Genomic DNA, 57,671 nt, shown 5'->3' on the forward strand with positions numbered 1-57,671 from the left:
GAGAACTTAAAGTAAATGGTGCCTCGACGCGGAATCGAACCACGGACACGAGGATTTTCAATCCTCTGCTCTACCGACTGAGCTATCGAGGCACATAAACTGTGCTAATTAATTGTGATACTTTACAATTAACTTTATATAAATGGTGCCGACTAACCGAGTCGAACGGTTGACCTACTGATTACAAGTCAGTTGCTCTACCAGCTGAGCTAAGTCGGCACACAAAACTGTGTGCTAAGGCACGCGTAATAATGTTTAAACTGTTGATTAAACACCACTACTTTAATAAATGGTGCCTCGACCCGGAATCGAACCAGGGACACGAGGATTTTCAATCCTCTGCTCTACCAACTGAGCTATCGAGGCACTTAAACAGTGCTAATTAAAAATCTTAAAGTATTTTTAATGCAATCCCCACTCATCTCTACCGACTGAGCTATCTGGGCGTGCGGCGTATTAAACGAGTTTTGCCCTTACAAGTCAACTTTTTTTTTATTCTTTATAACTTTTTGAACGGTTTTCAGACAACTCAGTGTATTTTTTATTAATAACGTTCATTTTTACCACAAATCGAACTATAAATATAAATAAATCAGACTAAAACCGTAGTGAATTATTTTTTGTAAATGTTACGATTAACTTAGATACGTACGATAGGGACTTATCGTAGTAAAATCACATCAATTGGAAACAATCAATGCAGAGTAAATTTTCATCGCCAGTCAAAGGCTTATTACCTCTTTTTTTAATCATAAATATTGCAGTAACAGCGCTTGCTATTATTGCCCACTCATTTTATTCACAAACTGAAGTTAAGACAGCCCAACCTGCATCATCTGTTAATATTGTATCGCTTGCCGATAGATTAGACTTACCTATGGTTGATGCATTAACTATGTATGGTCAAGGTAAAGTAAGGCAGTTACTTGATTTAACGTCGTTATTAGATGATGACTTTGAATATACTCTATATCGCTTCAATGCTACATCAGATACTCAGTTGGTATATAGCAGCAGTAAACCTGCTATCGCTTCAATTAAAACTGAAAAGCATCTAGTAGAAGAAGGCATCCTACACCACTTACTGCTGTTAAACGATCAACCTATTGGCGAGCTTATTATTAAGCAAAACCTACCAACCGCTCCTTTAAGCGCTCAAAAATCTCAAGTTATTGCCTACATTATTGCGATAGCAAGCGTAGCTGCATTATTTATATTTACTTTAATGTTTAATATGTACATTAATAGTCGCTTACGAAAAAGTACTGACACTCTTACACAAGAGCTGCAGACAATCACCGAAAATGCTAATTACAATAGTAGTGTTGATGAGCAGCTTGATATTGGTTTAGGTGTAGTGGCAAAAAACATTAACTTACTGCTACAAAAAGTACAGACTGCGATGAGTGAGAATGACGCCGCACAAAAAGAGCTTTATAAATTACAAAATGGCCTAGAAGCCGAAGTGCAAAATCGTACTATAGCGCTTGAGCAAGCCACATTAAAAGCAGAGCGAGCAAGCGATACCAAAACAACCTTTTTAGCCACAATGAGCCACGAAATAAGAACACCGATGAATGGTGTTATAGGTACTATTGATTTACTGCGCCAGACCGAGCTTGATGGCGCTCAACATCGTTTAAGTACAATTATTCGTGAATCAGCATTTTCGTTATTGAGCATTTTGGATGATATCTTAGATTTTTCTAAAATTGAGGCTGGAAAGCTAAATATTGACCCGATCCCATTTTCGGTAACCGATACCATTGAAGAAGTTGCTCGAGTGCTCTCATCAGTTGCTAAAAAACGTGAGCTTGATTTAGAGCTAGCAATAGCACCAGATATTCCAATCAACCTTACCGGTGATAGTGTGCGTGTACGTCAGGTGCTTTATAACCTATGTAGCAACGCAATTAAATTCACTAGCACTGATGAAAAAACCCAAGGCCATGTAAAAATATCAGTAGAGGTGGTTCATAATACGACTGATCACTTTACCTTACGCTTTTGCGTAACTGATAACGGTAAAGGCATGTCGCAGGCGCAACTTCGCGAAATATTTAATCCTTTTATTCAAGCCGAAAACTCAATTACCCGAGAATATGGTGGCACCGGTTTAGGTCTTTCTATTTGTAAAAGCTTAACTGAGCTTATGCTAGGTACTATTCATGTAACTAGTCATACCGGGATTGGCAGTGAATTTACAGTAGAGCTGCCGTTTAGCACATCGGGTAAAATTAAGTACGCACATAAAGGTGCATTAAATGGTAAGCAAATTGTTGTAGTTAGTAATCACCTAGAACGTGAAAAAACAATGTACCGTTATTTATCGTTCATGGGCGCTAAAATAATTTATGCACACACAGAAGAAGAAATTGAAGAGCACCAGCATTCACAAGATATTATTTGGGTGGCTGATGGCATAGACAATATGGATAAAACTAATGCGCTGCTAAGACGTTTATTTTATTCATTAGAGGACTATAACCAACAAGTTGTTGTACTAAGTAAGCTTGATGAAGCAGCTATAAATCATAAAAACATTTTTTATATTAATGCTTCTCCTCTATGTAAATCTAACTTTATGCTTTCTATATTGGTGGCTGCAGGGTTACATACACCTAAGCAAATTAAAAAAACCAAAACACTTAATAACTATTTAAATGTTGAGCAGGCACGTAATTCAAACAAATTGGTTTTGCTTGTTGAAGATAACCTTCTAAACCAACAAGTCCTCACCGATCAACTACATATACTGGGCTTTGGCGTTGAAATAGCGAACAACGGTGAGGAAGGCCTAGATATGTGGAGAAAAGGTGATTACTCACTTATTTTAACCGACTTACACATGCCTAAAATGTCGGGTTACGATATGGTCGAAAAAATCCGTAATGAAGCAGAGCTATTAGAATCGATTGATGCACAGCCTTACATTATTGCAGTAACAGCAAACGCACTTAAAGGCGAAAAAGAGCGCTGTTTAGCGGTAGGTATTAACGACTTCATTACCAAACCTATAGAGCTGAACGCGTTAGAAGAAACTCTAAAACGTTGGAGCGATAAACAAAGCCAAAACCCAAATGTAGTTATCCATCAAACTATGGCACTACCTATTGATATGGAAGCTGTTGCTAAATATGTAAACGGTGATAACGCTAAGCAAATCCGTTTCTTCAAAATGTATTTAGAACAAAGCCAAGGCTTAATTAAGAGTATTAATTCCGGCGTTATGGTTAACGACTTAAATGAGATTATTGAAGGGTGTCATCAATTAAAATCGATCTCCAAGACAATTGGTGCCCAAACGGTGGCAGAACTTTCAAGTGCATTTGAAGATAAATGTAAAGAAGGTGAACTCACAACCGATGAATTAATAGAGTTAAGAGATAAGCTGGAAATTGAATACTCTAAAGCTGCTCAATTTTTAAAGGAACAAATTAAAATATCTGAGCAAGAAAATGAGTTAAATGAATAAATAAACATAAAAAAGGGCTAAATAGCCCTTTTTTATGTTTAAAACATTACTTTTCAGGCGGTCGATAACCTTCAATTTCTACATCTTTATTTTCAAACAAAAAGCCAACCATTTGCTCTTCTAAAAATGTGCGGTGTTCTGGGTCCATCATATTTAAATGCTTTTCGTTAATAAGCATTGTTTGTTTATGTTGCCACTGAGCCCACGCTTCTTTAGAGATGTTATTAAAAATCTTTTCACCAATTTCACCAGGGTATAACTGAAAGCCAAGCCCTTCGGCTTCTTTTTGTAACTTTTGACAAAATACTGTACGTGCCATGATTGATTCTCTCTAACGCTAAATATGGGGCTATTCTATACTATTGCTGTAATTTGTTTAACCAACTTTTTAGTTGGCGCTGCTAGACCAACCTCTATTGATTGATCAAGCGGATACCAGATTAATTGCTTATCGTTTACCACATCAGGAGTTTTCTTAACATTAAGCACATGCGGGTTAATCCTCAATTCAAAATGTGAAAACACATGAATAAACGCTTCAAGCTCTACTAAACTAGCCTCTAGGCCTTGCTGAGCTAAAAATATTTGAAGCTCTTCGTACTCATTAAATTCAAAAAAGCCAAACAATCCGCCCCAAATACCGCTGTTAGGACGTTTTTCCATAAGCACTTTATCACCACACTGAATAATTAACTGATGACAACTCTTTTTAGGAACTGTTTTTTTTGGTTTTGAATGTGGAAACTCTTTTACTTTACCTGCATTAAAAGCACCACAGCCTGAGTTTAATGGGCAAGCCTCGCAATCAAACCGGCTGCGTGAGCAAACGCTCGACCCTAAATCCATCATAGCTTGATTAAACTCAGTAACATTATCTTTAGGCGTTAACTGCTCTGATAAATGCCAAAGCTGGTTTTCGACTTTTTTAACGCCGTACCAGCCCTCAATCATAAAATAGCGCGCTAAAACTCGCTTCACGTTCCCATCTAAAATAGGGTGATGCTGCCCAAGCGACAATGATAAAACAGCCCCTGCAGTAGAGCGCCCTATTCCAGGTAAATCCATTACTTCATCGAGTGTTTTCGGAAACTCACCTTGGTATTTGTCACGCACTATTTTAGCTGTTTTGTGTAAGTTACGCGCACGAGCGTAATACCCTAAGCCAGTCCAGTGATGCAAAACTAAGTCTTCATCTGCATCAGCTAAAGCGATAATATCTGGAAAGCTTTGCATAAACTTTTCAAAGTATGGAATAACAGTAATAACTTGGGTTTGCTGTAGCATCACTTCAGACACCCACACTTTATAAGGTGTTTTACCTAGCTGCCACGGGAGTGTTTTACGCCCATGAAGGTGATACCAATCAACAACTTGATTAGAAAACCAGTGTGACTGTTCTTTATTTAAATCCAACATTTTTAACTTTTACTGATGCCCAATGGCGGCTCAGTCTATTGCAGTTAACAAAAAGATCAAGCTATACGGGGTGTAAAACCAGCTAATACTTGTGATTGCGGCCTCGGTCAGGGATAATATGCAACCATTTTTAAACACATTGTTTTTGTCAGGCCAATAATATGAGTGAATCAAGCAACACTAACCTTGAGCAAGCTAAGCAAGAAGGTAAATACATCCGCACCATTCGCAGTTTTGTAAAACGCGAAGGTCGATTAACCAAAGGCCAAGCCGCTGCAATCGAAAAATGCTGGCCAACAATGGGCCTAGAGCATAAAAACGGTATGCTTGATTTAAGCGAAGTTTTTGGCAACAACAACGATGTAGTAGTAGAAATTGGTTTTGGTATGGGTAAGTCGCTTGTCGAAATGGCAACAAATGCCCCTCACCTAAACTTTATCGGTATTGAAGTACATCGCCCTGGCGTTGGTGCTTGTTTAATGGATGCCGATGAAGCAGGCATTACCAACTTACGTATTTTTGAACACGATGCAGTTGAAGTACTTGCAGATTGCATACCTAATGAAAGCTTAACAACACTACAACTATTTTTCCCTGACCCTTGGCATAAAAAGCGTCACCACAAACGCCGTATTGTACAAACTGAGTTTGTTGAAAAGCTAAGAGCCCAACTTAAAATGGGTGGCGTTTTTCATATGGCAACAGACTGGGAAAACTACGCAGAGCACATGCTCGAAGTAATGAACGTAGCTCCTGGTTTTAAAAACCAATCAGAAACAAATGATTATGTTCCTCGTCCAGATTTACGCCCGCTTACTAAGTTTGAGCAGCGCGGACATCGCCTAGGTCATGGCGTGTGGGATTTAATGTTTGAGCGCACAGAATAATTAAATTTAATTACTCACTTTTACTTTTTTAAAACTAAATATACTGTAAGGCAAAGCCATTTATGAGCGTACTAACCAACCCAAGTTTACTGTTACTTCGTAATAGCGAGGCACTAACGGGCAAATCTATATTGGTGGTCAACTTTGTTCAAGATGGCTTTTTAACAGAGCTTAAAAAACTTAATCCGCAAAGCAAAGTAACTGCGTTTAGCTACAACCATGCTAACGGAGAGTTTGCTAAAAACACCAAAGATGTTGATGTTCATGTAAGCCACACAATACCTGGTAACGACTACGATTTAGTTATTCTTTACTACCCTAAATCAAAACCAGAGTTATTAATGGCACTTGATAATATTCGATCTGCTATTACTGATGATGCCGAACTATTAGTAGTAGGTGAAAACAAAAGTGGTGTTAAGTCAATTGAAAAGCAATTAGCTGGTAAGGCTGAGTTTAGTAACAAGATTGATTCAGCTAAGCACTGCGTTCTTTACTCATTTGCTGAAATTTCTAAGCACCCTCACTTTGATATTACGACTTACCATAAAAAGTTTGTTGTTAATGTTGCCGACACTGAATTTACAGCTATTAGTGTTCCTGGGGTGTTTAATCACGGTAGTTTAGATATAGGAACGAAAGTTCTACTGGAAAACGCACCGACAATTAAGCAAGGCAAAGTTCTCGACTTTGGTTGTGGCGCAGGTTTAATAGCAACTTTTTTAGGGCTTCATAATCCAGCACTTGAGTTTGTGTGTAGTGATGTAAGTGCGCTGGCAACTTATGCAACACAGCAAACCCTAAAGCTTAACAACATCAATGGTGAGGCTATATTAAGTGACGGCCTTAAAAGCATTAATGGCAAGTTTGATTTAATTATTAGCAATCCACCTTTTCATACTGGTATTGCAACCGACTACACAGTAGCAGAAACATTTTTAGCTAATGCAAAACAGCATTTAACTAAATTAGGGAAGCTAAATATTGTTGCTAACAGCTTTTTAAAGTACCCGCCTATTTTAGAAACTCAGTTTGAAAGCTATCAAACTGTATTTAAGAACAATAAATTTGCTGTATATAGCAGCTAATTTAAATTAGTAAAATGATTGAGCACAAACGTGCTCAAGCTAACTTTCGAATAAATATAAGAATTAATTTAGTTTTTTTTCCTTCATTTTTCCACGTCTTTGCTAAACTAATACTCTAAATAATTAAATTTAACTCAGGCGATAATGAAATAATGCCTAAAAAAGTTCATCAAAGTAGCATTCGAAAAGCACTCATTAATTTGATCATGCTTATTACAGCTATTTGCTTATCGTTATCTATTTCTATCTCTACGTATTTAAGCGTGAAAGAACAAAAGCAATTAATAGTTAATAAGCTTGTTATTCTTTCTGAAATTGTAGCTTTTGATGCTGGGCAATCGGTAATTGAAGATGATCGTAAAACAGAAGAAAAACGCCTTAAGTCATTTGAAAAGATCCCTCTTGTAAAAAACATACATATTTACTCAATAGAAAAAGCATCCCAAAAGCCTGTTTTCTTTATTAGCTTTAATGCTAAAAAAACACCTCCTGTGCCACTGAGAATAGACAGTGTAGAAGAGCTAAAAACACCACGAATTACCAGTGACCATATTGAGCTAACCCGCCCTATTTACGATAACGAACAAGTAGTAGGTTATGTGTATATGCGAGGAAGCCTCGAGAGTTTAGAGGTTTATATTGAGAGAAAAATATTAATAGACGTGTTATTAACATTATTAATTCTGGCGGTTGTTTACTTTATTGCTATTAAAGTTCAACGACGTATAGCTAAGCCAATAGAGCAATTAAGCATGTTATTGCAGAATGTGTCTAAAAATCATAACTACGATGCACGCGCACCAGTAACTGATGTAAAAGAAATAAGTGCTCTTTCAAATAGTTTAAATATCATGCTTACGCGTACAAAAAAACAACTTGAACGCCACGAAAAAGATAAGCAAGAAATCAAACAACTAAACCTAAGCCTTGAAGAAAAAGTAAACCAACGAACAATCGCCCTTAGAGAGGCAAATCAAGAGCTTTTATCAACTCTTGAGCGGATGCATCAATACCAAACACAAATTGTTGAAAACGAAAAAATGGCATCTTTAGGGCAAATGGTTGCAGGTGTTGCCCATGAAGTTAACACACCAATAGGGCTAGGTATTACAGGTTCTACGTTACTTAGAGATAAACTAGCAGACATACAGCAAAGCTTTGATGACAAAAAACTGACCTCAAGCCATCTAAAACGCTTTATAGATGAAGGTATTGAAAACTTAGATTTAATTTACCGCAACTTAAATCGTGCAGCTGACCTTATATCTAACTTTAAAAAAGTAGCGGTTATTCAAGATGACGGTGTAAATACCTATATTAATGTGCACAAATTAATAAGTGATGTTTTAACATCTATTCAATCTGAATTATTGCCCAAAAAGCCTGTTGTCACTATCAACTGTCCGACCGACTTGGCTATTCATAGTAAATCTGAACCTCTACAACAAGTTTTTCAGCAGTTACTTATGAACTCTGTAATTCATGGATTTATAGGTAAAGAAAACAATGAAATTCGCTTTGACGTAGAACTCGTCGGGAAAAAATTAACAATCGTTTATTCTGACAATGGTCAGGGCGTTGACAAAAATATTAAAAATAGAATTTTTGACCCATTTGTAACTTCAAAGCGCGGGCAAGGCGCAAGTGGCTTAGGCATGCACTTAGTTTATAACCTAGTAACACAAGCACTTGGCGGAAGAGTGATGTTTGATCTTGAAGAAAAACGCGGTGCTCGCTTTATAATTACTATTCCTTAAATAAAGACCATTAAAAAGTGCATATATTTAAAATTTATCCTTGAATTAGCATTTAATGACCTCATTAATGAGGCATGTGATAAGTGCGTAACATTATTTAATTGCTTTAAATAAATATTACCAAGCGATTTATGAACTTTTTTATCTTTGCTGTATCACATACATTGATGAAAGGTTAAAAAGTGATATAGTTTTGCTTTGAATTAGTCTGATTATTTTAAGTACCTTGTTTGATTGAATGATATGTCAATTATCAAAGGAAAATGGCTTCGACTTTATGATTCAAATAGCTACATCCATGTATATATCAATTAAACAGTAGTTTTTGCACTGTCCTTTTTAGCAGACTTTGGACACCCTACTGTTTTATTTTTATCCAATTTGTTTTTTCCTTGTTAACAAATGGGTATAATCCTATAATCTCTAGTAATCTCTAGTAATCGGTTATAAATTAGTCACCGATTTTTTATAAATAATATATTCCAAAAGGTTAATTAATAATGCAAACGCCAGTCATTCTAATCGTAGAAGATGAAGACGTAACTCGACTGAACCTAGTTAGTTTATTTGAAGCTGAAGGGTACAAAGTTATTGAAGCCATTGATGGCGATGATATGCATGACAAGCTTACAAATAACGATGACGTTAATCTTGTAGTTATGGATATCAACCTTCCTGGTAAAAACGGTCTTATTTTAGCCCGTGAATTACGCCAAAAGCGTAAAGTAGGTCTTATATTCCTAACTGGTCGTGATAACGATGTTGACCGTATTTTAGGTCTTGAAATTGGCGCAGATGACTACGTTACTAAACCGTTCAACCCGCGTGAATTAACTATCAGAGCTCGCAACCTTATTACTCGTACTGCCTTAGGTGGTGAAGAGTCAGCACTAGAAACAAATGGTGTTATTACGTTTAATGGTTGGGAACTTGATGAAAACAGCCGTTGTCTTACTTCTCCAAATGGCGACGCTAAGCGTTTACCTAAAGGTGAGTACAGAGCACTTCGTTTAATGCTTGATTCTCCAGGTCGCATTTTCAGCCGTGAGCAATTAATTAAGCATATGACAGGCCGTGAGCTTCGCGCAAATGACCGTACTGTTGACGTTACTATTCGTCGCATTCGTAAGCATTTTGAAAGTGATAACTCAACGTCTGAGTTAATCAGCACCATCCATGGTGAAGGTTACCGTTTCATTGGTAAAATTGACGCTTAATTAGAGCTAATTAGTTTCACTCTAATTGCTGTAAAAATAAATGAAGGGCTTTTTGTCCTTCATTTATTTTATCTGCCAGAATATCTAACCACTGCTTTAACACCTCATCAGATTCATCAATCGCACCATGTTCCATTATTTTGGCATGAAGCTGCACATCATTAAGACCTACTGAGCCAGCCGCACCTTTGAGTTTATGCGCTACTGATTCATACTCTTCTCTATCACCAGTATTTAATGAAGTAAGTAACTCTTGCTGATATTGTGGACTTAGCTTTTCGAATAGCTGACTACTGCGTCTAAACACAACTAAGCCCATTGAATTGACAAAGTCTTCTATTGTTTCTATATCTAATAAGTGTGCATCAATGCCTTTAAGGGCTTCTTCACTTACTTTTAACAGTGGCTCTGTGCATTCACTTTGCTTAATTCCAAATAAATCGGCCAGCATTTTATCAAGCTTCACTGTGTTAATTGGTTTGGCAAGCGCTCCTTGTATTGATATACCTTCAAGCTCTTCTTCAGCACTACGAACATTGGCGGTCAGAGCTACAATGGGTAATTTATCAAAGTGACTGTCTGAGCGTATTTGTTTGGCAACTACGTCACCATTTATATCAGGCAATTGCATATCAAGTAATACTAAATCTAAGTCATCTTCGGTTTCGACAAACGAGAGTGCATCTTCACCGGTTTCAGCCCACAATACCTCATGCCCGCGTTGCTCTAATAAGTTTGTAGCAATTTCGGCGTTAAGAGGTACATCTTCTACTAGTAAAATATACAAACCACGACCAACATAACTTTGCTCTGTTGGTGCTACACATAAACTAAGCGGTATCTGCACTGTAAAGCAGCTCCCTTCGCCCTCAGTACTATTTACTGTAATTATTCCTTTCATTGCACTTACAAGCGCCTTAGTTACAGCTAAACCAATACCTGAGCCTATAGCGTTAGTCCCGTTTAAGTCTGGCGCCTTGTAATACATATCAAATATATGAGCAAGCTGCTCTGGCGGAATACCTTGGCCGGTATCCGATACTTTAATAACTAACCACGGGCCTTCAACTCTATTCTCTCGGCTACATTCAAGAGTTACCTTTCCTTGCTGTGTAAACTTAACGGCGTTATTAATTAAGTTCCAAACAACTTGGCGTAAGCGAGTTGGGTCGAGCTGTGCGTAAATATCCAGCATCCCATTGCGCTTAATATCAAACTCTAGCTCTTTTTGCTCCGCGATTAAGCCCGCAAAGTTAACAACGTCATTTATAAAGTCTGACACGTTAATAGAGTTGGTCACTATATCGAGCTGATCTCTATCTATTTTGTCTAAATCAATAATATCGTTAAAAATATTACCGAGCGTTTCAGCACTCGAAAATATAGTATTACCCCAACTACGCTGCTGTTTGTTTAAGTCAGTATCAAGCAGCATTCGTGTTAAACCAACAATACCATTAAGCGGTGTTCGAAGTTCATGGCTTAATGTAGCAATAAACTTACCTTTGTCTTTATAGGCCGTTTCGAGCGCTTGAGCGGCCTCCTTACGACTTGTGATATCACGACCAAAGCCCAGTAAACCAATGTAGTCACCGTCATCATTTATAAAAGGCAATTTACGCAGCTCGAACCAACGCATTTCACCATTCACCTCATAACCCACATCAATAGTCAGCGCTTTATGGCTTTGCTCTACTTCTTTATCGGTTTTCAAAACTTCAGATAAAAAGTGACTAGGAAATATTTGCTCAACCGTTTTGCCAATTAGTTCGCTACTTGATTTGCCCATTACTTCTTCAAACATTTTATTACAACCAGCAAACACGCCATTATTATCGCGGTAATAAAACAAATCAGGAGATGAATCTACTATTGAGCGCTGCAGCATGCTTTGTTGAGCAAGTTCTTGTTGTGTTTTTTTACGCTCAGCAATTTCTCGTCGTAGTTCTTCAATAGCGCGGTGCTTGGCATGAAATGCCATTTTACGCTCATCAATTTCGATATTTAGACGATTAATGTTATCTTTTAAGGTTTGATTTAAAAGCTTTTCTTGCTTGGTGGCGCTATCTAAATAAGCATATGAGGCATCTAGTTGTCGAATTGAATTAAGCAACACACTTATAATTAAAGGAGAAACTACAGCCGTAAAAAATACCACGGCTAAAATATCAACCAGGTGTAATTCGCCTATCGCCACATAATAAAACATGCTCGATAAAATAAGAGATACAGTTAAAAATAAAGTGTAACAAATAGCAGCGGTTTTAAATTCACCAAATCGCGTTATTGAGCTGGAAAGTACCCGAGCCCAAGGGCTCAAAGAATAATCGGTCATACGTAATTTTATCTCTTAGCTGTGTACTTAATATAAAGAAGGCAATGCGTATGTATAAACATACCATTTTCCCAGATTTTAGCATTTTTCTCCTACCACTACTCACGTTGTGCGATAAAAACAGAATTTTTCATGTTTGATTTAGCTCATCTATTAAACTCATCATTTCAGCAATAAATTATTTAGTGTAAAATGCCCCGCTTTATTATCCCCAAAATACGAGTAGCGCACATGCAAACCAATATGCCAGATATAGCAGACACTGCACCCGCTTTACAAACAGGTAAATTAGACTGGGTTGGCATGGGCGAAATAGAACTGCCATTTATTTTTGAATCCCGAGACTTATCTCCAGTTACAGTAAACGCCAAAGCTCGTGCATTTGTAAATTTACATAAAGAAGATGCCAAAGGCATTCATATGTCACGTCTATTTTTGGCACTTGATCTGCTTTCAACTGAGCAGCAAGTCAATCCGCAAACAATAGCGCAAGCACTCGATACCTTTATAACTAGCCACGAAGGGCTGAGCGATAAAGCACAAATTGAATTTAAATTTGAATTACCGCTACGCCGTAAGTCACTATTAAGTGGTAAAGCGGGCTGGAAAAGCTACCCAGTTGTACTGACCAGTACGATTGAAAATAACGTTATTAGCTACGAGCTAACCGTAGATGTTACTTATTCTTCAACGTGCCCATGCTCTGCTGCACTTGCGCGCCAGCTTATACAAAACGCGTTTAACGAAAAGTTTAACCAAGAAACGTTGAGCCAAAAAGATGTGCACGAATGGCTAGGCACTACACAAGGTATTGTAGCGACTCCCCACTCGCAGCGCTCTATTGCCAACGTAAAAGTAAAGCTTGATAGCAACATTCAAGAATTTGACGTAGTTACGCTAATTAACACTCTTGAAGCTGAGCTTAAAACACCAGTACAAGCAGCAGTAAAACGTGAAGATGAGCAAGAATTTGCCCGTTTGAATGGTCAAAACCTTATGTTTTGTGAAGATGCAGCGCGTAAAATTAAAGCATTGCTAGAGGCAAACCATTACAGTGATTATTGGCTGCAAATAAACCACTATGAATCACTGCATGCACACGATGCTGTAGCTATTGCAGTGAAAGGTGTTAAAGGAGGCTACAAAGCTTAATCGCTGTGTAGCTATTGCTTGTAAACCAGCCGGTAATTATTTTATAACCCATACTTTTTAGGCACGTAAATTGCTTTGTTTGAGCAGTGTCAATTTGTTGTTATGGAGTTACCGTATGGAATTCGCTTTATTATTAATCCTAGTATTAGTTGTCGGGGCCTCTGTTGTTGCGTCAAAATTTAATGACGATGGCGGAAACCCGTATCCTTTTACTCGCAAGCAAACTGTTTTTACGCAGGTTGAAGGCGCTTTTTTAAATCTTCTAGAGCGTGCTGTTGGCGATCAATATAAAATTGTTAGTCGTGTTAAGTTAATCGACGTTATTGACTGTAAGCAAGGCCTTTCAGTAAAGTCTAAACGTGCTGCTTTAGCTAAAGCTAAAAATAAGCAACTCGACTTTGTTTTAATCGACAAAGAAAAACTAACAATCATTGCTGCTGTTGACCTAGTTAACAATGCCAACAAAGATGGCCACAAAGCTCAACGCGACTGGTTTGTAAACGGTGCACTAGAGTCTGCGGGCATTCCACATATTCGTATGAAAGTTAAATCGGGCTACCGCCCTTCTGAAGTACGCGATGCAATTATGTTTAAACTTGGTAAGCCTGCAGCAACACAAACTCAGCGGCCTGTTCGTAATCGCTCACATAAGCCAGCGGTACTTTCACCTTCTCAGGCTAAAGCGCAAACCACCGCGTTAGCTGAAATTTAAAAAACGAATTAAATACTCTCCTAAAAAGTATTTAAAGCGAGCTCATAAACAAGCTCGCTTTTTTGTTTTTTATTGTTAACTTCACGTATAATCAAGTGATTCAAACTCAGGAATTAAACTTTATGAATGTTGGTATTATTGGCGCAATGGAGCCAGAAGTTAAAATTTTACGTGAAGCTATGCAAAACCCACAAATTTTAACTAAAGCAGGTTTCACTTTTTATACTGGCGAGTTGGCTGGTAACACGGTGACACTTGTTCAATCTGGTATTGGTAAAGTCGCATCAACTATTGCAACTACCTTACTGATCGATAACTTCAAACCTGATTGCATAATTAACACAGGCTCAGCCGGTGGATTCGATCCATCGCTAAGTGTTGGCGATGTAGTAATTTCGTCAGAAGTACGTCACCACGATGTAGACGTAACTGCTTTTGGCTACGAAATTGGCCAAGTACCACAAATGCCGGCAGGCTTTGCAGCACACCCTAAATTAGTTGAAGCAGCACAGCAAACAATCGAACAAATCAGTGATGTTAAAACACTCGTTGGCTTAATTTGTACTGGTGACACATTTATGTGTGACCCTATACGCATTGATAAAGCACGTAGTGATTTTCCTACAATGCTTGCTGTTGAAATGGAAGGTGCTTCTATTGCACAAACGTGTTTTACGCTAAACACACCATTTGTTGTAATTCGCTCAATGTCTGATATTGCTGGTAAAGAGTCACCACAATCATTTGAAGAATACCTAGAAACAGCATCAATCAACTCATCTAAAATGGTTGTTGCACTTTTAGAAAAACTAACAGCAGTATCTTTGTAAATGCTTAGCAATATTGTTCAAAATCACTTGGACTTTATTGCCTTTATACTAGCGCTCCTTGCTGAGCGCTTTATTCCCCTTATTAGCTGGTATCATCCTAATACGGCGTTAAATGCTGTTTTTAGTGCTATTGGCAAACGTATATACAAAAGCAAAGAACCTAAAAGCTATCAATATTTGGCAGCTATACTCGCAAGCTCACTTATTTTAAGTGTCATTCTCATTATTGTAGTGTTGCTACTCGAGTTTGCTTTTTATCCTGAATTACTCGCTGGCCTTATTTTATACTTATGCTTAGAAAGTAAGAGCATTGATAAAAAAGCACTTCGCATTGCAAAGCTAACTAAACAAAATCAAAAATCCACAGCGCGCGAATTACTAAAGCCACTGCTTGCCCGTGAAGTTAATAGACTTTCATCAGCTGGTATTATCAAAGCATTAATTGAGAGCTTAATACTGCGCACCGCTCGATACTATTTCGTAGTCATATTTATATTTTTAGCATTTGGTCCTATTGCTGCCCTTGCCTATCGGTTACTTACCTTAATACAACAAGCCTGGCGTAGTGATATCCCCCCAAATAGTTACTTTTTAAAGCCGCTTAAAACACTCTTGTTTATTATTGAATATATTCCCATGCGCTTACTCGCTTTAACTATTGCAGCAAGTCGAGCAAGCAAACAAAGCATGCATTATATAAAGCATTATGGCAGGCATTTTTATCAAACAAATACAGGCTGGCTCTTAAGCACATGTTCTGCATCACTTGGCGTGCAGCTGGGCGGGCCTGCAGTTTATTTAGGTACTCGCTTTAATAAAATGCGTATTGGCACTGATAGACTACCTACACCCGAGGATGTACCTGTAATAATTAATAGGTTAAATCAGGCGCGTGTATTTTGGTTGCTAGTGATAGCCAGCATTGAAATATTAAAATTGATTTAAAGGGCTCAAAATACGAGCACAAAAAAACCAGCCGAGGCTGGTTTTTTAGTTTTTAAACTGTGCTTAAGCTACAGTGATGTTTGCAAACTTACGTTTACCTACTTGGTAAATAGCAGTTGTGCCTTTTGCTATTTCAAGTTTGGTATCAGTGATTTTATCTTCACCGTTAAGTTTAACTGCACCTTGCTTAATCATACGCATTGCTTCTGATGTACTTACTACTAAATTTGCTTCTTTAAGCAAGTTAGCAATTAAAATAGTATCTTCTGTAATAGTGATTGTTAGCTCTGGGATTTCATCTGGTAACGCTTTTTTCTGAAAACGCTGAATAAAATCATCATGTGCACCTTGTGCATCAGCTTCACTATGAAAACGAGCAATTAGCTCTTTAGCTAGTTCAATTTTAATATCGCGCGGATTCGTACCTTGCTCAACACGTTCTTTTTGAGCTGCAATTTCTTCAATAGAAAGCGCACTTAATAAGTCGTAGTAACGCCACATTAGCACATCACTAATTGACATTATTTTACCAAACATATCGTTAGGTGCATCAGTAATACCAATGTAGTTACCAAGCGACTTAGACATTTTTTGAACGCCGTCAGTACCTTCAAGTAATGGCATCATTAATACTGTTTGCGGCTTTTGACCTTCTACTTTTTGTAGCTCACGGCCCATTAACAAGTTAAAGCGCTGATCAGTACCACCTAGTTCAACATCTGACTCTAGTGCAACCGAATCCCAACCTTGTACCAGTGGATATAAAAACTCATGAATTGCAATTGGTTGGCCGCTTCCATAACGCTTTTTAAAGTCATCACGTTCAAGCATACGTGCTACGGTTTGGTTTGCAGCAAGTTTAATCATGCCTGCAGCGCCTAACTTTTCCATCCAAGTAGAGTTAAATGCAACAGTGGTTTTAGCAGGCTCTAGAATTTTGAATACTTGTTCTTTATATGTTTCGGCATTGGCTAGTACATCTTCACGAGTAAGTGGTTTACGCGTTACGTTTTTCCCCGTTGGGTCACCAATCATGCCAGTAAAGTCACCAATTAAGAAAATAACCTCATGACCTAAATCCTGAAAGGTTTTCATTTTATTAATTAGTACAGTGTGTCCTAAGTGTAAATCAGGCGCTGTAGGATCAAAGCCTGCTTTTATTTTTAGCTTCTTGCCCGACTTTAGTTTTTCAACTAGTTCGTCTTCAATTAATATTTCTTCTGCACCGCGTTTTATCTCTGCTAGAGCGGTTTGTAAATCCACTGTGTATTACTCCAAAATTCTGCCGACGAAGGGGCGACTAGTTACTTGCGTAGTCACGGTTTAATAAAGGTTTAAACCGAATAAATAGATGTAGCTAACATAACAAATTTCTACCTAATTAAAACAACTTTTTAAGTGATTCATGCAACTAAACTAAATCAATTGAGTCTTAGCTAGGTAGAGCGTTAAAAAAGGCTTTCTAAGCCCGATTTTAGCGTAGTTTAAGGTCAGTTTAAATCTACAAAACACTAGTATTCGTACATTATTAAGTATATCCTGCAATATTATGTATTTATTATCTTGACAGCAGAAAAAGGCACGTTATGGTTCACGTGGTTCACACGCTCCCCAAAAAACACAAATTGCTTATTCTAGGTTTGGTTTCTGCTATTGTTGGCTTAGCCTTTCTTCCTTCTGAAAAAGCCACTGCATCCAAAGACAATAGTGCAAATGCACTAGAAATTGGTAAGCGCTATGAGTTACAAGTTAAAGTTGATAACAACGAAAAATTAACTGAGTTAAATTCAGAGCAAGCAGCAGAAAAGTTACCAGAATACGACTTTGTCGATCATAAAGTTAAAAATGGCGACAATTTAGCAATTATCTTTAAGCGTGCTGGTTTTTCGGCTCAAACGCTTCATAAACTAATTAACACTAATGCAGAGACTCGCAAACTTACTAAAATTCACCCAGGTGAAATACTTAGTTTTGCGACAGCTGAAGATGGCTCCTTAGCTCAACTGCGCTATGTGATTTCAAAAACAGATACTTTATTTGTTACCTTAAACGAAGAAGGTAATTACGATACAGCTATTGATAGCAAAGAAATTGAAACGCTAACCAAAACCGCTGGCGGCGAAATATCTAATAACTTTTGGACTTCAGCAATTGCAGCAGGTTTAAGCGAACGCCAAATAATGAACTTTGCTGACATATTTGGTTGGGATGTTGATTTTGCAAACGACATTCGTAAAGGCGATGTATTTGGCTTAATTTACGAGTCTCACTATGTTGATGGCGAGTTTATTGGTACCGGTAAGATTATTGCAGCTGAATTTGTAAACCAAGGTCAGCGCTTTGCAGCTATTCGCCATACCGACGGCAATTTTTATACGCCTGAAGGGCGTAGCATGAAAAAAGCATTTTTACGTGCGCCTGTAAGCTTTAAATATATTAGTTCGAGCTTTAATCCTCGCCGCTTACACCCTGTTACTGGGCAAGTTAGAGCCCACCGTGGTATCGACTTTGCTGCACGCACTGGTACACCTGTTGTTGCATCTGGTAACGGTAAAGTAATTAAAGCCGGTTACAGCAAGTACAACGGTAACTACGTATTTATTAGCCATGGCACGCAATATGTAACTAAGTACTTACACCTAAATAAGAAGCTAGTTAAAACGGGCCAAAAAGTTAAACAGGGCCAACAAATTGGTACTGTAGGTTCTACAGGTCGTGTTACTGGTGCACATTTACACTATGAATTTTTAGTAAATGGCGTTCACCGTAATCCTAAAACTGTAAAACTCCCTAAGTCAGAGCCATTACCTCGCTCAGAACTTGCCAAGTTTAAACCTATTGCTGATAACTTTATTGCCCAGCTTGAGCGCAATCGCGAGCTACAGTTAGCACTTAAATAAAGTTTATCAATAAACATTAAAAAAGCCTTTGCAGGTTTAACCTGCAAAGGCTTTTTTGTATACGCTATAAACCATTAGTACATCAGTACATAAATGAGCTGAATAACTAAAGACACCATCACTAATGGCCAAATATATTTACTGTATTTGGTTGCGCCGTTGAGCCCTATTTTACTTTGATACTTTTCAAGCAAGGGTATAAGTATCGCCAGCGCAACAAACAAACCAATTAAAATAACGAATATGTTCATATTAACGCCCTACTTATGGTAATTCGTGGCCTTTAGCGCTTACATAAAGTGCATACCAATGCTCACGAGTTAGCTCTACGTTTACAGCATCACAAGAGGCTTTAATCCGTTTAGCATTAGTTGTTCCAATAATTGGCTGAATAGATGCGGGATGGCGAAGCAACCATGCAAGTACAATTGCCTCAGCAGAGGTTTCATAAAGTGCAGCCAGCTTATTAACTAAAAGACTGGTGTTGATATCTGCCTGAGATGCGTTTGATAAATCACTACCGCTGTACAAGCCTTGGCATAAACTACCCCAGCTTTGAATTTGGATTTCAAAATGGCGACAGTACTCAATACTACCTGGCGTAAAATTAAGATCTTTACCGTCACTGTTACCGGCATATACACCTTCATCAACAAACTGATGTTTTTGTAAACTAGCCTCAATTTGGTTAGCCACAATTGGCATATCAAGCGCATGTTGTAAAAAGTTCATTTGGTGCTGCTGCATATTAGACACTGCAAAATTGCGCACTTTACCGCTTTCTTTTAAGCAACTAAATATACGAGCAATCTCGTTAACTTCCATGAGTGGATCAGGGCGATGCAGCATAAGTACGTCTAAATAATCTGTATTTAATCGTTTTAATGATGCTTCAACTGATTGCTCAATCCACTTTGATGAAAAATCATAACGCTTTGGCCCTAAGTCATCTTCAAAACGAATCCCACACTTAGATTGAATATACATGTGATCTCTAAGCTCTGGTCGCTCACTTAATGCTTTACCAAAAACCTGTTCTGCTTTACCAAAAGTATAAATATCAGCATGGTCAAAAAAATTAATACCACCTTCAATGGCGTTATCTATACATTCATGAGCTTGCTTAACATGTGCATCAGTGATTGCGTCTTTATTCCAACCGCCGCCCAGACCCATACATCCAAATACAAGTTTACTAACATGAGGCAAGTGCTTTGCTAAAGGTGTGTGAAGCATGATAACTATCCTTAAAATGTTGAAGAGCTGTTACTGTAAACAAAAAGCACTAAACAAGAAACCATTAAGAGGCGAAGAAATTAAGAACAAAAAAAAGCGCAGTAAACTGCGCTTAATGGTTAATCTATTTTAAATTACATTTTTAGCCAACAAGTGCTAATAAGATACCCGCAGCAACTGCACTACCAAGTACACCCGCTACGTTGGGTCCCATTGCATGCATAAGTAAAAAGTTATGTGGGTTACTTTCAAGGCCAACTTTATTAACTACTCGTGCCGCCATTGGCACAGCCGATACACCTGCCGCCCCAATTAATGGATTTATAGGCGTTTTAGATATTCGGTTAAGTCCTTTTGCCATAAATACGCCAGATGCCGTACCAATTGCAAAAGCCAGTGCGCCAAGCACTAAAATACCAATCGTCTCAACAGTTAAAAACTTATCTGCAGCAAGCTTTGAACCAACAGCTAAGCCTAAAAATATAGTTGTAACATTGATGATTTCGTTTTGAGCACTGTTACTTAATCTATCAACAACACCCGACTCTCGCATTAAGTTACCTAAACAAAACATACCTACCAGCGGTATAGCAGCCGGTAAAAACATAGCCGTTAAACTAAGCACCATAAGTGGAAAAATAATCTTTTCCTTTTTAGATACTTTGCGAAGCTCTGGCATTTTTATTTTACGCTCCTCTGGGGTTGTTAGTGCACGCATAATTGGCGGCTGAATAATTGGCACAAGTGCCATATATGAATACGCAGCTACTGCTATTGCGCCTAGTAAATCAGGTGCCAGTTTTGATGCTAAAAATATCGCTGTTGGCCCATCGGCACCACCTATAATGGCTATAGCCGATGCGTCCTGTAGAGTAAATTCAAAACCTGGCACATAGTTAAGTAATATAGCGCCAAACAATGTAGCAAAAATACCAAACTGTGCAGCCGCACCTAATAACAACATACGTGGGTTTGCAATAAGTGCGCTAAAGTCGGTCAGCGCCCCTACTCCCATAAATATCAACAGCGGAAAAATCCCCGTATCAATACCCACATAATAAACGTAGTACAAAAGCCCACCTGGGTCTGACAAACCTGCCACTGGTACATTTGTTAAAATTGCACCAAAACCAATAGGTAGTAATAATAGTGGTTCAAAGCCTTTAGCTATCGCTAAAAACAGTAATAAACACCCTACCGCAATCATTATTAACGATGGGATTGTAAAGTTAGCAATGCCTGTCGCATTCCAGAGGTTTAAAATACCTTCCATCCTCTATTTACTCCTAAGCTAATGCAATCATAGCGTCGCCGGTAGTTACAGCATCGCCTTCACTAACTAACACTTCAGCAATTGTTCCGGTATGCGTAGCGCGTATTTCAGTTTCCATTTTCATGGCTTCCATAATAATCACTACATCGCCTTCGTTAACAACTTGCCCAGCTTTTACCTTAATCTTAAAAATATTACCGGCTAGAGGCGCGTTAAGTGTTTCACCTGATGCAACCGAAGCAGATTGAGGAATGTGCTCAGAGTCTTTTAATGTTACTTCCTTAAGTTCACCACCTTGCGCTACGACTACGTCATAAACTTTACCATCTACTTTTACGCTGTATTGCTCAGCCTTCACTTTGTTACTATTTGAAACTGATTTAGAAGGTGCTTTACTGCTTTTATCTTCAACAGAAGGTACTGGCTCAAATGCATCTGGGTTGTTGCGGTTTTTAATAAACTTCAAACCAACTTGTGGGAATAATGCATAAGTTAATACGTCATCAATTTGATCATCAGCAAGTGTTAAACCTTGCTCTTGTGCTTCTTTTAATAACTCAGCTTCAAGCGTTGCAAGCTCAGGTGCAATGTTATCTGCAGGGCGACAAGTAATAACTTCCGCTCCATCAAGCACGCGCTCTTGTAGCTCTTTATTCATTGGTGCTGGTGTTAAGCCATATTCACCTTTTAATACGCCAGCAGTTTCTTTAGTAATGGTTTTATAACGCTCACCCGTTGCACATTAAGTACCGCTTGAGTGCCAACAATTTGCGACGTTGGTGTTACTAAAGGTAAAAAGCCAAGATCTTCACGTACACGTGGGATCTCAAGTAAAACCTCATTAAGCTTATCGGCTGCGCCTTGCTCTTTAAGTTGGTTTTCCATGTTTGTAAGCATGCCACCAGGTACTTGAGCTAGTAAAATACGCCCGTCAACCCCTTTTAAGCTACCTTCAAATGCCGCATATTTTTTACGTACATCTCTAAAGTAAGCAGCAATTTCTTCTAGGTGGTTTAAATCAAGCTCAGTATCACGCTCAGTCCCTTCAACTATCGATACAATAGTTTCAGTTGCAGAATGTCCATAAGTCATACTCATTGATGAAATAGCGGTATCGAGCATATCAATGCCAGCATCAATTGCTTTTTGGTAAGTAGCAGTACTTAAACCTGTTGTAGCGTGGCACTGCATAGCAATTGGAATAGATACAGTTTCTTTAAGTGCTTTAATTAGTTGTTCAGCATCGTACGGCTTTAATAAACCCGCCATATCTTTAATACAAATTGAATGACAACCCATATCTTCAAGCTGCTTTGCAAGAGTTAGCCACATATCAAGTGTATGAACTGGGCTAACTGTGTACGAAATAGTACCTTGAGCGTGAGCGCCTACTTTTACAGCCGCTTTAATAGCTGTTTCTAGATTGCGAACATCGTTCATTGCATCAAATATACGAAATACGTCAACGCCATTTTTATGTGCACGTTCTACAAATTTTTCAACTACGTCATCAGCGTAATGGCGGTAACCTAATAAGTTTTGACCGCGTAATAGCATTTGCTGTTTAGTATTAGGCATCGCTTTTTTAAGTGCACGAATACGCTCCCAAGGATCTTCGCCTAAATAACGAATACACGAGTCAAATGTAGCACCACCCCACGATTCAATAGACCAATAACCCGCATCGTCTAATTTGCTAGCAATCGGTAGCATATCGTCTAGGCGCATACGCGTTGCTAATAATGATTGGTGAGCATCGCGTAATACCAATTCTGTTAATTTTAATTTAGCCATGTGTGTGCCCCTTATTTATTATTTGATTTGTACTGAGCAATGGCAGCACTAATAGCAGCGATGTGCTCATTAGGCACACCTTGAGATTTAAAAGATGGTGATTTAACTGGTGTCGCCACGTCAGGTTCGCTAAAGCGCGTCACCAAATTAGACATAAGCGTTACTGCACCAATTAATATCGACAGAAATACAAACACCCCAACCATGCCAGTAAGCATTAAGTTACCAGCCGTTGTGAGTAGAGCACCTATATCCATTTTTCTCCCCTTGAAACCCATATCGAAAATAAAAAATCGATTTAATTAAATATTTATTCACTGGATAATAACAAAACTAATCGCTTTGTCTACATCTTGTAAATTGGTAAAACCAATTAAACAATAAACAACATAACACTCAATTAATTTACATGCTATAACTCAGCAATCACGCGCTCTACAATACATACAAGAAATAACGACTATAGCTAATAGTTATATGGAAGTTGTTAATTAACTATCAAGCTAAGTAAAAATAAACACTAATTCTTAATATAAAATGCAAAGCCACACACCACTTGTTAATTGGTCTTACCAAAATAAGTCTATTTAGTGAACATTTAGTAGTTATTTGCAACAGTGTGAATAACTTACATAACAAAGCGTAAAAGTTACTAACCAACTAATAACTAGAGTAACAGCAAAAAACCATAACCAATTGATATTTATACTAAATAAACTTTGGCATATAACTGGCATTAATTATTATGAACAAATTTGATAACCAAGGAGAAAACAATGTTACGCTGGACAATTACATTTTTAGTTATTGCTTTAATCGCTGCAGTGTTAGGTTTTGGTGGCATCGCAGGTGCCGCAGCTGGTATAGCAAAAATTATATTTTTTATCTTTTTAGTACTTTTAGTGATTTCATTAGTTTCAGGTGCACTACGTGGTAAATCACCCAGGTAGATAAAGCATTCAACTAACTAACACTAAAATTTAATTAATACTTACAAGGAATTACACTATGAACTCTACAACTTTAAAAGCAGCACTAATCGCAGTATTTGCAGGTTTTTTCATGATGGGTTGTGAAGACAACCATGCAGAAGATGCTGGCGAACGTATCGACGAAGCAGTAACTGACGTGCAAAACTCTGTTGAAGATGCATGTGAAAATGTTAAAGAAGGCGTGAACGCTGAAGAAACTAACTGTTAATTCTTCTTGAACCGCTAAAAAAAACGGCTTTCGAGCCGTTTTTTTGTGCCAGTAATAAAATCACTGACTATAAAGCTGCTCATTTAGCAGTTAGCTTGTTAAAATAAAAAAAACGATATTTAAAGCAAGGCAAAATGGTATTCACAACCACCTACACATTAGATAAACCCTACTTTTACGAGTGTTTTGATGAGTCACTCCCTTATAGTAAGCGTGCAAAACCTAAATACTTTTTACTTGTGCTGTTAGTTGCGCTTGGTTTATTTGGCATTTATGTTTTAGACGATCATTACTTAGGATCGTTTATGATCATGTTAGCGGTACTCGAGTGCGTCGCTTTTTACTATCGCAGACCATGGTGGGTAACCAGACAAATGCTCAGCAGAGCATCAGGCTCTGAGGTAACACTTACCTTTGATGAAGAAGGTATTAAATCTGCTAATCATTACAAAAGCTATCAATTAGAATGGCAAAATATAAGCGAAGTAATAGACACCCAGCAAGGTATTATTATTAAAAACAAAAGCGGCATGCAGTACATATCAAAACAAATACTTAGTCCTGAAACACTCGCTTTTATAAACAAAAAAGCCACTCAGTGAGTGGCTTTTAGTCTAGTTGAGTTAATTACTCAACTACGTATACGTGTTGATTAAGCATTGCCCGGATTAGGGTTCGACTTTTCAGCTTGTATGCGCATGTAAATCTCTTCACGATGCACTGATACGTCTTTTGGTGCATTAACACCGATTCGAACTTGATTTCCTTTAACACCTAGAACAGTAACTGTTACTTCGTCACCAATCATTAGGGTTTCACCTACTCTACGAGTTAGTATTAGCATTCTCTTGCTCCCATGTTCCAATAAAAATTATAAGATTCCGCTTAAACATACTAATGAAAATTAGACTGAAAAGTAAGTAAAAACTCGCAATCTATCCATTTTCTGTTAAAAATGCCTTGTGTAATGCACGAACAGCCAACTCTAAGTACTTTTCATCTATTAAAACTGAAATTTTAATCTCTGAAGTCGAGACTAAAACCACATTAATATTTTCCTGCGCTAATGCATCAAAAAATAAACTAGCGACACCAGAATGTGATTTCATACCCATGCCAACAGCAGAGACTTTAGCTACTGCTTGCAATCCGCTTATATTTTGAGCACTGAGCTGAGCTTGATCTTCACTCAATAATTCAAGTGCTTGCAGATAATCATTCGAGTGCACAGTAAAAGCATAGTCTATTTTTTCAAAGTTATGATTAACTTGATTAATCATATCTATTTCGATGCCATTTTCGGCAAAAAGTTTCAATATTTTTGAAAGATATTGCGTGCCCGTTGGCACACCTTGTACCTTAATTAAGCATTCGTCACGATTAAACGCAATCCCCGATACAACCTTGCTTGGCATATCGTTCTCCTCAAAACTTATTAATGTACCTTCATCGGGATTAAAGCTCGAAAGCACCCTAAGTGGCACATTATGTTTTCCTGCGGCTTCTACTGAGCGAATATGCAAAACTTTCGCCCCTAAACTTGCCAGCTCTAGCATTTCGGCAAAGGTAACTTGGCTCATTCTGCGCGCGTTAGGTTCAACACGAGGATCTGTAGTATATACGCCGTCAACGTCTGTATAGATCTGGCATTCGTCAGCTTTTATAGCCGCTGCTATTTCTACAGCCGATGTATCGGTGCCGCCGCGCCCAAGCGTTGTAATATTGCCCTCAACATCACGCCCCTGAAACCCAGCAATAATAGCAATACGATTATGCTCAAGCTCATGCTTCAAACGCGTAGCAGCAACCTCTGCAATACGAGCTTTACCAAACATGTTATCGGTTAAAATATTGACTTGATCGGCTAATAAGCTCACAGCAGAGTGGCCACGTTTTATAATAGCCATAGCAAGTAGTGATACAGAAACCTGCTCTCCGGTGCTAATAAGTACATCTAGTTCACGGCTACTCGGGCGAGTATCGATTTGTTTGGCGAGATTAATTAAGCGGTTGGTTTCTCCCGACATAGCCGAGAGCACCACAACCACTTGGTGTCCTTGTTGTCTGGTTTTTACAACAAGGTCGGCGACCGCTTCAATTCTCTCTATCGAGCCGACCGAAGTGCCACCGAATTTTTGAACAATAAGCGCCACTTAGGCTTAAGTACGCTCAGTTAACCAAGCTGTAACGCTATCTAGTGCAGCAGCAAGGTTTTGTGGCTCGCTACCACCGGCTTGTGCCATATCTGGACGACCGCCACCTTTACCACCTACTTGGCCTGCCATGTGGTTAACTAACTCACCGGCTTTTACTTTGCCTGTTAAGTCTTTAGTTACACCAGCAATTAGGCTTACTTTGTCGCCACTGGCAACACCGAGGGCAATAACACCTGAGCCAATTTTGTTTTTAAGGTCATCAACCATACCGCGCAGTGCTTTAGATTCAGTACCTTCAACATTTGCTACAAGTAGCTTAACGCCGTTAATTTCAACAATCGAATCAAGTAAAGATGCACCCGCTGCACTTGCTAACTTATCGTTAAGTTGCGCAATTTGCTTTTCAAGACCTTTAGACTTTTCAAGTAACGCGGTTACTTTTTCAAGTACCGATGCGCTATCGGCTTTAACTAAAGCAGCTACATCATGTAATTGTTGCTCTTGCTCGCTAACATAAGCAACTGCATCAGCACCAGTTACCGCTTCAATACGGCGAACGCCTGCTGCAATACCGCTTTCAGATACTATTTTAAATAAACCAATATCGCCTGCGCGCTCAACGTGAGTACCACCACAAAGCTCAATAGAGTAGTCGCCAATAGTAACTACACGTACTTCGTCATCGTACTTTTCGCCAAACAACGCCATAGCACCTTTCGCTTTAGCATCATCAATAGCCATAAGCTCAGTATTAAGTGCAAAGTTACGACGAATTTCGTCATTAACTACACGCTCAATTTCACGTAGCTCATCTTTTGTAACCGCTTCAAAGTGCGAAAAGTCAAAACGTAAACGATCAGGCTGAACAAGTGAGCCTTTTTGGCCTACATGGTCGCCTAATAATTGGCGTAGTGCTTCGTGTAAAATATGTGTAGCTGTGTGGTTTTTCTTAATGCTATCGCGGCGTGCATCATCAATAGTCGCATCCACTTTATCGTTAACACCAATGCGGCCTTGCACAGTACCGTGGTGAGCAAAAGCATTACCAAGTTTAGTGGTATTAGTAACATTAAATTCGCCACCAGCAACTGTAATAGTACCCGTGTCGCCCGTTTGGCCGCCTGATTCAGCGTAAAACGGTGTGCGGTCTAATACTACAATACCCTGTTGACCATCTTCTAATAACTGAACAGCTTCGCCACCGGCAAAAATTTCTACCACTGTCGCGCTATGGTGTGTGCTGTCGTAGCCTTTAAACTCAGTAAGCTTTTCTGATTTTAATTGCTCATTGTAATCAGCACCAAACTTACCCGCTTGTTGCGCTGTTTTACGTTGTACAGCCATGCACTCTTCAAAGCCTTGATGATCAATCGTCATCTGGCGCTCACGCGCAACATCGGCAGTTAAATCAGCTGGAAAACCATACGTGTCGTAAAGTTTAAATACTAAATCGCCCGGTATAATATCGCCTTTAAGGTCACTTAAGCTTTCTTCTAAAATAGCTAAGCCACGCTCAAGTGTTTTACCAAACTGTTCTTCTTCAATGCGTAATACTTTTTCGATAATTTCTTGTTGCTTAGCAAGCTCTGGGTACGCTTGCCCCATTTGCTCAATTAGCGCAGCAACTAATTTATAGAAAAACGAACCTTGCGCACCTAACTTATTACCGTGGCGCACTGCACGACGAATAATACGACGTAGCACATAACCACGCCCTTCGTTAGATGGCATAACACCGTCAGAGATTAAAAACGCACACGAACGAATATGATCCGCCACTACGCGTAGTGACTTATCGTCCATATCTTGCGCGTTAGTAACACTTGCAGCAGCGGCAATTAAGCCTTGGAATAAATCGATTTCGTAGTTTGAATGCACACCCTGCAAAATTGCAGAAATACGCTCAAGGCCCATTCCCGTATCAACAGATTGCTTAGGTAGAGGCAGCATAGTACCGTCGCTTTGACGGTTGTATTGCATAAATACAAGGTTCCAAATTTCGATGAAACGGTCGCCGTCTTCCTCTGGAGTGCCCGGAGGTCCGCCCCAAATATGCTCACCATGGTCATAAAATATTTCAGAACACGGACCACATGGACCGGTATCGCCCATAGACCAAAAGTTGTCAGAGGTCGCAATACGAATAATACGATCTTCACTTAAGCCAATATCTTTTGACCAATACTCAAACGCTTCTTCATCATCGTGATAAATAGTAACAAGCAGTTTTTCTTGAGGTAATTTAACAACCTCAGTTAAAAACTCCCACGCAAACTTAATCGCGTCTTGCTTAAAGTAATCGCCAAAGCTGAAGTTACCTAACATTTCAAAAAATGTATGGTGGCGAGCAGTGTAGCCTACGTTTTCTAAATCGTTATGCTTACCGCCAGCACGTACACAGCGCTGCGAACTTGTCGCACGTGTATAAGGGCGGCTTTCTGCGCCTAAAAATACATCTTTAAATTGCACCATGCCGGCATTATTAAATAACAACGTGGCATCGTTACCCGGTATAAGCGAGCTAGAAGGTACTATTTGATGTTGCTTGCTGGCAAAAAAGTCTAAAAACTGTTGCCTAATTTGTGCGGTAGTCATGTGCTGCATTTGAAAGTCTCACCTGTATTTACTGTGCTTGCATTGCAAAATTAATTTCATCGTAGCTAAAACCTCGATACATTAAGTAGCGCACGCGCTTAGCTTTATCTTTGTAATCGAGATCTGGCGGTGTATTCGAATATTTTTTATTGTACGCATCCTGCGCAAGCTCAAACCAATCTATTTCAAGCTCTTCAACTACCATTTCAAGTAGCGAACGATCAATCCCTTTGCCCATAGCTTCGCTTTGTATTCGCTTAAGCCCGTGGCATTTAAATATGTGTTTTCTTACAAAGCCTTCACAGTATCGCTGCTCGTTAATAAAATTGTGCTTTTCGCACCAATCAAGCAGCGTTTCAATAAACTCTTCTGTCGCTTCTTTTTGCTGTAATTTGAGCGTTAACTCACGACGCGAATATTCTTGGCGCCCTAGTAACCAAAGTACATAGTTTTTTAGTTTTTGCTTTAATTTATCATCCATTAAGCGTCAAAACGTCCGCTTGTTTCACTGCTAAGTGGCTTAACATTAATGTCGTCACTTAATGGTACAACAGGCATAAAAATGGCTTGATAAGATACAAAAAAGCTAATGTAGCAAATCGGCATTAAAATCAACAGTGGTAAGAACGATAAGAACATCGAAAGCGCCATAAATAATGCGCAAATAAGGCCAAAAACGCCAAGTGGAAAAATGTTATGATAAAACACCATTAACGATTTTTTAAGTGCCGTTAAAATGCGTGTTTCTTTACTAAAATAAACAAGCGGTACAGCGTAAGCAAACGCTGTTAAGTAAATTAGCATTGCCATAAAAAATAAAATGACATTCGCGCCCGAAATACTCTCAAGCATTTGTTCAAGTGCCACGTTTGGATCAAGTCCTGGTTGGCTCATAACAGCCACTGCATCGGCAAATAAGCCATTAGCAAGTAACGCCATTAAAATACCCGCACCCATTTGGTAAAGTGCTAAACGTAATAACCCTAAACGATTTCCCTTAGCCGTAAATGGCTTGAGAATATCGGCTAGCATAATTTTTCCGCCCTGTTGCTTACTAAGCACCGCTTGGTAAAACCCTGCGGTTAAAAATGGCGTAGCGAGTGCTGCTACTACTTGCAGCAGCGGTAAAAATAAAGACAGCAGCCCTACAATGCCAATAAATAAATGCATAAAAATAAAGGTTGCTGGCTGGGTTTTAAAAATAAGCCACCCGGCTTTTAACCACTTTAGCCCTGCATCGGCTTTAAAAATTCGTAATTGTGTAGACATACTTGCTCTTAATTTAAAACGAAACACGCCAAGTATAACTTGGCGTGAGGGGGGATTAATAGACGAAACGTAATTAAATGATTAAGGTTTTTTAATTTTCTTAATATCTAACATATGCGCGCCATGCTTAATTTTTGTTTCTAGGTACGATTTATTACCCGCAACACCCGCTTTAATGTGCGCATGTGTGCCCACAACCGAGTCAACATTAATACCGGCATCTTTTAATGCATTAAGCTTTTTAGGATTATTAGTCATTAATTTAACGTGGCTTAAATTAAGCGCATTGAGCATTAATACCGCATCCGAAAAATCACGTAAATCATCAGCAAAACCTAAATGATTATTAGCTTCGTAGGTGTTCATACCTTGCGATTGCAATACGTAAGCGTCTATTTTGTTGTATAAACCAATGCCACGGCCTTCTTGGCGTAAATACAATAAAATACCGCCTTGCTCGTGCATCATTTCAATACATTCATTTAGCTGCTCGCCGCAATCACAACGCGATGAGTAAAATACATCGCCCGTTAGGCATTCTGAATGCATACGAATTAGCGGTACATCTTGCTCTGTATCGGCGTTGTTAAACACCATAGCAATATGTTCTTTACCATCTTTTAAATCAGTAAATGAGATTATTTCTGCAGGGATATCACTATTTCTGCCAACTTTAAGCTGGACTCTTGCTCTTACTTGCGCCACGACAAATCCAAATATTTAAATAACTACGACACGACAATAAAGTGATAGTATCACAAAATAGGATAAATACACCGTAGTACAAGACTGTTTATGGCAAATATATGGCGACGACAGGCGTTATTTTCAATGATTGTTAAGCAATAAATTAATACAAATAACCGCCAATATTATTTACGTTGATTTACCTTAATCAGTGACACCTACAGGCACGTTTGGTATTTTGTATTTTAAACAACGATAGGGATTATTATGAAACGTCAGCAACTCGCTTTATTTATAGGTTTAAGTTTGTCTGCTTTAAGCGCAACCACTTTAAGTACTACAGTACTTGCAAGCCAAGCAAGCGATCCTCAAACGGTATTTAACCAAGCATACCAAAGCTATTTAGCAGCAGTTAAAACAGACGAAAACGTACAACAAGCTGCCAAACTTGCTTACACATCAGGTAAAGCCGTTTACGGTAAAAGCGACGACAATACTGCTAACTTAGCTATTAACTACGCTAAAGCTATTAAAGGCTACGGCGATGAGCTATACGAACAACGTTTTGCACTTTATGATGAAGCACATACTATTTTAGCGGCTAATCACGGCAAACAATCAATAGAAACAGTTGATGCACTGCTCGGAAAAGCTAACTACACAACATCAGCTTACAAAGCAGCTAACTTTTTAGAACAAGTAATAGGTATAGCTAAAACACAAAATAACCCTAAGTTTGTAGCCGACATGAAACTTGAAGCTGCAACGCTACTGGCTAAAAAGTTTAGTTCTAAAAAATATCGTGAGGCTAAAAACTACCTAGAAGAAGCCGACGAATACTACCAAGAAAACTTACCTGAAAACTCACTAGAGCGCATAAAAGCCGATTTTTTAATGGCCTCATTCGCAGAAGGTCGTAAAAGATACAATCAAGCGATTGAAAGGCTAAATCGTATAGTTACTGTATTCGATAGTAACTTAAACTTTGATCATAGTGCAGAGCTAAGCGCTCACTCTAAGCTTATTGGCCTGTACGAAAAACAAGGCAAAAGTGATGAAGCAACTAAACATTGCCTAGCTATCGCTCAAATGGTGCCATGGAAAGAATCGCAAGAGCAAACGCCGCTTTACCGTGTTAATCCTAAATATCCAGTTAACAAAGCCAGATTTAGTACCGATGGTAGAGTTGTTATGGAGTTTGAGGTAGACGCAGCTGGCTTTGTAAAAAACCCAAAAGTACTTAGATCAGAAGGCGGCAGCGCATTTGAAAAATCAGCCAAAGCAGCGCTTGAGCAATGGCGTTACGCGCCAAAGTTTGAAAATGGCAAACCTGTTAGCGCTATTTCTCAGGTACAACTCGACTTTAAAATTAACCGCCACTAAAAGCGGCTCATTAAAAAAGGCGCTTTAAGCGCCTTTTTTAATACCAACTAATACAAATTCTACGTAGTTAAAATTCGTAACTTACGCTAATACCGCCATCGGCTCTTTTTTCGTTGCTGTCGCTTGCTTTACCATAGCCCACATCTAGCTCTAATCTAAAACCAGCGCTGTTCAGTCCATTAAAGTTATAGCTGTACGTAAGCCCTATGCCGTTTGTTGTTTCTTCATCAAAAATACCGTCAATTACACAACCTAGCGTATTAGCAAAGTCAGTTGCTACATCATTAGTTGAACTTTCACACTCTTGGTCTGTATCTCTTGCACCAATAGCGCCCACAAGTGCGCCAAAAGCATGCTTTTTATTATCGCTTACTGCTTGTTCAAAACCTGCAGAAAATCCATCATCAAGGCCTAGTTTATAATTTGCATACCAGCGTTGTGTGTCGTCGTTAGCCGACAAAGACACTTCAGGAATAACTAAATAAGGATAGCCACCCCCAATCGAAAAACTAACATCGTTAGCAAAAGTAGAACAAGAAGCAATAGATAAAGTGAGTAGTAATATTTTTATTTTCATAAAGTTCCCTTTGAGTAAGTATAAAATGTACTTATTTTAGGGACACTGTGCAATACGACAAAAAGCTCGTTAAATTTAGCTTTAGTAATAAAATAGGGATTAAATTTTAGCGAGTATTTTATCGCTAGCCGCTTCTATTAAATCGAGCACATTTTCAAAGCCATCATCGCCGCCGTAATAAGGATCGGGAATAGCGCTTTGGGCTTGCTCGCCATATTCTAAAAACAGCGCTAATTTGTACTGTAGATGCTCAGGGCACTGGGCTTTTAAATCAGCTAAGTTTTGCGTATCGGCCGCTAAAATTAAATCAAACTCAGTAAAGTCGCTTGTACGCACTTTACGTGAATAAATACCTTTAAAGCTGTAACCGCGCTTCTTCCCGGCTGCCATTGAGCGACTATCAGGCGCTTTACCTTCGTGATAGCCAATAGTGCCCGCCGAATCAACTTTAACGTTAACGCCTAGCTTTTTAGCGCGGGCTTTTAATACCGCCTCTGCGGTTGGCGAGCGGCAAATATTGCCTAAACACACTATGAGTACTTTTTTCATTAAGGCTCCTCTAACTAATTTAAAAACCTAAGCTTTAAAACTGTTTTAAAATGCTTTCATCGTAATCTTCAACATTAAGCGTTACGTTATGTTGTGCTGCAACTGATTCAAGCTCAGCTTGTTTGATGGCTAAATCGTCCATAGTGATTAGATTATCGTCTAGCTGCCACAATAACCGAGAGCCCGCGTAGCTATAATGAATCGCTAATAACGCATCGGCATTACCTTCACGACCAGCGGCTTTTAACTTAGCCATTTTACGGGTTATTTTATTAAGTGCTTTTTTAAGCTCCCACACATAAACAACTTCAGTCATAAAGCTATGTGTACGGTATTTATTAAGTAACCACGCAAGCCCAACGCTAGTAATAGCAACGCCTATTAAGTTCCAATGAAAATGGCTACCACTTTCATCAGGAAATAAAGCAATCAGCGTTTGCGATATAGCCAAGCTGCCTACAGCCAAACCAATACCACATCCTGCAATAACACGGTTTAAATGTTTACGGTAACGCGCTTTATTTATTTCAATGAGTTGCATAACAGCCTAAAAAGTTAAGTTTTAATATTTGCGAATGGCTATTGTAACTAAACACCACATTTTTTATAAAATTATTTCACCCCTTTTTGATTTACCACCCGTTATAGCTTTGAAAATACCCTAATGCATTAATTTGGAGCGGCTTATGCACACACTTGAAGTACCTAACAACCCAGTATTTATTAAAACATCGACTGCCGTTATCGGCGGCGCCGCGATGACCTTTGTAGCTTTTGCGTTTATGCAATATTTAATAAGTGGCGAGCAACGCGCACCGGTAAAACCAGGGGGCGATATTATAGTAGAGATTTTTCAGGCACCTGAGGATTCAAAAGTCAGGCATATACAAAAAATACAGCCGCCACCGCCAATACCTAAAGTGCCGCAAAAAGCTCCACCGCTTGATACATCAGCCGATCCTGTGCTGGCAATTAGCGACTTTACGCCAGTTACGATTGACGATTTTGGTGGCGACATTAACAATACTATTAATCGCCCTACTGGGGATGCAACACCCATAGTGCGCATAAACCCTAAATACCCAACTACAGCAGCGCGCGATGGTATTGAAGGTTGGGTGCAACTAAGCTTTAGTATTTCGCCCACCGGTGAAGTAATCGACCCAGTAGTTATTAACGCCGAGCCAAAACGTACCTTTGACCGCGAAGCAATAAGAGCCATTAAACGCTGGAAATATCGCCCCAAAGTAATTGAAGGTGTGGCACAATTACAAACAGGTCAAACCGTACAACTCGATTTTAAATTACAACAATAATACCAATCCGCAATAATACTTAATCATTTTGTGGGGCTAAACGTGTCGCTACCTGTGTTAAAAAATTCTCATTTAGAACAACTAAATAGCGAATTTTTTGCCTAGCTATCAACACGTTTTTCTACCCTCAAAATAGATCACTTAATTAAGCAAATTGGTATAAAAGCGATGAGCCTATGCTACTAAGTATTAAGTCATGGTTATTTGAAACGCCAAGCAAGGACTGCATGGCAAGTTACGCAAAAAGTGGTGACAATCGTTACTTAGAGCAGCTTATTGCCCTCTACAGTAACGACTTATACCACTACCTTGTTACGCAATCTAATACGTATTTAGCATACGACGTAAGCCAACAAACATGGCTAAAAGTAATCGAAAAACGCCACCTTTACCAAGCGCAAACCACACCCAAAGCGTGGTTATTTAAACTTGCCCGCAACACACTTATTGACGAATACCGCAGGCAACAGCACTTTGTAGAGCTTGACGAAAACACGCATTTAGCAGCACAAAATGATAAAAGCGAAAGCGATTTAAATAGTGGTGACTTAACTAGCAAAGACTCGCATATAGGCAGCTCAAACATTAGTTATGACGCGTTCGACGCCGCGCTAAAACAACTCAGCTTTGTACAGCGTGAAGCCATAACATTACAACAAGAAGGCTTTTCGCTCACCGACATAGAACTTATAACGCAAAGCAGCCTCGAGACCATTAAAACAAGGCTGCGCTATGCCAAGCAAAATCTTAAACGTTTATTAGGAGCAAACAATGAACAAGCCTGATGAGCCGCTTGATCAAAAGCTCGCACAACACTTTAAAGAGCGAAAAGCGCGCACAACACTTACAAGCACTCAGCAAAAAGCGCTACTTAATACAGCCACGCACACAAAGCCTAAAAAGTTCGGCTTTACGCTACAGCTAACCAGCCTTGCCTGCGCACTGGGTGTATTTGCTTTTATTGTGTTTGATAATAACAACGTAATAAATACAGAGTCTAAAACCGTACTTAACAGCGAATTTAACACTATAGATATTCACGACTATTCAATTATTAAAACACACGAAATAAACCAAGCTGGTAGCTACGCAAGCTCTATAAACGAGCAAAAACACGCGCTTGATAGTCAATTAGCTAACGATTTACGCCGCCACCAACAACGCCACATAGAATACGGCACTCTAGTGAAGGTAGATAACGACTGGTACATAGCCAGCTGTAATGACGAGGTGCTCGTGCAAATTAAGCATTCACTGTTGAGTGATTTAAAGGGTAAACACGCGGTTGAAAGTAATATAAATACGGGTGATATGCTCGCCATGGCACATAATGGTAAAGGGCAGATTATTGCACTTAAACATGCGGGAGTTGGGGTTAGGCAGTGTGGGGCTTAGATATATTTTAGTCTAACCTAAAATTTAGCTAAGATTAAACTAAATACAAGGAGTAATCGAAATGGAATTAAATTACATAATAGAAATAAGTAAAGTAGTCGCTGTACTGTTTACTGGATGCTCATTTCTTTTTGGTATTTATATTTATATAGTTAACTCAAGAAAAGAGAGAATCAAATCAACCTTAGAATATTGGGGGAAGTTTCATCAAGAAGTTGTCCCGTATCTTATTAAGTTTAATAATAAATACCCAGGTAAGCTCCATGCTAATGAGGTCAGGGAAGTCGTAAATTTATCCGACACTAAAGAAGCTCTTCACCATATCCTAAATAAATATGAGCAGCTAGCTACAGGAGTGGATTTAAAGGCATATGAAATAAAAGCATTAAACTCACTATCAGGTCAGGAGATAATTAATAGTTACCATAGGTACGAAGCATATATTTTCTATCGTCGAGCTCACAAAGAGAACCCTGAAATATGGTTACAATATGAGAAATTAGTAAAACTACTGATTAAACTAAGGAGATAGGATAAGGCTTTAGAGTAATATAGTGGAGTTGGGTTTCGTGTCACTCAACCCTAGCTACCGGCCGCTTGGATTAATAAGCGAGTATATCTAAGCCTTTATTGGCGACCAAATTTAACAGCTTTAATGAAGCACCTTTTGGGAACTTGCCGCCTTGCTCCCAAGCTCTAACTGTTGAAGCACTGGTATTTAAATAAGCCTCGAATACCGCAGCGTGCTCACGAATTGCTTTAATATGCGCGGCATCATATTGCTCTACTTCAGGCAGACACATTGCATCAAACCCCCGCATAGTTTGCCTATCCATAACACTCAGTATTATAGTTCACCAGAATTAATGTACTAAAAATTTAAAAGCAACTCTCAGCATATTTAGAAATACACAATATTAGTTCTTTAAGGCTCAGCCCTATAAAGCTATAATTTAACTTAATTTTCATAGCGCTATTAGTTTAAATTTAAGGAAGAAATATGACAAAACTACTTATATTCGTTTTTGCTATTTATACATTTTGCTGCTCATTTGTGCAGGCTGAGGCTTTAGTAAATAACGAATTTGTAGTACCGATTGAAAAGCACTTTGAAAATTTCACCTTAGTTAAGGTAAACCCTAAGTACACAAAACTTGATTACAAAGCGCTTATGTCTGCTCGCGAGTTTATTCAAATTAGCTTAGGCACCACATGGCCTGCTGATGACTTTACTTTGCAAGAAAACACGCAAACATTGGAAAGTGACTTAATCGCATTTAATAATAAAGAATCTTTTACTTTTCATGTAATGAATAACGATAAAACGAAGGTGATTGGCTGTATTTATATTACAGGTACGGTCGATAGTGAATTTGATGCCACTGTATTTAGCTGGGTTGCTAAAGAGCACCTCGCTACACCGCTTTTTGATGAGCTTAGAACAAACGTTAAAACATGGGTTAAAAACGAATGGCCTTTTACAAACGTTGATTACCCGTTTAACAGTTAAATAGCATATTAAATCATTCACTTCCAAACAAAAGGCCTGCGATTAAGCAGGCCTTTGAGCATTTAAAAATCATACGTATAAAACAATAATTTTTGAAATAAAATAAGAAAAAAAATAAAGCTACCGCCCGACGCGCCAGCAAGCTAAGCGCCTACAATAAACACCACATACAACTAGCTTTGGGGTGCTCATTGCATTGGTGAACCGTTGTGTTTCGTGTCACTCAACCCAACCTACTTAGCTATAAACGAGCTGTCACCACCTAATAAATCATTGTTAATGATTACTGCTTTAAAAGTCGTTTTTCTGGATTATTTAAGTACTTTAAGCCAATGGTAACTATGCGTGTATGCACCATTGTTATAACGCGTATTTGCACATTGCCAATAACAACAATATCGCCTTTACTGACTTCTCCTGAAAGCTTTTGGTTGATCACTTCTTCCAAGCTTATCTCTTCTGGCGCGTCTATTTGCATGTGATAAGAGTAAAATATATCGCCTACCAACGTTACCCCTTTCACTTTAAGTTCGTTGTGGGCTAAGTGGCTATCTTGGTGGTTTGTTTTATCGGTTGCTGTAAAAACTAAATCAACAAAAGGTCTGTTATCTGGTTTTAAAACAACAAATAAGTGATCGTTTGCCTTTAACTTAGTTGAACCTCGTGGCGGGATGATTGACGGACCCCGTGTGATCATAGCAACAACCACACTTTCAGGAAGTGCGGCATGTGACAAGCTGCGCCCAGAAACCCGAGAAGCATCACTTAAGGTGTACTCTACAATTTCTATATCAATATCGTTTAGCGCTGTAATTTCAAGCGTTGCAGCGGCTAGGTCGGGTGGCGGCTCTACTAAATTAAGTTTTTTAGCCATCCACGGCATTGTTGAGCCCTGTAACGTGGCTGAAATTAATACCACGAAAAAAACGACATTAAAAATAAGCTCAGCCCCTGAAAGGCCAAATAATAATGGGAATATAGCTAAAATAATGGGCACTGAGCCTCTAAGGCCAACCCAAGATACAAACAAGGTTTCGCGATTATTAAAACCAAACAGTTTTAAAATAGGCGCTACAGCTAATGGGCGAGCAACAAAAATGAGTGCCAGTGCAATAAGCAGTCCTTCTAACCATACATCAACCAATGACGATGGGTTAATAAGGAGGCCTAATACAACAAACATGGTTATTTGCCCAAGCCATGCTAAGCCGTCATGAAACAGAAAAATACCGCGTTTATATACAAACTTACTGTTACCTAAAATAACACCCGTTATAAATACAGCTAAAAATCCACTGCCGCCGAGCGTTGCAGAAAGGCCAAATGAAAGCAGTCCAAATGCGGTTACCATCACTAAATACAAACCCGATGCATTTAGTTTAATGCGATTAATAAACCAAACCGATATTTTACCAATTAAAAGACCACAAATAGCGCCAATACCCATTTGTTGAGCAAATAACTGTAGTAAACCCAGCCCTACTGGCATGTCATTAACGAGCATTTCGAGCAAACCAACCGTTAGAAAAATAGCCATTAGATCGTTCGAGGCACTTTCTATTTCAAGGGTCGATTTAAGCTTTTTATTTAAGTGAATGCCCGCACTTCGTAAAAGTGCAAACACGGCTGCAGCATCTGTAGAGCCAACAATGGCGCCCAGTAATACACCTTGTAATATGGGTAGGTCTAAAATATAAGTGGCCACAAGGCCTGTAATTACAGCGGTAAATAACACACCGATGGTTGCTAAAGCAGACGCGGGTTTCCACACTTGTTTAATTGAACTGGTGGGCGTTTGTAAGCCACCATCAAATAGAATAATAGCAAGCGCGAGAGTACCCAGAGCATGTGCGGCCTCTGCGTTGTCGAATGAAATACCTGCAATACCATCTTCACCTGCGAGCATGCCTACAAGTAAAAATAGCACCAGCACCGGTAAGCCAACGCGTGCAGATAACTTGCTCGAGATCACTCCAAGTAAAATTAAAATGGCACTAACGAGAATGATATTATCAATTACAAACATAGTGTGGGTTTACAGCCTTATATGAGTTAAAAAGTAAGAATTTATAGCTACCAAAAAGCTTAAAGCTCATGCTATACAATAACCTAAAAAATATAAATACGGATACTTAAGTCTATATTTAAATTGTTTATTTAATAGCTAGAGCGTCGTTAAGCTTGGTATTACTAGCCTCGGTCTTAATTTAAAAACAAAAAAGCCTGCAATAAGCAGGCGTTTGACTATTTAAGCAATGACAAGATATACGAAATATTTAAAACTATTATTAATAATCCTAATTCTTATGAAAATCCGTGCTCAATATCTCGAAACGTCCATTGTCCGTTTGGATCTGCTATATCAATTAGTTCACAGGCTTTTTTATTCCAAGCAGCTAACCATGAAATATAATTTGTTAGTTGGTGATAAGCGCGGTCTGGGGCATCAGGACGAATTCTTGACATTGAGAAACCTGAATACGTAGCACCACTTCCTACCCAACTAACAATTGATGATACGGCTCCACCGGCAGGAACTACAAAACCAACAGTCGTTGTTACTAACCCTAATATAGTCGCTGTTTTTTCGACAGCATTACCCGTTTTCATTATGTCGCCGCTTATAACTGGGTGTAACAAAGCTAATAAGCTAACTGCTTGTGGCTGATTAGAGGCAACTGCAACATCATTTGACGTTTTTGAAGTGTTTGTGGGTGCAGCCCTTCCACGCATTGCAGGAAGTAAGCTATTAAAAGATTTTTGGCTACTATTACTTGTTGAAAAAGTAACTGATTGTGTACTTAAGCCACCGGCTTTAACTCTTTTTTCATCTCGTGGCGTTACAGTTGATTTGTAAGTGCGCTGTAACCTTCTATAAACAGCTGCACTACATTGAGTCATTTGTATTGCTAATGCAGCTTGCTCTTTGAAGTCTCGACCGATTGCTCGCTCTGATAACTGAGTTAGCTGATTTTTCTTTTTAAGAGCTTGCTGACCAATCATAATATCCATAAAAATGTCCTTATTTATTATTTAATTGGTGAAATCATATCATTTAAAGTTACGTAGAGAAATCCTGACAAGTTATTATTACAATGATTTAAGGTACATAAAAAGCTGCTTCAGAGTATTCGATTTATGCTTCTTTAACAGAGGAATATCTTAAGTATGAACCATGACTATATATAAAACATAAGCCCTTTACTAAGTTTACTTAGTGAATTATTTGAGGCTTAATATTACTAAAATCACTGTGGATTGTAATCTCTACATTATCAGGTTTTATAGCAATATCGCTTAAACCCGTATTAGTGAAATACTCTTCGAAGCCCTGCTGATATTCAGGAAGAACCTGCTTATATGCAGTAATAAATAAACTCAGCTTTTTAGCTATAGTTGGATACTTAGCTGCAAGGTCTCGTAGCTTTTCAGGCTCAGAAAAAGCAAATTCGGCGAAAATATTAAAGTCGTTCTCAATATTAGTTTTACCGTAGGTAGATAAAAATCCATTTTCATAATCAGGCCCTATACTTATATCTTGCGTTAAAGCCTCATAATTCGAGGAAACAGGACTCCAACTTTCAGGCAACAGACCTTGCCATGCAAGATTCACAAAAGGGGAGCGTAAATAAATCAAAGAACTGAGCTCGTGATGAACTCCCCGTAACGAATTTTCATAATTGAAGTTAGTACCGTTCTTATCTGAGATATTTGATAATATTATAGAATTTCTTGAATATGTTCCCCCCGCTTCAGCCCCCTCCATGAGCATAGGTCCTGAAATATAAATAGCATTAATAAATTTGGAAACAAAGCCTTCAGGATAAACCTCCAGCGCGGTTTCAATGCCATCAAGAGACTCTGAAGAATCCTCCAAAGAAGTGCTTTCCATTTCAAGTGTAGGCGGCTTGCCTCCAATTCCTAAAAATTGTTCAGGAAAAAATAAACGAGTATCGCCTGCTCGGATATCTAGTTGGTATGTTTTACCTAAGCGCTTAGCTTGTTCTGATGCACTTTCTTGGTAAGAGCATGCGTTCAAAAACAATAAAAAACTAAAAAAGACAAAAGCTTTATTTTTCATTTAAACAATCCTTGTTTTGTCCCCTAAAAAAGCCTGCATATTTGCAGGCTTTCAAGGCATTTTATAAATAATTAAAACTCAGTATTTACAACTCACTTTCATAACACGTTTTTACAACACAATAATACTTGTTATTAAGTACGCTATAAACGTAAGGCCGCCACCAAATAAGGCATATGGTAGCTGCGTTTTAACGTGGGTGAGTAAGTCACACCCCGATGCAATAGCCGATACAGCGCTGGTGTCGGATATAGGCGAGCAATGATCGCCAAATATACCACCACCCAAAATAGCACCTACCACAAGCGATGGCGGTAAACCCAACGCTTGAATAAGTGGCACACCAATTGGGATTAATATGGCAAACGTGCCCCACGATGTACCCGTAGTAAACGACATTACCGCACCGGTTAAAAACAGCACCGGTACTATTAAGTAAATAGGTAGGTAGTCGCCAACAAGCGACGCTACAAATACGCCAGTACCCAATTCTTTTAAGCTTGCGCCAAGTGTAAGCGAAAGCAGTACAATGGCGACTAACGGCATTAATTCGCCCATACCTTTAAAACCGGTATCAACTAATTGATGATGCGTAAATTTACGTGAGCCAATCATTAAAAAGTAAGCGACAACAATGGCTAAAACCGTTGCATATAATACGGATTTAGAGCCGCTGCCCTCTGCTAATACACCATTACCGGTGTAGTACATAAAGCCAACCATGCTGGTAATAAGCGTAATAAGCGGGATTAACATGTAACGCGCTTTAGAACCTTTTACTTCTTCTTTTAAGTCAGTTGTTTGAAGCTCTAGTTTTTCTTCGGCTTCTTTCATTGGGCCATGCACTTTATCAAACGCGATGGTATAAAAAACAATGGCAAGGGTAATTATGGCGTAAAAGTTATACCCAACGCTGCCCCATAACACTGATACAGCCGACTCATCTAGCTCGTAGTTACCTAACAAACCAAGTACAAACGCACCCCAGCCATTAAGTAGTATTAAAATACACACTGGCGCACTGGTGCTATCAATAATGTACGCTAGACGCGCTCGGCTCATTTTAAATTTGTCGAATAAGCCACGCGATAAAATACCCGAGGTAAGTACGCTCAAGTTAGATTCTATAAACACTGCAATGCCGGTAAACATGGTTAAAAACCCCACTTGGCGCTTACTTTTTGCAATACCTTTGTTCATTAACATATTAACAGTTGCTGCAACGCCGCCAGATTCGCGAATGTAGGCAAGCAGTGCACCAATTAAAATACTAAATATTAGTATGCGTGTATTACCTGGCGAGCTGGCAACCGAAATAATACGTTCAATGGTATTTAAAAAAGTGTCAAACAAGCTATTACCTTCGCCCTGAAAGGCGAGTAAAAACTCAGAAGAAGCAACAGCAACAAGTAGCGCCATAATCACTTCTTTGCGCCAAAACACGATAGCAATCGCAATTAGCGGCGGTAAAATAGAATACCAATGCATAAAAAGTTAACCTTAATTATTAGCGAGCCACTCTCGCTTTGTACGCGTTTTATCGCTTATTTGTTAAGCCTAGCAGCATAAACTGGCTTAGATTTGTAAACCGCTTAGCTTAATGGATTGCCTTACTCAAGTCACCTGTAAATAAATCACTTAGAGTAATGCTGTTAGTACGTTTTAACCTATACGATAGCTTATTGATTTAGTAGCGCTTCATAAATAAGCGACACCACCGATCCGTACTGCGCGGTTTCAAATTGTTTACCTGTAAATTCGTAACGTTTTTGCGAGCCTTTAATTGCACTGTGGCGAGCATTGGTAAGTAAAACAATAGCTAAATCGTAAGCGGGGTCAATTACGGTCACTGTTCCCGTCCAACCTGTGTGCCCATAAGCCTGCGCGCTTGCATAAGGGCCAAAGTGCCAGCGCCTTGCTTGGTTGTTACCAGCAAACCTAAAGCCAAGCCCGTAGGTCTCATCACTACTTTGCGGCGTTAAAAATTGCGCTAAGGCGCTTGCACTAAATAATTGTTGGTCGCCGTAGCCACCATTATTTAGTAATAGCTGGCAAAGCACCGCTAAGTCATGAGCATTACTAAATAATCCTGCATGCCCTGCTACGCCATCAAGTGAGTAGTAAGCGCGCTCATCATGCACTTGGCCTTGTAAAACCCCAGTTCGAACATTATCAAACTTAATGCGCCCGTCTCGTGTGTTGCCGCTAAGCTCAGTGGCTGCAAATTGCTGCGGCTTAAAGCCTTTTTTAAGTGGATTAAATAACGTGTTAGTTAATTTTAATGGCGCATACACTTGCTGCTCTAGGTACTCATCAAGGGGCTGCCCAGTTATGCGCTCAATGAGTACGCCTAAAATCATGTAATCAATATCTGAGTAAACATGCTGCCCAGATGATTTACTACTAAAAGGCACGCTGGTAAGTAATAGCTGTTTGGTGGTTTTACTGTTTTGCGAATAAAACGCGTCACCATAGCTGCCATCTTTACGATGAAAGTCAAATACTGGCGGGTATCCGGCGCTGTGTGTGAGTAAGTCTTTTACTGTGCGCTTTGCTCGCCCTTCACCTTTATATTCGCTTAGGTAGCTTTGTACGGGTTTATTAATATTTAACAGCCCTTCACTTACTAATTTCATAAGTGCAAAGTTTGTGGCAAATATTTTGGTGTTTGAGGCAAGATCAAACAAAGTATTAGTTTGCATGGGCTCTGGGCGTAGTAGCATTAAATCACTTTGCTGGTATTGCTTTGCATCGCCATAGGCCGTTAATTTTATTAGCTCGCCATTTTTAACAACGGCCAACACAGCCCCAGGAAAACCCGCTTTTACATCGCGTTCAATTAATGTGTCTACTTCAGTAAAATCTATATGCTTTTTTGGTTCATCGCTTAAAGTAGGAAATGCAAAACGCAGCGTTAAACTTGCGCCAGCAGGGAGAATATTTTCAACTTTAAAGGTATTAACACCGTTGTGAGTATTTTTTGCCAAACTGTAATTGTATAAGGTGTTGGCGCTTAGTTGGTTAACGTCGAGCTTTTGATTATTAATGTAAATATCGGCGCTTTGTGCGTTGTGGTTTTGTATTAATAATTGCCCGCGCCCTTTGTAAGCTTTAAACGTTCCTCGGTTATTTACATAAAACCGGCTACTTGGATTTACCTCAGGAAACGTTACAACCACTTGTGCATTAGGCAGCTCTACAAGTTGGCTTTTTGTAAGTGGTAGCACCGAGCTAATAGGCTCAGGTGGTGTACTACAACCCACAATAATAAAGCTCAATGCCGCTATAAATGCTTGTTTGATATAACCATACCTTTGATTTTTTAAAGCAATAAACATGCTTAGCCCTTATTTATATAACAAGTAAGGCGCTCTTTGCGCTTTAAATTGCGCAAGCCCCGCCTGCCAGCTTTGTTTTATTTGCGCCTCTGATTGCCCTGCTTCAATAGCTAAGCGCAATTTATTAGTACCCGCTAGCTTATCCATAAAGTCAGCGCGCTCAAAAAACGAGATGTTATTTTTAGTAAGCTCCGTATACGCATTTATTAAGTAAGTTAAATTTAAACCTGAAATATTTGCTTGTCTTAAATCGAGCCCTTGTACGGTTTGGTTTTTAAATTTAGGGTTTAAAGCAGCGCCTTTAATTGCGCGCGGTGTAAAATTAAAATCACCTAATGCAACTGGCGAATAGCCAATTACTTGAAATGCAAAGTCGGTGCCTCTACCAATGCTAATAGGCGTTGCTTCAAAAAAGCAAAGTGATGGGTAAAGCGCAATGGCTTGATCGTTAGGTAAGTTAGGGCTGGGTTTTACAGGCAAGCTGTAAGTACTTTTGCGAGTGTAATGATCAACAGGGATCATCGTTAATTTTAAATCGGCCGCTTTATTGATCCAGCCCTCGCCCTTGATCATTTTGGCAAGTTCGCCAACGGTCATGCCGTGTAAAACAGGAATTGGGTGCATGCCTACAAACGATTTAAATTCTGGCTCTAATATTGGCCCATCAACGTAGGCAATATTTGGGTTGGGCCTGTCGAGCACCAAAAATTCTATCCCCTGCTCTGAAGCGGCTTCCATCATGTAGTGCATAGAGCTTATGTAGGTATAAAAACGCACCCCCACATCTTGAATATCAAAAATAATCACATCAACATCGGCTAAAGCAGCTTGGCTTGGTTTTTTATTTTTACCGTAAATAGAAATTAGTGGAATACCTGTTTTACCATCAACGGCATTTTTCACATGGGCGCCCGCATCGTGATCGCCACGAAAGCCATGCTCAGGTGCAAAAATTTTAGTTATATTAATATTTTTAGTCAGCAGCGCATCTACTAAGTGAGTTTGCCCCACCATTGATGTTTGATTAACGACTAGCCCTACACGTTTATTTTTTAACTGCGGTAAATATTTAGCGTATTGCTGCGCACCTACCACAAGTGAGTTATTAGCTTCGTTGGCTTGTGCGCTTGAAATAAAAATGGCACTAAAAATAAAAAATAACGTAATAAATAGGGTTTTAAACATACTGCAATATCCTTTTAAACAAGGCGTTTAAAATAACATAGGTAATATTAAAGAGCAGCTTTAGAAAAGGGTTAAGTGGGCTTGATTAGATAACTGATTAGAAGCTGGCGCTTCTCACGCGAGCAAGCTCTGCGTCTACAGCGGATAAATAAACTCGAAGTTTAGATTTAAAGATTAGAGCTAGTTTTACTTGAAAATACCACCTCTCATTTTAAGCTTAAAGACCGTATTTAACCTTCTTAGAGCTAAACGCTTCTAGTTATTTAGTTTCTTGGTCAATGAACCACTTAAAGATCTATTACACATAGAGAAGCGAAAGAGAAGTAAATGAGAAGACATAAGCCCGGGTTTATTAATTTAGCTTTATTACTACCTCTAAAAGCGCAGCGCCTCTTAACCTCTTTGTGAATAAATTACTTATTTCTGGCGTTGCCAACAAATAAAATCTTATAAATTATATTTTTGAGGGGGGAATAGAAGCTGTCGCTTCTCACGCGAGCAAGCTCAGCGTCTACAACGGATAAATAAGCTCGGAGTTTGGATTTAAAGATTAGGGCTGGTTTTACTTGTAGGCTTACAGCTTGCTGACGCGACGAACGAAGCTCGTAAATAAAGTATCAGTTATATCGGTGGTAAGTAATTAGAACCTGGCGCTTCTCACGCGAGCAAGCTCTGCGGCTGCAGGAGTGGTAGCTTACATTTCACTTTATTTCAGGCACAAAAAAACCGACTTAATGTCGGCTTGTTTATGAAAGTGGTGGGCACAGGACGTATCTTGTAAGAGTGAACCTCCGACTGCTTGGTTCTCAATTCGCATAAACCTACACTTCACTTTATTTCAGGCACAAAAAACCGACTTAATGTCGGCTTGTTTATGAAAGTGGTGGGCGCAGGACGTATCTTGTAAGAGTGAACCTCCGACTGCTTGGTTCTCAATTCACCTAAACCTACACTTCACTTCACTTTATTTTAGGCACAAAAAAACCGACTTAATGTCGGCTTGTTTATGAAAGTGGTGGGCGCAGGACGTATCTTGTAAGAGTGAACCTCCGACTGCTTGGTTCTCAATTCACCTAAACCTACACTTCACTTCACTTCACTTCACTTTATTTTAGGCACAAAAAAACCGACTTAATGTCGGCTTGTTTATGAAAGTGGTGGGCGCAGGAGGATTCGAACCTCCGACCGCTCGGTTCGTAGCCGAGTACTCTATCCAGCTGAGCTATGCACCCACTTTCATAGATTGCTTATTTAAACTCTAAGCAGAGCGTATTAATTCAGGCATAAAAAAACCGATTTCCATCGGTTTATTTTTCTTACACTTAAAAGTGTATGAAAACATGAAAGTGGTGGGCGCAGGAGGATTCGAACCTCCGACCGCTCGGTTCGTAGCCGAGTACTCTATCCAGCTGAGCTATGCACCCACTTTCATTTTTACTATTACTTGTTTTTACTCTAAGTGAGAGTTTTACTTATTTATACTCTAAGTAGAGTTTATAAAGTGGTGGGCGCAGGAGGATTCGAACCTCCGACCGCTCGGTTCGTAGCCGAGTACTCTATCCAGCTGAGCTATGCACCCACTTTATAGTTTGCTTATTTAGACTCTAAGCGAGTTATTAAAGTATGGTGGGCGCAGGAGGATTCGAACCTCCGACCGCTCGGTTCGTAGCCGAGTACTCTATCCAGCTGAGCTATGCACCCATACTTTAAAATTTTACAAAACTTGCCATTAAAAGAAATGGTGGAGAGGGAGGGATTCGAACCCTCGATAGAGCTACAAACTCTATACTCCCTTAGCAGGGGAGCTCCTTCGGCCACTCGGACACCTCTCCGTCTTGTGGGGCGTATAATAAAGATTTCAGAAAATATGTCAAACACTTTTCTACCAAAAACGACTATATGGTTATAGATTGCACATATGCTTGGTTTAAAAGTGTAATTAGTTTGAAATTTAAGCGGGTTACGTATTTTTATTTGAAGGATTAACACCTAGCACGGGAACTAAGTCATCAGTTAACTGAGCCAAATACTGTTCTTGGTAACCTAATTGTTGAAATTCAGCGATACAAGCACGGTAGTAAGCGTTTCGTTCTTGCTCTGATGTGCATTCTTCTGATAAATCATCTACTCGTTTGTCTTTCATACTATTATCCTAAGTCCTTTAAGAATCTATATTTAACTGCTAAATACCAGCAGTGTAAATTTCGTGCGTATTCTAGCTAAAACCTTTGTACAAACACAACATATGTTTAAAAAATAATCATACTAAAAAGTTATAGCACTGTTAGTTTTAATATTGAAAACTTCCAATAACAATAAGTTAGTGAAGCTGAATTGCACATTAATCAGCACTAATAATTACCTTTAATTTTTAGTGTAGTACTTATTAATTAAAACACTAATTATAAGCAAAAAAACGCCGCTATTAAGCGGCGTTTATTAAGTTACTTTGTTCTACTAAAGATTAGTCAGCTTGTGGACGCATATGCGGGAACAAAATAACGTCTTTAATTGTTGATGAATCAGTAAACAACATTACTAAACGGTCAATACCAATACCTTCACCAGCCGTTGGCGGTAAGCCGTACTCTAGTGCGCGTATGTAGTCTTCGTCGTAGTGCATTGCTTCATCATCGCCTGCGTCTTTCTCTTCAACTTGACGAGTAAAGCGCTCAGCTTGATCCTGTGCATCGTTAAGCTCAGAGAAACCATTTGCAAGTTCGCGACCGCCAACAAAAAACTCAAAACGGTCGGTAACAAATGGGTTTTCGTCGTTACGGCGTGCAAGTGGTGATACTTCCCACGGGTAACCAGTAATAAACGTAGGTTGAATAAGCATGTGCTCTGCTGTTTCTTCAAATATTTCACAAAGAAACTTACCTGGGCCCCAAACACAGTTTTCAGGAATTTTAACGTGCACTTGTTTAGCGTACGCTTTTAACTCTTCAAAATGGTTTTCTGGGTCGTTAAATACCGCAGCATCAAACTCAGGGTTATATTTTAAGATAGCATCCGCCATACTTAAACGTGTAAACGGTTGGCCAAAGTCGTATTCAACTGAATCGATAACTTCGCCGTTTTCGTCCTTAGTTGTATTAACTACAATTGCACTACCTAGTACGTTTTCTGCAACAGTACGTAGCATGTCTTCGGTAATGTTCATCAGGTCGATGTAATCAGCGTATGCTTGGTAAAATTCAATCATTGTAAATTCTGGGTTGTGGCGTGTAGATAACCCTTCGTTACGGAAGTTACGGTTAATTTCAAATACACGATCAAAACCACCTACCACTAAGCGCTTTAAGTAAAGCTCTGGCGCTATACGTAGGTACATGTCGATATCAAGCGCGTTATGGTGAGTTACAAACGGACGCGCAGATGCACCACCAGGTATAACCTGTAGCATAGGTGTTTCTACTTCCATAAAGTCACGGTCTGCTAAAAAGCGACGAATACCTTCAACTACTTGTGAGCGAATGCGGAATGTTTCGCGCGTTGCTTCGTTAGTAATTAAGTCAACATAACGTTGGCGGTACTTTGTTTCTTGATCTGATAAGCCATGGAATTTTTCAGGTAACGGACGAAGTGACTTAGTTAGTAATTGATACTCAGTCATTTCTACGTATAAATCGCCTTTGCCCGATTTATTTAACGCGCCTTTAACACCTATAATATCGCCAGTGTCTAGCTGACCATATTTTTCTTTAAGGTCTTTTTGAACATCTTTAGATGCATACGCTTGTACGCGACCTTTCATGTCTTGAATTACAAAAAACGGTCCACGCTTTGCTAAAATACGTCCAGCAATAGACACAACTTCTTGTAGTTCAACTAATTCTTCTTTGCTCTTATCACCAAACTGGGCTTGCAAATCAGCCGTGTAATGCTCACGACGGAATTGGTTTGGATGACCGTTGGCTGGGCAATTTTCGCGTATCGCGTCTAACTTGCCGCGACGCTCAGCGATTAACTTGTTTTCGTCTTGGATTTTATCAGTCATTTTTTAGCTCTTTATTAGCTTGGTGGTTATAGGCCAGATTTAAGGCTGGCTTCAATAAATTTATCTAAGTTACCGTCAAGTACCGATTGGGTATTGCGGTTTTCAACGCCTGTACGTAAATCTTTAATACGTGCGTCATCAAGTACGTATGAACGTATTTGGCTACCCCAACCTATATCAGATTTAGCGTCTTCTTGCGTTTGTTTTTCAGCATTTTGCTGCTGTAGCTCAAGCTCAAATAATTTAGCTTTTAACTGCTTCATCGCTTGGGCTTTATTTTTATGCTGTGAACGCTCGTTTTGACACTGCACTACGGTATTTGTTGGTACGTGAGTAATACGAACCGCCGATTCGGTGGTATTAACGTGCTGACCACCCGCGCCTGATGCACGGTAAACGTCTATACGTAGATCTGACGGATTAATATCAATTTCAATATTATCGTCAATCTCTGGGTATACAAACGCAGAAGCAAATGAGGTATGACGACGACCACTTGAGTCAAACGGGCTTTTACGCACTAAACGGTGAACGCCTGTTTCTGTACGTAACCAACCGTAAGCGTATTCGCCAACAAAGCGAACTGTTGCGCCTTTAATACCGGCAACATCACCGTCGGTTGCTTCAACTAGCTCAACTTTAAAGCCTTTAGCCTCGCCCCAACGTAAATACATACGAAGTAGAATATTACACCAGTCTTGTGCTTCAGTGCCGCCAGAACCCGATTGTAAATCAAGGTACGCATCGTTTGAGTCATGAGGACCTGAAAACATACGACGAAACTCTAAACCTTCTAACTGCTCGTTTAGATCGCTAAGTTCGCTTTGTGCTTCATCAAAGGTATCTTGATCTTCGGCTTCTACAGCAAGTTCAAGTAGACCTTCAACGTCGTCAGTACCGGCTACAAGGTTGTCGATTGTTTCAACAACAGCCTCTAATGCTGATTTTTCACGGCCAAGCGCTTGTGCGCGTTCAGGCTCATTCCATACGGCTGAATCTTCAAGTTCGGCGTTAACTTCTTCTAGGCGTTCTTGTTTAAGAGCGTAGTCAAAGGTACCCCCGAAGCAATTCAGTACGTTCGCGAATTTCCTTGATTTGGTTAATCACAGGATTCACTTCAAACATGTACATCACTCCAAAATGGCTAGGTAATTGCGCCCCTTTACATGGGATTTTCGCAACAAATTATCGTCAAATGATAAAAACGCCCGATTTTAACAAAAAACCGCGCGCTTTATTAGCCTTTTATGCATGATTTGTGCATATTTTTTAGTGCACTTTTTCAAGCTCTCTAACTATTAATTGCAGCGAAAATTTACCTCTAAACTCATTTATATCGAGTTGGTAGGCTACTTTTACAAACTTCGCTTCTGTGTCGGGCCATTCTTTTACATCAATACCAAAGGCAATGGCGTCAACTAATCGCCCTGATTGATGCTTTAGCACCAGCTTTAAATGCTTTTCGCCGACTATGCGCTGCTGTATTACTTCAAAGGTGTGCTCAAACACCGGCTCAGGAAATTGCTGCCCCCAAGGGCCCGATTGCTTTAATAGCTGGGCAAACTCCATCGTAAAACAGTCGTTTGGCAGCTCACCGTCGGTAAATACAATGCAGCGCTTACTTTCTTCACTCAGTTGCGCACTCACTGCAGCATCAAATGCCTTTTTAAAGTCGTTAAAGTGTTGCTCATTAATACTTAAACCAGCGGCCATTGCGTGGCCACCAAATTTATTAATTAAGTGTGGCTCAGCAGTATTAAGCCCTTCGAGTAAGTCGCGCATGTGCAACCCTTCTATAGAGCGGCACGAACCTTTTATTTCACCATTTTCGCCACCAGCAAATATAACGGTTGGTCGGTGGTACTTTTCTTTTAAGCGACCAGCCAAAATACCAATAACACCTTGGTGCCAATCGTCTTGAAACAAGCAGATTGCATCAGGGACGTTATCGTCGCTAAATGCGAGTCTATCAAGCACGGCTTGCGCCTCGGCTTGCATGCCTTGTTCTATTTCGCGCCTTGCAAAGTTTAAGCTATCGAGCTCGCTGGCAATACTACGTGCTTGGTTTATATCGGTGCTAAGTAAGCATGCTATACCCAAACTCATGTCGTCTAATCGCCCTGCTGCATTTAAACGCGGCGCAAGTGAAAAGCCAAAGTCGCTTGCGCTTAAGCGCGCAGCATTGCGGTTAGCCACTTCAATAAGCGCGGTAATGCCTGGGCGTGTTTTACCACTGCGAATACGTGCTAAACCTTGATGTACTAAGGTGCGATTATTTGCATCAAGTGCGACCACGTCAGCAACCGTACCAAGCGCTACAATGTCGAGCAAGTTAGCTAAATTAGGCGGCGGTTGCTGCTCAAAATAACCAAGGTCTCGCATTACGCTTCTCAGTGCTATTAGTAAGTAAAAAGCAACGCCAACGCCTGCTATAGATTTAGACGGGAAGTTACATTCGTGCCTATTTGGATTTACTATTGCATCGGCATTTGGCAGCTGCTCACCTTGTAAGTGGTGATCTGTTACCAGCACTTTTATACCAACCGCTTTTAAAATATCAATACCAGCAATACACGATATGCCGTTATCTACGGTGATCACTAAATCAGGCTTTATTTGTACTATTTGCTCTGCAAGTGCGGGGCTTAAACCATAACCTAAGCTAAACCGGTCAGGAATTAAGTAATCTAAATGCTTAAAGCCAAACATCTCAAGGCCTTGCATTAATGTTGCAGTGCTTGTTGCGCCATCAGCATCAAAATCGCCGACTATTAATATTTGGCTTTGCGTCTTTAATGCCTCAATTAGTAAATCGCTGGCTTTGTCGATATCTTTAAACAATTTAAAGTCGTGAAGCGTAGCTACGCTGTTATTTAGCTCGTCGGCATTAAATACATTGCGGTTAGCATAAATTTGTTTAATTACAGGGTGTAAATTACTCGGTAGATGCGAGTCGTCAACGTTTTCACGCGCAATGATTAGTTTTTTCATGCAGAGTTTTAACTTATTGGGTCGTATTAAAAAGACAAAAAAAGGCCATTAAGGCCTTTTTATTAGCTATAAAACGTATTACGACGCTTTGTTAGCATCTAATGCTGCTTTTAGTGCTGCTGCTGGCTGGTAACCTGGGATCATCGTACCATCTTCTAAAATAATGGCAGGTGTGCCGCTAATACCAAAGCTTTGACCAAGCTGATAATGCTCTGCAACCGGTGCGCTACAGCCTGCAACTACTTTAGTGCTTGTACCCGACTTAGCTTCTGTTAGTGCTTCTTGCTGATCGCGTGCACACCATACGTTCATTAAATCGGCGTAGCCTGAACCTTGTAAGCCACCACGTGGAAACGCAAGGTACTTAACGGTAATACCCGCATCAAGTAAATCGTCTAACTCGCGATGTAATTTACGACAGTAACCACAGCTAATGTCGGTAAATACGGTAATACTGTGTTTTTCGTTTGGTGCTTTGTACACAATCATCGAATCTTCGTATTCTTTAATGCCCTCAACACGCACGCCGTTTAATGCTTGCTCTGTTAAGTTGTTGCGATTATTTAAATCGATTAACGTACCTTGCATTAAAAATTGACCATCTGGACTTGCGTAAAGCACGCCCTTATTAGTGATCAACTCTTTTAAGCCCGCTACTGGGCTTGGGTTAATTTGCTTTACAGTTACACCAAGCTCGGCAAATTTAGTAATAATAGGATCATTAGCATCTGGTGTTACAGCAACGCCATTTGCAAATGCACTAATACTTGTGCACAACATGGCACCTGCTAACATTAATTTTTTCATAACTTCTCTCTATCCTAAAAATACTTAATATATTGACCGGCTTAATAATATTTACTTTCAAACTTACGCTCGCGGATGATGCTCTGCGTGTACCGACTTTAACCGTTCATTGGCAACATGGGTATAAATTTGCGTCGTTGATAAATCGCTATGGCCCAACATCATTTGTACCACACGTAAATCTGCCCCATGATTTAATAAGTGCGTAGCAAAAGCATGGCGCATGGTATGGGGCGATAATGGAGACTCAACTGATGCCAAAATAGCATAGTGTTTAATTCTATGCCAAAAGGTTTGTCGCGTCATGCCTACTCCACGCTTAGATGGGAACACAAAATCGGTGGCGTGTTTTATCATTTGTGCACGCCCACCCTTTAAAAATTGCTCCAGCCAATACATGGCTTCTTCACCCAGTGGCACTAAGCGCTCTTTGTTACCCTTGCCTTTTACAAACACCACCGCTTGGCGCAAATTAATTTGCTCCATACGAAGCCCAACAAGCTCACTTACACGCAACCCCGTTGCATAAAGTAGCTCTAGCATGGCTTTGTCGCGCAGCCCCATCGCTTCTTCTGTGTTGGGCGCATTTAACAATGCCTCAACTTCAGCTTCTGAGAGTGTTTTAGGTAACGACTGTCCGGCTTTTGGTTGAGCAATGTTTAGCATGGGCGAATCACTAATTATTTTTTCGCGCACAAAGTACTGATAAAAACGCTTTAGCGCACTAATGCTACGTGCTGTACTGCGTGGTTTTAAACCTAAATCAACTCGATGGGCTAAGTAGCTTTCTATGTCTAGCCCCGTTACCGTCATTAAATTTTCGCCCTTTAAAAATAGGCAAAACTTATCTAAATCACTGCGATAAGCGCTTAATGTATTTTCGCTTACGCCTTGTTCTAAGTACAGGCTATCTAAAAAGGTTTCTAGGTAGTCGCTATTACTGCTCATACTGCTGTTATTTTCAAAAGAATCGTCAGATAGCGTTGTCACATTATGCTCTCATGCTTTGCTAAGGTATCAATTAAAAATACCTTACGGTAAACTTGAGCCTATCATATCAGGCAATTACACAGTGATAAATACGATGCAAATTGGTTTATTTTTTGGTTCTACTACGTGCTACACCGAAATGGCAGCAGAAAAGATTCGCGACATTATTGGTGCCGATATAGTTACCCTGCACAATATTAAAGACGAGCCACTAAAAAATGCAGAGCAGTACGACTTTATCATCTTTGGTATTTCAACATGGGATTTTGGTGAAATACAAGAAGACTGGGAGTCAAAGTGGGACGACATAGCCGACGTAAACCTAAACGGTAAAACCATTGCTTTATTTGGCATGGGCGATCAGCAAGGTTACGGGCAATGGTTTCAAGATGCCCTAGGCATGCTACACGATGAAATAAATACGCAAACATTTACTCAACTTGGTTTTTGGCCAAACGACAGTAGTTACGAGTTTGAAGCTTCAAAAGCATTAACGCCTGATGGTAAACAGTTTGTAGGACTCGCGCTCGACGAAGACAGTCAATACGAGCTAAGCGATGAGCGTATTGCAACATGGGTTGAACAGGTAATGACTGAATATAGCGAAACGCTTTAATTAATTAGCTAATAAGTAAAAAGCCCGCAACTAGTTTAGTTGCGGGCTTTTTAACTAGGGTCTGTTGATCTTTTAAGGTTAAATTTGCAGCAGTCTGTTTGGTATTTAGGCAAGGCAGAGGCTATGCAGTGTGGTTATTCCCCATAAATGGGCGATAACGTAGCATTAATGCCAAACAGGCGCTGCCCAAAGGGTTCTTCCTAGGGGCTACTTACTCTTTGTTGCCTACATGGATGTAGGTAAGGGGCGTGAGCAGGACGCGGAAGCTTTGCTCGGTTTTTACTTAGCCCACTAGGTTGCAAATCTCGCGCCGCGATTAAATAGCCCCTAGTTTGAACAAATTTTAATCCGCAAAGTTCAACAGACCCTAATAATATGAGTAATTTATTGAAACGTCATAACATTGGTCGTTTGTGGGTAATATCCATCAGCCATTACAATGTACGGCAATAAATTACTTAACCATTTTTGTTGTACGCTTTGGCTGTAATTTAAGTAAAGCTTACCTTCGTGAATATAAAATGCTTCTGGGTCTATTCCTACGGCATTACCCTCATCAGCCATTGCATAAGCGCACCAGCCTCCGTATTGCGGAGCATAACGCTTTGGGTTTTCTGCAAATGCCGTTTTATTTTCTTCACTCGAAAAATGCCAGTCGGCACCTAAATAACTAAACGTATATCTGCCGCTGCCTTTAACGGCTTTATTTTGCGTAAAATAAGCAACACTGTCGTACCCTTTAATAGCCGTGTTATTAAACCAACCCGTGTTTACCGCATCATCCTTTGCGTTTGCCCCACCGCTTATTAACAGTGTGCTAAGCATTATTAAAGCAACTATGTACTTAATCATATTTTACCCTTTTATTTACTCAAAATTTTATGCCAATTAAATATGGCAGGCTTAGTGAGTAAGAAAGGCAAAGCGCAAAAATGATTTCAGTTAATGCTTAATTATTTAACGTTTAGTAATTAAGTAAGTAGTTAAACTTACTCAACTCTTAGCCAATATTGGTTTCGGTAAAAAAAGCCAATGTAGCCGCGTACTTCGAGCTTTTTACCTTCCTCTTGCGGGGTTAGTTGTAAGGTATAAGTTTTGCCATTTGTTGGGTCGAGTATTTCGCCGTCTCCCCAGATGCCATCATCCTGTGCTTTTACGTCTTTAATAATAGTCATGCCAAGAATAGGTTGGTCTTTTAATTCATCATCGCACTCGGTACATATATCGTTTTGTTTTGCAGGGTTAAGAATGGTTTCAACTTTGCCGCTTAATATACCGTTGGTTTGGGTAATACGTACATACGACTTAGCTTGGTTTGTATCCTCGTCAATCGTTTTCCAAAGCCCTACAGGCGTAATAGCAGCAAACACACCTTGGCTTGCAAAAATGGTGGCTGCTAACGTGCTAAGTAATGCTATTTTATTTAACTTTTTCATTGTGTTGTCTTTAAATCAAGTGACTAATGACTTAATCATAACAGGTGATTTATAAACACACTACCAAAGCGCCCCACCTAAAATAACAACAAACCTAAACTAATAATCATTAGTTTAGGTTTAAGGATCTGTAGCATAAAAAACAAAGCAGCGTATTACCTTACTTTAAAAACAACATCCCCTATTTTTAGATTTGAATATTCAGGCTCAACTAAAGATAATTCGTTATTATCAATCATGCTTTTAAGGTATCTAATCTCTTCAGGATTTTCGACATTCATATACCTTGAGCGCCACTTACCCATGTCGAATAACCAGAAATATGCGGATATATTTTCATTACTTTCGTCAATCACTATAAAATCGAGTTCATCATCTTTGTTTAAATCCATGCCAATGAAATAGTAAGTATGTTCTTTTAAAGAGTTACGATCGTAAAAATGTTGTTCAGAAAATACTGCCTCTATTAAACCTTGAGGTATTAGCGCTTGTGATGGCCAAAATACACTGCGCTCAATAAAATCATCGACTGTGTGTTCAAGCGTTAAAGCAAACTCATTATTTACATACATC

The 57,671-nt window shown here is 39.4% G+C and carries 53 protein-coding genes, 8 tRNA genes and 1 pseudogene (1 of these 62 running past the window's edge); 20 read left to right on the forward strand and 42 right to left on the reverse strand.

Translation table 11 applies throughout. The annotated features are described in order from the left end of the window. Positions 1–16: 16 nt before the first annotated feature. The 3 genes from H5120_RS07340 to H5120_RS07350 form a co-directional block, all read right to left on the reverse strand. Positions 17–92: transfer RNA gene (locus tag H5120_RS07340), tRNA-Phe, on the reverse strand. 51 nt (positions 93–143) lie between these two features. Beyond that, a tRNA-Thr gene (locus H5120_RS07345) sits at positions 144–219 on the reverse strand. 71 nt (positions 220–290) lie between these two features. Continuing rightward, positions 291–366 (reverse strand) — tRNA-Phe (locus tag H5120_RS07350). Between the two features lie 331 nt (positions 367–697). Between H5120_RS07350 and H5120_RS07355 the strand changes: the two genes are divergently transcribed. After that, on the forward strand, positions 698–3,475 hold the full coding sequence (locus tag H5120_RS07355) for a hybrid sensor histidine kinase/response regulator (RefSeq protein WP_182673993.1): 2,778 nt from the start codon (positions 698–700) through the stop codon (positions 3,473–3,475). Between the two features lie 46 nt (positions 3,476–3,521). Here the strand turns inward: H5120_RS07355 and H5120_RS07360 are convergent, their stop codons facing one another. Both H5120_RS07360 and mutY read right to left on the reverse strand, forming a co-directional pair. Beyond that, positions 3,522–3,794, reverse strand: coding sequence for an oxidative damage protection protein (locus tag H5120_RS07360; protein WP_002962543.1), 273 nt, complete (start codon positions 3,792–3,794; stop codon positions 3,522–3,524). Positions 3,795–3,829: 35 nt separating this feature from the next. Further along, complete coding sequence (mutY, locus tag H5120_RS07365; protein WP_182673994.1) at positions 3,830–4,891, reverse strand: A/G-specific adenine glycosylase; 1,062 nt, start codon at positions 4,889–4,891, stop codon at positions 3,830–3,832. Positions 4,892–5,052: 161 nt separating this feature from the next. Between mutY and trmB the strand changes: the two genes are divergently transcribed. From trmB to arcA, 4 genes are all read left to right on the forward strand, one after another. After that, positions 5,053–5,778, forward strand: coding sequence for a tRNA (guanosine(46)-N7)-methyltransferase TrmB (gene trmB / locus H5120_RS07370; protein WP_007582957.1), 726 nt, complete (start codon positions 5,053–5,055; stop codon positions 5,776–5,778). A gap of 62 nt (positions 5,779–5,840) precedes the next feature. After that, positions 5,841–6,866: a 16S rRNA (guanine(1207)-N(2))-methyltransferase RsmC gene (rsmC, locus tag H5120_RS07375; RefSeq protein WP_182673995.1), complete on the forward strand. Its 1,026-nt coding sequence runs from the start codon at positions 5,841–5,843 to the stop codon at positions 6,864–6,866. Positions 6,867–7,018: 152 nt separating this feature from the next. After that, positions 7,019–8,623, forward strand: coding sequence for a sensor histidine kinase (locus H5120_RS07380; RefSeq protein ID WP_182673996.1), 1,605 nt, complete (start codon positions 7,019–7,021; stop codon positions 8,621–8,623). A gap of 500 nt (positions 8,624–9,123) precedes the next feature. Further along, entirely contained in the window at positions 9,124–9,840 is a 717-nt protein-coding gene (gene arcA / locus H5120_RS07385) for a two-component system response regulator ArcA (RefSeq protein WP_002962549.1), read from the forward strand. A 16-nt stretch (positions 9,841–9,856) separates the two neighbouring features. On the opposite strand, the gene arcB is transcribed toward arcA, so the two are convergent. Beyond that, on the reverse strand, positions 9,857–12,175 hold the full coding sequence (arcB, locus tag H5120_RS07390) for an aerobic respiration two-component sensor histidine kinase ArcB (RefSeq protein ID WP_182671520.1): 2,319 nt from the start codon (positions 12,173–12,175) through the stop codon (positions 9,857–9,859). Positions 12,176–12,406: 231 nt separating this feature from the next. Between arcB and folE2 the strand changes: the two genes are divergently transcribed. The 4 genes from folE2 (at position 12,407) to H5120_RS07410 (ending at position 15,814) form a co-directional block, all read left to right on the forward strand. Beyond that, a complete protein-coding gene (gene folE2 / locus H5120_RS07395) occupies positions 12,407–13,327 on the forward strand; it encodes a GTP cyclohydrolase FolE2 (RefSeq protein ID WP_182673997.1) in 921 nt (306 codons plus the stop codon). A 115-nt stretch (positions 13,328–13,442) separates the two neighbouring features. Continuing rightward, positions 13,443–14,039, forward strand: a complete 597-nt coding sequence (locus H5120_RS07400; protein WP_002962552.1) for a DUF2726 domain-containing protein — start codon at positions 13,443–13,445, stop codon at positions 14,037–14,039. A 122-nt stretch (positions 14,040–14,161) separates the two neighbouring features. Further along, positions 14,162–14,869 (forward strand): 5'-methylthioadenosine/S-adenosylhomocysteine nucleosidase, encoded by a 708-nt coding sequence (gene mtnN, locus H5120_RS07405; RefSeq protein ID WP_024597687.1) that lies wholly within the window; start codon positions 14,162–14,164, stop codon positions 14,867–14,869. After that, complete coding sequence (locus H5120_RS07410; RefSeq protein WP_182673998.1) at positions 14,870–15,814, forward strand: regulatory signaling modulator protein AmpE; 945 nt, start codon at positions 14,870–14,872, stop codon at positions 15,812–15,814. A 63-nt stretch (positions 15,815–15,877) separates the two neighbouring features. Here the strand turns inward: H5120_RS07410 and tyrS are convergent, their stop codons facing one another. Then, positions 15,878–17,077: a tyrosine--tRNA ligase gene (tyrS, locus tag H5120_RS07415; RefSeq protein ID WP_182673999.1), complete on the reverse strand. Its 1,200-nt coding sequence runs from the start codon at positions 17,075–17,077 to the stop codon at positions 15,878–15,880. A gap of 323 nt (positions 17,078–17,400) precedes the next feature. On the opposite strand from tyrS, the gene H5120_RS07420 reads away from it, so the two are divergent. Continuing rightward, on the forward strand, positions 17,401–18,714 hold the full coding sequence (locus H5120_RS07420) for a peptidoglycan DD-metalloendopeptidase family protein (protein WP_024597684.1): 1,314 nt from the start codon (positions 17,401–17,403) through the stop codon (positions 18,712–18,714). A gap of 74 nt (positions 18,715–18,788) precedes the next feature. On the opposite strand, the gene H5120_RS07425 is transcribed toward H5120_RS07420, so the two are convergent. From H5120_RS07425 to H5120_RS07445, 5 genes and pseudogenes are all read right to left on the reverse strand, one after another. Beyond that, a complete protein-coding gene (locus tag H5120_RS07425) occupies positions 18,789–18,965 on the reverse strand; it encodes a hypothetical protein (RefSeq protein ID WP_007583822.1) in 177 nt (58 codons plus the stop codon). Positions 18,966–18,978: 13 nt separating this feature from the next. After that, a complete protein-coding gene (locus H5120_RS07430) occupies positions 18,979–19,950 on the reverse strand; it encodes an aldo/keto reductase family oxidoreductase (RefSeq protein ID WP_182674000.1) in 972 nt (323 codons plus the stop codon). 142 nt (positions 19,951–20,092) lie between these two features. Next, positions 20,093–21,223, reverse strand: a complete 1,131-nt coding sequence (locus H5120_RS07435) for a sodium ion-translocating decarboxylase subunit beta (protein WP_002961942.1) — start codon at positions 21,221–21,223, stop codon at positions 20,093–20,095. A gap of 13 nt (positions 21,224–21,236) precedes the next feature. Then, positions 21,237–23,017 (reverse strand): annotated as a pseudogene (oadA, locus tag H5120_RS07440) (sodium-extruding oxaloacetate decarboxylase subunit alpha). A gap of 11 nt (positions 23,018–23,028) precedes the next feature. Then, positions 23,029–23,274, reverse strand: a complete 246-nt coding sequence (locus H5120_RS07445; RefSeq protein WP_002961940.1) for an OadG family protein — start codon at positions 23,272–23,274, stop codon at positions 23,029–23,031. A gap of 519 nt (positions 23,275–23,793) precedes the next feature. On the opposite strand from H5120_RS07445, the gene H5120_RS07450 reads away from it, so the two are divergent. The 3 genes from H5120_RS07450 (at position 23,794) to H5120_RS07460 (ending at position 24,819) form a co-directional block, all read left to right on the forward strand. Beyond that, positions 23,794–23,967, forward strand: a complete 174-nt coding sequence (locus tag H5120_RS07450) for a DUF1328 domain-containing protein (RefSeq protein WP_002961939.1) — start codon at positions 23,794–23,796, stop codon at positions 23,965–23,967. Between the two features lie 58 nt (positions 23,968–24,025). Continuing rightward, positions 24,026–24,217, forward strand: coding sequence for a hypothetical protein (locus H5120_RS07455; RefSeq protein ID WP_002961938.1), 192 nt, complete (start codon positions 24,026–24,028; stop codon positions 24,215–24,217). 134 nt (positions 24,218–24,351) lie between these two features. Next, entirely contained in the window at positions 24,352–24,819 is a 468-nt protein-coding gene (locus H5120_RS07460) for a YcxB family protein (protein ID WP_182674001.1), read from the forward strand. 50 nt (positions 24,820–24,869) lie between these two features. Here the strand turns inward: H5120_RS07460 and csrA are convergent, their stop codons facing one another. From csrA to ribA, 6 genes are all read right to left on the reverse strand, one after another. Beyond that, the gene (csrA, locus tag H5120_RS07465) at positions 24,870–25,061 is read right to left on the reverse strand and encodes a carbon storage regulator CsrA (RefSeq protein WP_004587515.1); all 192 of its coding nucleotides are present in this window, start codon (positions 25,059–25,061) and stop codon (positions 24,870–24,872) included. A 91-nt stretch (positions 25,062–25,152) separates the two neighbouring features. Continuing rightward, positions 25,153–26,370: an aspartate kinase gene (locus tag H5120_RS07470; RefSeq protein WP_024597680.1), complete on the reverse strand. Its 1,218-nt coding sequence runs from the start codon at positions 26,368–26,370 to the stop codon at positions 25,153–25,155. Positions 26,371–26,376: 6 nt separating this feature from the next. Then, positions 26,377–28,977 (reverse strand): alanine--tRNA ligase, encoded by a 2,601-nt coding sequence (gene alaS / locus H5120_RS07475; RefSeq protein WP_182674002.1) that lies wholly within the window; start codon positions 28,975–28,977, stop codon positions 26,377–26,379. A gap of 19 nt (positions 28,978–28,996) precedes the next feature. Further along, positions 28,997–29,449: a regulatory protein RecX gene (locus H5120_RS07480; protein ID WP_002961933.1), complete on the reverse strand. Its 453-nt coding sequence runs from the start codon at positions 29,447–29,449 to the stop codon at positions 28,997–28,999. After that, positions 29,449–30,237 carry a BPSS1780 family membrane protein gene (locus H5120_RS07485; RefSeq protein ID WP_182674003.1) on the reverse strand — a complete coding sequence of 263 codons (789 nt, stop codon included), beginning with the start codon at positions 30,235–30,237 and terminating at the stop codon, positions 29,449–29,451. The genes H5120_RS07480 and H5120_RS07485 overlap by 1 nt, the downstream gene beginning before the upstream one ends. Before the next feature lie 81 nt (positions 30,238–30,318). Further along, the gene (ribA, locus tag H5120_RS07490) at positions 30,319–30,942 is read right to left on the reverse strand and encodes a GTP cyclohydrolase II (protein WP_002961931.1); all 624 of its coding nucleotides are present in this window, start codon (positions 30,940–30,942) and stop codon (positions 30,319–30,321) included. Between the two features lie 249 nt (positions 30,943–31,191). On the opposite strand from ribA, the gene H5120_RS07495 reads away from it, so the two are divergent. Beyond that, positions 31,192–32,307 (forward strand): energy transducer TonB, encoded by a 1,116-nt coding sequence (locus H5120_RS07495; protein ID WP_182674004.1) that lies wholly within the window; start codon positions 31,192–31,194, stop codon positions 32,305–32,307. Positions 32,308–32,374: 67 nt separating this feature from the next. On the opposite strand, the gene H5120_RS07500 is transcribed toward H5120_RS07495, so the two are convergent. From H5120_RS07500 to H5120_RS07510, 3 genes are all read right to left on the reverse strand, one after another. Further along, on the reverse strand, positions 32,375–32,884 hold the full coding sequence (locus H5120_RS07500; RefSeq protein WP_182674005.1) for a hypothetical protein: 510 nt from the start codon (positions 32,882–32,884) through the stop codon (positions 32,375–32,377). A 99-nt stretch (positions 32,885–32,983) separates the two neighbouring features. Continuing rightward, complete coding sequence (locus H5120_RS07505; protein WP_182674006.1) at positions 32,984–33,433, reverse strand: low molecular weight protein-tyrosine-phosphatase; 450 nt, start codon at positions 33,431–33,433, stop codon at positions 32,984–32,986. A 34-nt stretch (positions 33,434–33,467) separates the two neighbouring features. Then, the gene (locus H5120_RS07510; RefSeq protein ID WP_024606258.1) at positions 33,468–33,974 is read right to left on the reverse strand and encodes a DUF3087 domain-containing protein; all 507 of its coding nucleotides are present in this window, start codon (positions 33,972–33,974) and stop codon (positions 33,468–33,470) included. A 145-nt stretch (positions 33,975–34,119) separates the two neighbouring features. On the opposite strand from H5120_RS07510, the gene H5120_RS07515 reads away from it, so the two are divergent. The 4 genes from H5120_RS07515 to H5120_RS07530 all read left to right on the forward strand — a co-directional run bounded on the left by H5120_RS07515 (position 34,120) and on the right by H5120_RS07530 (position 36,676). Next, positions 34,120–34,749 (forward strand): energy transducer TonB, encoded by a 630-nt coding sequence (locus H5120_RS07515; RefSeq protein ID WP_182674007.1) that lies wholly within the window; start codon positions 34,120–34,122, stop codon positions 34,747–34,749. A 176-nt stretch (positions 34,750–34,925) separates the two neighbouring features. Then, positions 34,926–35,534: a sigma-70 family RNA polymerase sigma factor gene (locus H5120_RS07520; protein ID WP_259397831.1), complete on the forward strand. Its 609-nt coding sequence runs from the start codon at positions 34,926–34,928 to the stop codon at positions 35,532–35,534. Then, positions 35,521–36,144, forward strand: a complete 624-nt coding sequence (locus tag H5120_RS07525) for a hypothetical protein (protein ID WP_182674008.1) — start codon at positions 35,521–35,523, stop codon at positions 36,142–36,144. The genes H5120_RS07520 and H5120_RS07525 overlap by 14 nt, the downstream gene beginning before the upstream one ends. A 61-nt stretch (positions 36,145–36,205) precedes the next feature. After that, on the forward strand, positions 36,206–36,676 hold the full coding sequence (locus H5120_RS07530; protein ID WP_182674009.1) for a DUF4760 domain-containing protein: 471 nt from the start codon (positions 36,206–36,208) through the stop codon (positions 36,674–36,676). A 70-nt stretch (positions 36,677–36,746) separates the two neighbouring features. Here the strand turns inward: H5120_RS07530 and H5120_RS07535 are convergent, their stop codons facing one another. After that, positions 36,747–36,980, reverse strand: a complete 234-nt coding sequence (locus tag H5120_RS07535) for a DNA-binding transcriptional regulator (RefSeq protein WP_223231723.1) — start codon at positions 36,978–36,980, stop codon at positions 36,747–36,749. A gap of 164 nt (positions 36,981–37,144) precedes the next feature. On the opposite strand from H5120_RS07535, the gene H5120_RS07540 reads away from it, so the two are divergent. Then, positions 37,145–37,654 (forward strand): hypothetical protein, encoded by a 510-nt coding sequence (locus H5120_RS07540; RefSeq protein ID WP_182674010.1) that lies wholly within the window; start codon positions 37,145–37,147, stop codon positions 37,652–37,654. Positions 37,655–37,937: 283 nt separating this feature from the next. Here H5120_RS07540 and H5120_RS07545 read toward each other — a convergent pair whose 3' ends face one another. The 17 genes from H5120_RS07545 to xerD all read right to left on the reverse strand — a co-directional run bounded on the left by H5120_RS07545 (position 37,938) and on the right by xerD (position 55,046). After that, entirely contained in the window at positions 37,938–39,680 is a 1,743-nt protein-coding gene (locus H5120_RS07545; protein ID WP_182674011.1) for a potassium/proton antiporter, read from the reverse strand. A gap of 278 nt (positions 39,681–39,958) precedes the next feature. Next, positions 39,959–40,666: a hypothetical protein gene (locus tag H5120_RS07550; protein WP_182671504.1), complete on the reverse strand. Its 708-nt coding sequence runs from the start codon at positions 40,664–40,666 to the stop codon at positions 39,959–39,961. Positions 40,667–40,868: 202 nt separating this feature from the next. Then, on the reverse strand, positions 40,869–41,735 hold the full coding sequence (locus tag H5120_RS07555; protein WP_182674012.1) for a hypothetical protein: 867 nt from the start codon (positions 41,733–41,735) through the stop codon (positions 40,869–40,871). A 111-nt stretch (positions 41,736–41,846) separates the two neighbouring features. Beyond that, a complete protein-coding gene (locus H5120_RS07560) occupies positions 41,847–43,223 on the reverse strand; it encodes a Na+/H+ antiporter NhaC family protein (RefSeq protein WP_182674013.1) in 1,377 nt (458 codons plus the stop codon). A 191-nt stretch (positions 43,224–43,414) separates the two neighbouring features. Further along, on the reverse strand, positions 43,415–45,073 hold the full coding sequence (gene pbp4b / locus H5120_RS07565) for a penicillin binding protein PBP4B (protein ID WP_182674014.1): 1,659 nt from the start codon (positions 45,071–45,073) through the stop codon (positions 43,415–43,417). Positions 45,074–45,082: 9 nt separating this feature from the next. Continuing rightward, a complete protein-coding gene (locus H5120_RS07570; RefSeq protein ID WP_182674015.1) occupies positions 45,083–46,258 on the reverse strand; it encodes an exo-beta-N-acetylmuramidase NamZ domain-containing protein in 1,176 nt (391 codons plus the stop codon). Between the two features lie 1,155 nt (positions 46,259–47,413). After that, positions 47,414–47,490, reverse strand: a tRNA-Arg gene (locus H5120_RS07575). Between the two features lie 115 nt (positions 47,491–47,605). Beyond that, positions 47,606–47,682 (reverse strand) — tRNA-Arg (locus H5120_RS07580). 78 nt (positions 47,683–47,760) lie between these two features. Continuing rightward, positions 47,761–47,837: transfer RNA gene (locus H5120_RS07585), tRNA-Arg, on the reverse strand. A 45-nt stretch (positions 47,838–47,882) separates the two neighbouring features. After that, positions 47,883–47,959 (reverse strand) — tRNA-Arg (locus H5120_RS07590). Between the two features lie 38 nt (positions 47,960–47,997). Further along, positions 47,998–48,090: transfer RNA gene (locus tag H5120_RS07595), tRNA-Ser, on the reverse strand. Between the two features lie 128 nt (positions 48,091–48,218). Continuing rightward, entirely contained in the window at positions 48,219–48,401 is a 183-nt protein-coding gene (locus H5120_RS07600; protein ID WP_010553261.1) for a hypothetical protein, read from the reverse strand. Positions 48,402–48,722: 321 nt separating this feature from the next. Beyond that, a complete protein-coding gene (gene lysS, locus H5120_RS07605; RefSeq protein WP_002961420.1) occupies positions 48,723–50,258 on the reverse strand; it encodes a lysine--tRNA ligase in 1,536 nt (511 codons plus the stop codon). A 26-nt stretch (positions 50,259–50,284) separates the two neighbouring features. Next, positions 50,285–51,383 (reverse strand): peptide chain release factor 2 gene (prfB, locus tag H5120_RS07610; RefSeq protein ID WP_100218355.1). Its coding sequence is split into 2 segments (ribosomal slippage): positions 50,285–51,307 and positions 51,309–51,383, totalling 1,098 coding nucleotides; the frame shifts between segments, so codons are not numbered across the junction. 144 nt (positions 51,384–51,527) lie between these two features. Next, a complete protein-coding gene (gene recJ, locus H5120_RS07615; RefSeq protein ID WP_182674016.1) occupies positions 51,528–53,249 on the reverse strand; it encodes a single-stranded-DNA-specific exonuclease RecJ in 1,722 nt (573 codons plus the stop codon). A gap of 78 nt (positions 53,250–53,327) precedes the next feature. After that, positions 53,328–54,056, reverse strand: coding sequence for a bifunctional protein-disulfide isomerase/oxidoreductase DsbC (gene dsbC / locus H5120_RS07620; protein WP_002961417.1), 729 nt, complete (start codon positions 54,054–54,056; stop codon positions 53,328–53,330). Between the two features lie 63 nt (positions 54,057–54,119). Further along, complete coding sequence (gene xerD, locus H5120_RS07625; protein WP_002961416.1) at positions 54,120–55,046, reverse strand: site-specific tyrosine recombinase XerD; 927 nt, start codon at positions 55,044–55,046, stop codon at positions 54,120–54,122. Between the two features lie 94 nt (positions 55,047–55,140). Here xerD and fldB point away from each other — a divergent pair, with 94 nt between their 5' ends. Continuing rightward, positions 55,141–55,662, forward strand: coding sequence for a flavodoxin FldB (gene fldB / locus H5120_RS07630; RefSeq protein ID WP_024605911.1), 522 nt, complete (start codon positions 55,141–55,143; stop codon positions 55,660–55,662). A gap of 384 nt (positions 55,663–56,046) precedes the next feature. Here fldB and H5120_RS07635 read toward each other — a convergent pair whose 3' ends face one another. The 3 genes from H5120_RS07635 to H5120_RS07645 all read right to left on the reverse strand — a co-directional run. Further along, positions 56,047–56,514 (reverse strand): YHS domain-containing (seleno)protein, encoded by a 468-nt coding sequence (locus H5120_RS07635; RefSeq protein WP_182674017.1) that lies wholly within the window; start codon positions 56,512–56,514, stop codon positions 56,047–56,049. A 137-nt stretch (positions 56,515–56,651) separates the two neighbouring features. Next, complete coding sequence (locus tag H5120_RS07640) at positions 56,652–57,098, reverse strand: DUF2147 domain-containing protein (RefSeq protein ID WP_182674018.1); 447 nt, start codon at positions 57,096–57,098, stop codon at positions 56,652–56,654. 155 nt (positions 57,099–57,253) lie between these two features. After that, a protein-coding gene (locus H5120_RS07645; protein ID WP_007583759.1) for a DUF4153 domain-containing protein crosses the window boundary here: on the reverse strand, positions 57,254–57,671 show its 3' portion. The gene runs 1,292 nt beyond the window's last position; the window shows 418 of its 1,710 coding nt (coding positions 1,293–1,710); its start codon lies off the right edge, out of view; it ends in the stop codon at positions 57,254–57,256.

The sequence above is a fragment of the Pseudoalteromonas sp. SR43-2 genome (assembly GCF_014163885.1).
GTDB classification, from domain to species: Bacteria; Pseudomonadota; Gammaproteobacteria; order Enterobacterales; family Alteromonadaceae; genus Pseudoalteromonas; species Pseudoalteromonas distincta.

What these genes read in the sequence shown, in the direction of transcription:
- H5120_RS07355 (WP_182673993.1), top strand. Translation starts at nt 698, where the DNA reads ATGCAGAGTAAATTTTCATCGCCAGTCAAAGGCTTATTACCTCTTTTT.
- H5120_RS07360 (WP_002962543.1), bottom strand. Translation starts at nt 3,794, where the DNA reads ATGGCACGTACAGTATTTTGTCAAAAGTTACAAAAAGAAGCCGAAGGG.
- mutY (WP_182673994.1), bottom strand. Translation starts at nt 4,891, where the DNA reads ATGTTGGATTTAAATAAAGAACAGTCACACTGGTTTTCTAATCAAGTT.
- trmB (WP_007582957.1), top strand. Translation starts at nt 5,053, where the DNA reads ATGAGTGAATCAAGCAACACTAACCTTGAGCAAGCTAAGCAAGAAGGT.
- rsmC (WP_182673995.1), top strand. Translation starts at nt 5,841, where the DNA reads ATGAGCGTACTAACCAACCCAAGTTTACTGTTACTTCGTAATAGCGAG.
- H5120_RS07380 (WP_182673996.1), top strand. Translation starts at nt 7,019, where the DNA reads ATGCCTAAAAAAGTTCATCAAAGTAGCATTCGAAAAGCACTCATTAAT.
- arcA (WP_002962549.1), top strand. Translation starts at nt 9,124, where the DNA reads ATGCAAACGCCAGTCATTCTAATCGTAGAAGATGAAGACGTAACTCGA.
- arcB (WP_182671520.1), bottom strand. Translation starts at nt 12,175, where the DNA reads ATGACCGATTATTCTTTGAGCCCTTGGGCTCGGGTACTTTCCAGCTCA.
- folE2 (WP_182673997.1), top strand. Translation starts at nt 12,407, where the DNA reads ATGCAAACCAATATGCCAGATATAGCAGACACTGCACCCGCTTTACAA.
- H5120_RS07400 (WP_002962552.1), top strand. Translation starts at nt 13,443, where the DNA reads ATGGAATTCGCTTTATTATTAATCCTAGTATTAGTTGTCGGGGCCTCT.
- mtnN (WP_024597687.1), top strand. Translation starts at nt 14,162, where the DNA reads ATGAATGTTGGTATTATTGGCGCAATGGAGCCAGAAGTTAAAATTTTA.
- H5120_RS07410 (WP_182673998.1), top strand. Translation starts at nt 14,870, where the DNA reads ATGCTTAGCAATATTGTTCAAAATCACTTGGACTTTATTGCCTTTATA.
- H5120_RS07420 (WP_024597684.1), top strand. Translation starts at nt 17,401, where the DNA reads ATGGTTCACGTGGTTCACACGCTCCCCAAAAAACACAAATTGCTTATT.
- H5120_RS07425 (WP_007583822.1), bottom strand. Translation starts at nt 18,965, where the DNA reads ATGAACATATTCGTTATTTTAATTGGTTTGTTTGTTGCGCTGGCGATA.
- H5120_RS07430 (WP_182674000.1), bottom strand. Translation starts at nt 19,950, where the DNA reads ATGCTTCACACACCTTTAGCAAAGCACTTGCCTCATGTTAGTAAACTT.
- H5120_RS07435 (WP_002961942.1), bottom strand. Translation starts at nt 21,223, where the DNA reads ATGGAAGGTATTTTAAACCTCTGGAATGCGACAGGCATTGCTAACTTT.
- H5120_RS07445 (WP_002961940.1), bottom strand. Translation starts at nt 23,274, where the DNA reads ATGGATATAGGTGCTCTACTCACAACGGCTGGTAACTTAATGCTTACT.
- H5120_RS07450 (WP_002961939.1), top strand. Translation starts at nt 23,794, where the DNA reads ATGTTACGCTGGACAATTACATTTTTAGTTATTGCTTTAATCGCTGCA.
- H5120_RS07455 (WP_002961938.1), top strand. Translation starts at nt 24,026, where the DNA reads ATGAACTCTACAACTTTAAAAGCAGCACTAATCGCAGTATTTGCAGGT.
- H5120_RS07460 (WP_182674001.1), top strand. Translation starts at nt 24,352, where the DNA reads ATGGTATTCACAACCACCTACACATTAGATAAACCCTACTTTTACGAG.
- csrA (WP_004587515.1), bottom strand. Translation starts at nt 25,061, where the DNA reads ATGCTAATACTAACTCGTAGAGTAGGTGAAACCCTAATGATTGGTGAC.
- alaS (WP_182674002.1), bottom strand. Translation starts at nt 28,977, where the DNA reads ATGCAGCACATGACTACCGCACAAATTAGGCAACAGTTTTTAGACTTT.
- H5120_RS07480 (WP_002961933.1), bottom strand. Translation starts at nt 29,449, where the DNA reads ATGGATGATAAATTAAAGCAAAAACTAAAAAACTATGTACTTTGGTTA.
- H5120_RS07485 (WP_182674003.1), bottom strand. Translation starts at nt 30,237, where the DNA reads ATGTCTACACAATTACGAATTTTTAAAGCCGATGCAGGGCTAAAGTGG.
- H5120_RS07495 (WP_182674004.1), top strand. Translation starts at nt 31,192, where the DNA reads ATGAAACGTCAGCAACTCGCTTTATTTATAGGTTTAAGTTTGTCTGCT.
- H5120_RS07500 (WP_182674005.1), bottom strand. Translation starts at nt 32,884, where the DNA reads ATGAAAATAAAAATATTACTACTCACTTTATCTATTGCTTCTTGTTCT.
- H5120_RS07505 (WP_182674006.1), bottom strand. Translation starts at nt 33,433, where the DNA reads ATGAAAAAAGTACTCATAGTGTGTTTAGGCAATATTTGCCGCTCGCCA.
- H5120_RS07510 (WP_024606258.1), bottom strand. Translation starts at nt 33,974, where the DNA reads ATGCAACTCATTGAAATAAATAAAGCGCGTTACCGTAAACATTTAAAC.
- H5120_RS07515 (WP_182674007.1), top strand. Translation starts at nt 34,120, where the DNA reads ATGCACACACTTGAAGTACCTAACAACCCAGTATTTATTAAAACATCG.
- H5120_RS07520 (WP_259397831.1), top strand. Translation starts at nt 34,926, where the DNA reads ATGCTACTAAGTATTAAGTCATGGTTATTTGAAACGCCAAGCAAGGAC.
- H5120_RS07525 (WP_182674008.1), top strand. Translation starts at nt 35,521, where the DNA reads ATGAACAAGCCTGATGAGCCGCTTGATCAAAAGCTCGCACAACACTTT.
- H5120_RS07530 (WP_182674009.1), top strand. Translation starts at nt 36,206, where the DNA reads ATGGAATTAAATTACATAATAGAAATAAGTAAAGTAGTCGCTGTACTG.
- H5120_RS07535 (WP_223231723.1), bottom strand. Translation starts at nt 36,980, where the DNA reads ATGGATAGGCAAACTATGCGGGGGTTTGATGCAATGTGTCTGCCTGAA.
- H5120_RS07540 (WP_182674010.1), top strand. Translation starts at nt 37,145, where the DNA reads ATGACAAAACTACTTATATTCGTTTTTGCTATTTATACATTTTGCTGC.
- H5120_RS07545 (WP_182674011.1), bottom strand. Translation starts at nt 39,680, where the DNA reads ATGTTTGTAATTGATAATATCATTCTCGTTAGTGCCATTTTAATTTTA.
- H5120_RS07550 (WP_182671504.1), bottom strand. Translation starts at nt 40,666, where the DNA reads ATGGATATTATGATTGGTCAGCAAGCTCTTAAAAAGAAAAATCAGCTA.
- H5120_RS07555 (WP_182674012.1), bottom strand. Translation starts at nt 41,735, where the DNA reads ATGAAAAATAAAGCTTTTGTCTTTTTTAGTTTTTTATTGTTTTTGAAC.
- H5120_RS07560 (WP_182674013.1), bottom strand. Translation starts at nt 43,223, where the DNA reads ATGCATTGGTATTCTATTTTACCGCCGCTAATTGCGATTGCTATCGTG.
- pbp4b (WP_182674014.1), bottom strand. Translation starts at nt 45,073, where the DNA reads ATGTTTATTGCTTTAAAAAATCAAAGGTATGGTTATATCAAACAAGCA.
- H5120_RS07570 (WP_182674015.1), bottom strand. Translation starts at nt 46,258, where the DNA reads ATGTTTAAAACCCTATTTATTACGTTATTTTTTATTTTTAGTGCCATT.
- H5120_RS07600 (WP_010553261.1), bottom strand. Translation starts at nt 48,401, where the DNA reads ATGAAAGACAAACGAGTAGATGATTTATCAGAAGAATGCACATCAGAG.
- lysS (WP_002961420.1), bottom strand. Translation starts at nt 50,258, where the DNA reads ATGACTGATAAAATCCAAGACGAAAACAAGTTAATCGCTGAGCGTCGC.
- recJ (WP_182674016.1), bottom strand. Translation starts at nt 53,249, where the DNA reads ATGAAAAAACTAATCATTGCGCGTGAAAACGTTGACGACTCGCATCTA.
- dsbC (WP_002961417.1), bottom strand. Translation starts at nt 54,056, where the DNA reads ATGAAAAAATTAATGTTAGCAGGTGCCATGTTGTGCACAAGTATTAGT.
- fldB (WP_024605911.1), top strand. Translation starts at nt 55,141, where the DNA reads ATGCAAATTGGTTTATTTTTTGGTTCTACTACGTGCTACACCGAAATG.
- H5120_RS07635 (WP_182674017.1), bottom strand. Translation starts at nt 56,514, where the DNA reads ATGATTAAGTACATAGTTGCTTTAATAATGCTTAGCACACTGTTAATA.
- H5120_RS07640 (WP_182674018.1), bottom strand. Translation starts at nt 57,098, where the DNA reads ATGAAAAAGTTAAATAAAATAGCATTACTTAGCACGTTAGCAGCCACC.